The sequence below is a fragment of the Frankia sp. AgB32 genome (assembly GCF_023243045.1).
Lineage (GTDB): Bacteria > Actinomycetota > Actinomycetes > Frankiales > Frankiaceae > Frankia.
In genome coordinates, this window is sequence record NZ_JALKFX010000037.1 from 1 (window position 1) to 56,592 (window position 56,592).

A 56,592-nucleotide genomic window follows, 5' to 3' on the forward strand; every position below is an offset into this window, starting at 1 on the left:
ATGCAGAGCGGGGGAGTGGGCTCGGAGATGTGAATAAGAGACCGGGCCGGACGCCCCCGCCGGGCCGGCGGCGTCCGCGCTCGCCCCGGCCGGCGGCTGGCCGGGCGCCCCCCACCGGCTCGGCACGGCCAGCAGCGGGTTGCGGGTGACCACCGGCACGGGCCGGGTGAGGGCCGCGACCGGGTCGACGATCCCGAAGCCGAACTCGACGTCACGTCCGGGCGGGCCCGCGTCCCGGGCGGTGGCGAGCAGCCGTTCGATCACGTTGGGTGCGTCCAGCTCGGGTCGGGCCGACCGGATGAGCGCGACCACCCCGGAGACGATCGCCGCCGAGTTCGAGGTGCCGGAGCCGGTGTCCAGACCGTCCGGCGAGACCCTCGTCGGCACCGGCGCGCGGACACCCGGCGCCGGCGCGGCGATGACGGCCTGGGCACCCCGGACGGAGCCGTGCCAGAAATCACCGTGGGCCGTCGATCCGGTGACCGCGACGACGCCCGGGATGTTCGCCGGCGAGTTGATGTCGGTGTCGCCGGTGTCGATGTCGCCGGTGTCGGTGTCGCCGGTGTCGATGTTGCCGGCCGAGGCGACGACCACGACGTCGTGGGCGAGGGCGTAGCCCACGGCTTCCCGTTCGTCCGCGGTGGCCGCGCCGGCGGAGCCGAGGGACAGGTTGATGACGTCCGCGCCGAGGTCGATGGCGCGGTGGATGGCGACGGCGACCTCCGTGGAGTCGGCCTCGGCGCCGGTCGAGACAGGCAGGATCCGCGCGTCCGGCGCGATGCCGCGGACCTCGGGCGCGTCGGCGGTGGCGCGGCCCGCGATGATGCCCGCCATCGCCGTGCCGTGGCCGTCGGGATCGTCGTCGCGCCAGCCGTCGGGGGCGGCGTCCGGCGCCGCCGCGGCGCCGCGGACGAGCTGGCCGCGCAGCTGGGGGCTGGTCGCGTCGACCCCGCCATCGATGACGGCGACGACGGTGCCCGCACCTCGGCTGATCCGTTGGGCCGCGGCCAGTCCGAGCACGGCCTGGTACCACTGCGCCGCTGGCGCTGGCGCTGGCGTGGCGGGCTGAGCACCTGGGCCGGTCGGGGCGACGGCGCCCGCGGGTGCGGGCAGCGCGAGCAGGACGACGAGCACGCCCACGAACAGCGGCGCCCACCGGGCGGGTGCGGCCCCTCGAGGCCTGGCGGCGTGCTGCATGTGGACAGACCTGTCTGAGGGCGGAGCCAGCCGATGCCGGAGCGGTGGACGGCCGAATGTCCGGATTGATGGGCAACGGGGTGGCTCGGGTGGCGAGGGGTGGGGGTTGCGGCTGATGGTCGACAAAGGCGTGCGGGAGTCGCGACGGTCGGGTCGTGTGAATGGAGTTTTCCATATGTCCGGGGCTGTCTCAGTGCGTGTCAGCAAATGGATAGATCTCGACCGATTGATCGAATGTTGTGTATCCGTCGGCCATCCAGCCCTGTTTGGCGGAGCTCTCGGCCGGTGAGTCCGCCCAGCTCAGCGGCGTGATCGCGCGGCGGCCGCGGTTCTGCGCATCGGCGTTCGCCGGAGGTTCGGTCGCGGTCGCGGGTGAGAGTCGCGGGCCGGGCGGGAGGGGTGAAGGGGCGTTTCGCGGGTTTCGGCGACGTTTCGCGTCCTCATCGCACCTCTCGGCCGGTCCGAACGTTCGGTTCGAACCAACTCTCACGTGAGGGTAGAGTTTGGGCGGTCGGGTGCGGGTGCCGGAACGGGTGACTCCGAAAGGGGCCACAGGATGATCGAAACGGGGGATGCCGCGGTGGGGGTACGTCCGGGCACGATCGAGCGGATCCGGGGCGCTGACGCCGCCGAACCGGCGGCCGGGATCGAGCGGGTCGCCGTGGCGCGGGCCGCCGTCGCCGAGCTGACCGGGCGCGCCGCCAGGAGCGAGCTGCCGAGCGCGAAGCTCTGCCGCGATCTCGCCATCGCGCACGAGCGCGCCGGAGATCCGGCCGGAGCCGTCCGGTGGTCCCTCGCCCTCACCGACACCGACGCCGACCTCGGCGCCTGGTCGGCGGCCGCCGGGGTGTTGCGGCGCTGCCTGCCGCGGACCGCGGCGCTGCCGCGAGCCGCCCGGGTCGCCGTCCTCGGCAGCTACACGACCTCCCAGTTCACCGCGCTGCTCCCGCTGGCCGCCGCGCGGGCCGGGGTCGCCGTGGAGACCTACGAGTGCGGCTACGGGCAGTACCGCCAGGAGATCCTCGACCCGGGCAGCGAGCTCTACCGCTTCGCGCCGGACGTCGTCGTGCTCGCGGTGCACGCGGGCGATGCCGTCCTGCCGGCGGTCAGTGAACGGCCGGACGCCGCCGTCGCGGCCGAGGTGCACCGCTGGACCTCGCTGTGGGAGACCCTGCGCGCCCGCTGCGGCGCGCGGATCGTGCAGCACGCGTTCGCCCTGCCCGCCGAGGTAGCGCTCGGCCACCTGGCGCTGCGTACCGCCGGCTCGCGCCCCACCCTGCTCACCCGGGTCAACGCCGAGCTCGGTCGGGCCGCCGGAGACGGGGTCGCGCTCGTCGACTGCGACCGGCTGGCCGCCGACGTCGGGCGACGAGCCTGGTTCGATCCGCGCTACTGGAACCGCGCCAAGCAGGCGGTGGCGTTGGACCAGGTGCCGCTGCTTGCCCGGCACACCGCCGCCGTGATCGGTGCCCAGCTCGGGGCCAGCCGCAAGTGCCTCGTCCTCGACCTCGACAACACCCTGTGGGGCGGGGTGCTCGGGGAGGAGGGCCTCGCCGGGATCGCGCTCGGCGACGGCCCGCTCGGCGAGGCGTTCGCCGCCGTGCAGGACTACGCGGTGGAGCTGAAGGAACGCGGGGTCGTGCTCGCCGTGTGCTCGAAGAACAACGACGCCGACGCTCGCGAGGCGTTCGAGCGCCATCCCGGCATGCGCCTGCGGCTCGACGACATCGCCATGTTCAGCGCCTGCTGGGACGACAAGCCGACCCAGCTGCGCCGCATCGCCGCCACGCTCGGTCTCGGTCTCGACGCCCTCGTCCTCGTCGACGACAACCCGGCGGAGCGCGAGGCCGTCCGCCAGCTCGTCCCCGAGGTCGACGTCATCGCTCTGCCCGCCGACCCGCACGGCTACGTCCGCGCGCTGGCCGACTACCCGTTCTTCGAGACGACCGCGCTGACCGCGGAGGACGCGGCCCGCACCGCCACCTACCGGGCCCGCGCGGAGTTCGCCGCCGCCGAGGCCGCCGCGACGTCGCTGGAGGACTTCCACCGCGGACTGGACATGACGGCGACCGTCGTGGCCCTCGACGAGCTGACGCTGCCGCGGGTCGCCCAGCTTGTCGGCAAGACCAACCAGTTCAACCTGACCGGCCGCCGCCGCAGCGCGGAGGAGATCGCCCGGCTGGCCGCGGAGTCCGGCACGGCCGTGCTCTGTCTCCGCCTCGCCGACCGGTTCGCCGACCACGGGCTCGTCGCCGTCGCGATCGGGGTGACCGAGGGTGACGCCCTGGTGGTGGACACCTGGCTGATGAGCTGCCGGGTCATCGGCCGCACGCTGGAGGACGAGGTCGCCGGACTGCTGCTCGCCGAGGCCCGTCGGCGAGGGCTGGCCCGGGTCACCGGCCACCACCGGCCCTCACCGAAGAACGCCCTGGTTGCCGGCCTGTACCCGCGGCTCGGCTTCCATCGCCTGGAGGTACCGGACGACCCTGCCGCGCCGGGAACGACCCACTGGGCCCGGTCGGTGGAGGAGCCCTACGCGTCCCCGGGGCTGCTGCGGGTCGTCCTCCCGCCCGTCGACACCCGGGCGGCGACCGCGGGCGGCCAGCCGGCCGTGCCGAGCGCGCCGTCCCGCCAGATCTTCGCGCAGCCTCGTCCGCAGAGCACACGAGAAGAGGTGTCCAGGTAAATGGTCCAGAACCGACTCCAGCAGATCTTCCGGGAGATCTTCGCTGACGATGATCTCGTCGTCAGCGACGCGATGACCGCAGACGACGTGCCCGGATGGGACTCTCTCGCGCACATCAACCTGATCTACGCCGTCGAGCGGGAGTTCGCGATCCAGATCGCCGATGACAGGCTTGCCAGCTTCGCCACCGTGGGTGACATGCGCGAACACATCGAGGAGCTCAGTGGTGTCCACTGAGACCGGCCATGCCCGCAACGGCACCACGCCCGACCACGATCCACGACCCGTGACCACCCCCGTGCCGAACACCTTCGGCGACACCCCCGCCGAGGCCGCGACGCACCAGCCGGCCGATCCGCGTGACGCCTCCGAACTGGGCCTGCGCGAGATCCTCAAGGAGGACCTCCGCCGGCACTACGGCTCGCTCGCCCACCCTGGCTTCCACGTGCTCGCCGTGTACCGCATCGGCCAGTGGCGGCTGGGCCTGCGCGGCCCGCTGCGCTCCGCGGTGACCGTCTTCTACAAGGTGGTGAACAACCTCATCATCCGTAACCTGTACGGAGTCGAGCTTTCCGAGCAGGCGCGGATCGGCCGCCGCGTGCACATCGGCCACACCCAGACGATCCTGATCCCGCCCCACTGCGAGATCGGCGACGACTGCACGCTGCGCCACAACCTGACCATCGGCTACGCCGGCGGCTCGGCGCAGCCCGAGGACGTGGCGAAGGTCGGCGCCCGGGTGGAGCTCGCCCCCGGCGTGCACCTCATCGGCCGCATCACGATCGGCGACGACGCGAAGATCGGTCCCGGCTCGATCGTCATGACCGACGTCCCCCCCGGCTCGACCGTCTTCGCCGCCCCCGCCCGCGTCATGAAGCCTGCCCCCCGCTGATCACGGAGTTCCGGCAGGATGTTGTTCCAACAGACCGCCCGACTCCGCGCAATACCCACTCGTAAGGAGAAGCGGGGAGGCGAGTAGGTAGATTGCCTGCCGGTCACGTTTAGTGAGTCTGGGTGACGTCGGCAGACAACCCCGATCATGGTGGAGTGTCGGGTGGCATACTCTCAGGCTATGTGGGGGGCATGGCCGTATTCGGTCCGGTTCGTGTCGTGACCGGTGAGTCGTTGCCGACGCCGCGACGATACCTCGGCGTGATGGTCTCAAGTACCTTCCGGGATCTGCGGGACCATCGTGACGCGGTGATCCAGGCGATCCTGGGTAATGGGCTGCACCCCATCGCGATGGAGCATGACTCGGCGCTGCCCGATGTCACTGTGGTGGAGTCCTCCTTGCAGAAGGTCCAGGACGCCGCAGCTTACATCGGCATCGTCGGGTACAGCTACGGGCAGGTTCGCAGTGCCGCCGAAAATCCGCAGGGATGGTCGTTGACGGAGCTGGAGTTCCGGGAGGCGCGCCGCCTCGGTCGGCCAACACTGATCTTTATCATGAGTGGAAAACACCCGGTGCCGCTGGCCGCGGTGGAGGCGGGCCCGGAGGAATTTGGAAAGCTGGCGCTGTTCCGCGAGGAGGTCAAGCGCGCGAGCAACGACTCGTCCGTGGAGCGGGTGTACCGGGAGTTCGACAGCCTGCAGGAGTTCAAGGAAGCGGTCATCCATTCGGTTGCCGAGCTTCGCCCTCTCCTCGACGCGCGTGCCGCCGAAGAGACTGCCCAGAGGAACTGGGCCGGCCGCGACGAAACGCGCGGTATTCCGACCCCGCCGGAGCCCTGTGCTGACCCCCCCTACATCGGTGGGCAATGTTTCGTCGGGCGGGCGGACCAGCTGGGAATACTCGGCGACTGGGCCGCGCCGGCAGACCACGCCCCGGTGCTGCTGTTCGACGCGATCGGCGGCACCGGAAAAAGCGCGCTGACCTGGGAATGGTTCTCCCATCGCGCCACGGATGTTCGCGGGGACTGGGCGGGGCGGTTCTGGTACTCCTTCTACGAGAAGGGGGCGGTGATGACCGATTTCTGCCGCCGGGCCCTGGCCTACATCACTGGCCGGCCGCTGGACGACTTCGCGAAGGTGAAACAGGCCGACCTCACCGACCAGCTGCTCTGGCAGCTCCGGCGCCGCCCATGGCTGTTGGTCCTTGATGGCCTCGAACGTGTTCTCGTCGCTTACCACCGCCACGATGCGGCCCAGCTCAGCGACGAGGAGGTTGGCACCAGAGACATCATCGCCGCCCGTGACCCTCGAGCGGCGATCCGTCCCCTCGATGAGGAACTGCTGCGCAGGCTCGCGGCTGCCGGGCCGTCGAAAATCCTGATCACCTCGCGGTTGGTGCCGCAGGCGCTGCTCGGCCCCGCCGGCCGGCCGATCCCCGGCGTGCGCTGCGAGACGTTGCCCGGCCTCCAGCCGGTCGACGCGGAAGCCCTGCTGCGGTCGTACGACGTCGACGGCGACTCGGGCACCATCCGCGGCTATCTGCACCGGCACTGTGACTGCCACCCACTCGTGACGGGCGTCATCGCCGGCCTGGTCCTGAACTATCCACGCGCGCACGGCCAGTTCGACCGGTGGGCTGCGGACCCCGCCTACGGCGGCGGCCTCGACATCGGCGGCCTCAATCTCGTCGGCAAGCGCAACCACATCCTGCACGCGGCCATCGACGCGCTCCCCGAGCCGGATCGACGACTGCTGTCCATGCTCGCCCTGCTGTCCGAGGCAACGGACTACGACACCATCGAGGCGCTCAACCCCCACCTGCCCGCCGAACCCGACTCCGTCCCCGCGCCGGAAGAACCAGAGGACGATCCTGGCTGGGCGGACATGGCAGCGGGGGATCGCGTCGCCGCGCGTGCGGGGTACGAGATTCAGGCAAGGGCACACCATGCGTACCTGGAGGCCCGCCGTGCGTGGGAGCGATCTGTGGATCGGGCCTCGGCAGCACAGCGACTTGATGACACGGTGGGGGAACTGGAGAAGAGGGGTCTGCTGCAGATAGATCGGCGCAACAGTCGGTATGACCTGCACCCGGTCGTGCGTTCTGTCGCCGCCGGGCTTCCCACCGGCGACCGTGACCTCCTCGGCCAGCGGGTTATCGACCATTTCTCGTCCCGGCCCCAGAACCCCTACACGGCCGCCGAAACCATCGACGATCTACGGAACCCCCTGACCGTCATCCGCACCCTCCTACGCCTGGGCCGGTTTCCCGAAGCATCCCTTGCCTACACGGGTGAATTCGCGGATGCCCTCTTCGGCGGGCTGGAGGCGTACGCTGAGATGCTCGCCCTGCTGCGCCCCTTCTTTACCCACGACTGGACCACTCCGTCCCCCGAGCTGGACGCGAATCACCAGAGCCGGCTGGTCAACGACGCTGGTCTCGCGCTCGGTAACCTCGGGGAGCACGGTACCGCGCTCGCCGCCAAAGGTGCAGGGCTGAAGATCGACCTCACCGAGCGGAATTGGAGATATGCACGTGTTGGGCTTAGCAACTGCGCGGGGGAACTTGCTCACCAGAATCATCTCGCCTCTGCTGGACGCCTCCGCGTTCTCGCTCTTGGACTAGCTGAACACATCGGTGGCGGTGATTCGTTCTACCCGCGACTGGACATGTGTGACGCGTATGTAGTTTCTGGGCGGATGGATGACGCCGAACGGACGTGGGCAGAGTTCAGTCTGAAATTCCGAGACTTGTCCGAGCGGTCTGTACAAGCCGGGGCCGCCGTTTTTTCGCATGCCTGCTACCTGTTCGAGCGAGGTACTCTCACCGGCGAGGACCTGAGCCAAGCGGTGGGGATCGCAGCGGCCCGCGGTGCTCGTAGATATCTCCGTGGGCTGCAGCTGCTTCGCGGCTGGTGGTTGGTGGATCGGGGCCAGTGGGCGGACGCGGCAGACAGTCTCGAGACGGCCGTGCGCATGGCTCGCGAGGTTGAGGTCACCGATGCTGAGGCCGAAACCCTGCTCGCCCTGGCCCGCCACCACCTCGGCCGGCTGGCCGACCCCCGTACCGAAGCCGAGCGTCTTGCCGCGCTGCGCGAGCCGGCGCACCTGCACCTCGCGCATCTCTGGCAGGCCATCGGCGACACCGAACAAGCGATCTGCCAAGCCCGCGCCGCCTATCGATATGCCTGGGCGGACGGCGAGCCGCACGTCCGCCGCCACGACCTGAACCGGGCCACGGCGCTGCTGCACTCCCTCGGCGTCGAGATCCCCCGCCTTCCCGCCTACGACCCGGCAACCGACCCACCTCCCGACTGGGAGGAACACGCCACAGCACTTGTCCACGACCTGCTTCGCAGCGAAGACGCACAGTCCGAATCGTGAGACACGCCAGGTGGGCGAGCCCGAGATCGGTGCTGGGTAGTAGCGGGGCGTGGGCAATGCCGCACGGACAGTGGTAGATGCGCCGCGGGTCGTCACCCGTCGAATCGGCAGGGTCCGTCCAGGTTGGCGGGAAGACGGCGGCGGCCCGCAGGCGGGATCCACTCGGTACCGTTTGGGGCCGGAGCGGGTAGCCCGGTCGGGCTACCCGGCGCCGTGCTGCCGAGATGGGGAGGACTCGCGGATGAAGGTGCTCGTGACCGGCACGGAGGGGTACCTGGGGTGCCTGCTCGCGCCGGAGCTGATGCGTGATGGCCATGAGGTCATCGGTGTCGACACCGGCTACTACAAGTACGGCTGGCTCTACCGGGGGACGGACCGCACCGCGCAGACCCTCGACAAGGACCTGCGCCACCTCACGGTCGAGGACCTCGCCGGAGTCGACGCCGTCGTGCACATGGCCGAGCTGTCCAACGACCCGCTCGGCGCGCTCGCCCCGGACGTCACCTACAAGGTCAACCACCTCGGCTCGGTGCGGCTGGCGAACCTCGCCAAGCAGGCCGGCGTCCAGCGGTTCGTCTACATGTCGTCGTGCAGCGTCTACGGCGTGGCGACCGGCGAGGACGTCACCGAGACGTCCCCGGTCGACCCGCAGACCCCGTACGCCGAGTGCAAGGTGTACGTCGAGCGGGACGTCGCGCCGCTGGCCGACGACTCGTTCTCGCCGACCTTCCTGCGCAACGCCACCGCCTACGGCGCGTCCCCGCGGCAGCGGTTCGACATCGTGCTCAACAACCTCGCCGGGGTCGCCTGGACCACCGGCGAGATCGCGATGACCTCGGACGGCACGCCGTGGCGCCCGCTGGTGCACGGCCTCGACATCGCCAAGGCGATCCGGCTGGCGCTGGCCGCGCCGCGCGACGTCATCCACAACCAGATCTTCAACGTGGGCGACAGCGAGCAGAACTACCAGGTGAAGGAGATCGCCGACGCCGTCGCGTCGGTGTTCACCGGCTGCAAGCTGAGCTTCGGCGACAACGGCGGCGACAACCGCAGCTACCGGGTGAACTTCGACAAGATCGCCAGCACGCTGCCCGGGTTCTCCTGCGACTGGAACGCGCTGCGCGGCGCCCAGCAGCTGCACGAGGTGTTCACCGCTATCCAGCTCGACGCGGAGACCTTCACCGGCCGCGGCCACACCCGCCTCAAGCAGCTTGAGTACCTGATCGGCACCCACCAGCTCGACGCCGACCTGTTCTGGACCACTCCGTGATCATCGCGCCGACGGCGATCGCCGGGGTGTGGACCGTCGACGCCGAGCCGTTCGCCGACGAGCGCGGGCTGTTCGCCCGGATGTTCTGCGCCGAGGAGTTCGCCGCCGCCGGTCTCACCGTCGAGGTCGCCCAGTGCAGCGTCGCGTACAACGCGCACGCCGGCACGATCCGCGGCATGCACTGGGCGGCCGAGCCGGTCCGCGAGACCAAGCTGGTCCGCTGCACCCGCGGCGCGCTGCTCGACGTGATCGTCGACCCGCGCCCGGACTCGCCCAGCTACCTGCGCCACGTCGCGGTCGAACTGACCGCGGACAACCACCGGGCGCTGTTCATCGACGCCGGCCTCGCGCACGGATACCAGACGCTGGTCGACGCCACCGAGGCGACGTACCAGATGAACGTCCCCTTCACCCCGGGACACGACCGTGGGCTGCGGTTCGACGACCCGCGTCTCGCGATTGCCTGGCCGCTGCCGGTCTCGGTCGTCTCCGCCAAGGACCGGGCCTGGGAGCTCCTCCCGCCCGAGCCGGCCGGCGTCGGGTCCGCGCCGGCGGGCGTCGCCGGCGCGGGCGCCTGACCGCCGCGCCCCACCCTTCCGCCTCCCGCTCACCTGCCACCTGCCATCCGCCACCTGCCATCCGCTGGCCGTCGGCCCGGGGACGCCGTGTTGACGGCGTTGTCGCCGCCATCGGCCCCCGTTGTCCCGCGGTTCGGCCGCCCTGCGAAAATCGGGTGCGGATGGTGCTCGAGGCCGTCACATCGCCGCGATGTGCGGTCCACCGGTCGGGCCGTCGGGGCCGACCGGCATACCCGTACCAGCCGCCGAAAGGCGTGGCCGTGCTGGTCGCGGGCGTATCGATGTCGACATCTCACCAAGGGGAACGCATGTCATCCGGAACCCGGGCCGAGGGCGGCGCAGCCGCCGCGAACCAGCAGCCGGCCGCCGCCGGCGGGATCGCCACGCCCGTCACCTCCTGCCGGTCCTGCGCGGGGCCGGCCCCGCGGCTGTTCCTCTCGCTGGGGTCCACGCCGATCGCGAACCGCCTGGTCCGCGCCGACGCCCTCGACGCCACCGACCCGTCGTTCCCGCTCGAGGTCGGGTTCTGCGAGTCCTGCGCGCTGGTGCAGCTCACCCACGAGCTGCCGGCCTCGGAGATCTTCGACGAGGACTACCCGTACTTCTCCTCGTTCTCCGACATGCTCGTCCGGCACTCCGAGAAGCACGTCATCGACCTGATCGCCAGCCGCGACCTCGGCCCGGACAGCCTCGTCGTCGAGGTGGCCAGCAACGACGGCTACCTGCTCAAGGCGTTCGTCGAGCGCGGCATCCCGGTGCTCGGCATCGAGCCGACGCCGGGTCCGGCCGCCGCCGCCCGCGAGGCCGGTGTGCCCACCCGCGAGGAGTTCTTCGGCGCGGACCTCGCCCGCCAGCTTGTCGCCGAGGGCCTGAAGGCGGACGTGATCATCGCGAACAACGTGATGGCGCACGTGCCCGACCTCAACAGCTTCGTCGAGGGCTTCTCGATCCTGCTCAAGGAGGACGGGCTGGTCGACGTGGAGAACCCCGGCGTCGGCGCGCTGCTGGCCCACACCGAGTTCGACACCGTCTACCACGAGCACTTCTGCTACTTCTCCACGATCGCCGTGGAGGCGCTGATGCGCCGCAACGGCCTCGCGGTCGTCGGCGTCCAGGAGTTCGCCGACCTGCACGGCGGGACGCTGCGCTGGAGCATGGGGCACGCCGGCACCGCCGAGCCGGCCGAGTCGGTCGCGGCCCAGCTCGGCGCCGCGCGCGAGGCGGGCCTGGACTCCTTCGACCGGTACGCGAGTTTCGGTGACGCCGTCCGCACGGTCCAGGACGAGCTGGTCGAGCTGCTGCGCGGGCTGCGGGCCGAGGGGAGGACGGTCGCCGCCTACGGCGCGGCGGCCAAGGGCGCGACGTTGCTGAACTCCAGCGGCATCACGACCGACCTCCTCGACTTCGTGGTCGACCGCAACATCCACAAGCAGGGCCGCTACGTCCCCGGGGCGCGCCTGCCGATCCTCGACCCGGCCGTGCTGCTGGAGCGTCAGCCCGACTACCTGCTGTTGTTGGCGTGGAACGTGAAAAAGGAGATCATCGCCCAGCAGGGCGAATACGCCGCCCGCGGTGGCCGGTTCATCGTGCCGGTACCCCGCCCGGTTGTGCTTTAGGCGGTTCCTGGATGGTAATGGAGTCGGGTCGTCGTGATGTCCGCCCGCGGCCGGCCGGGCCGCGGGCGCCGGGCCGGCATCGCCGGTCGGGAGAGTGCGTATGACGAATATCGACGTGGACCTGCGGTCCTCCGGTTGGGCGGAGGATCCGCCGCCCAACCGGTCGGCCGAACCCGTCGAGAGGCACCACCCCGACTCCCCGCTCGACGGCCCGGTTCCCACCGGCCAGCCTGACCCCGCCGCCGGCGCCCCCGGCCGGCCATCCGCCACCTCCGACCGGCGCTACCTGGGCTTCGAGGTCTCGTCGCCGACCCCGCCGGACGGCTCGGCCGTGCGCATGAACGGTCCCGCACCCCCCGGCCGGGCGGCGCCGGAGCGCAACGGCCAACACCCCGACCGGCCGCCGCCCGGGTCCTGGAACGGCGTCCCCCACCCCGCCCCGGCCCCGGGCGCGGTCCCGCCTCCGGCGGCGGGGTCGGGACCGGCCGTGGAGCGATGGCAGTCTCAGCCCGCCGCGGAGCAGCGGCAGTCCAGGCCCGTTCCGGAGTACTGGCAGTCCGGGGGCGCCGCGGAGCAAGGGCAGTCCAGGCCCGTTCCGGAGTACTGGCAGTCCGGGGGCGCCGCGGAGCAAGGGCAGTCCAGGCCCGCTCCAGAGAACTGGCAGTCTCAGCCCGCCGCGGAGCAGCGGCAGTCCAGGCCCGCTCCGGAGAACTGGCAGTCCAGGCCGGCCGCGGAGCCATGGCAGCGCGGGCCGGCCGCCGAGCAACGGCCGTCCGCGTCCGCCGCCCGGCCCGCGACCCCGCCCTCCGCGCCGTCCGGACCTGGGGCATCTGGCCCGGCCGCGCCGCCCGGCGGGCGGCGGATGGGACGGATTCCCGCTGTGGGCCGGCCGATCACGGGGCCGCGCGGCTTCCCCCCGCCTCCGCAGGTTCTCGCCAATGGCGCGTCGCCCGGCCCGCCCCCACCCGCCGCGGCGCGGCAGGCGCCGCCCGCGCAGCCGCCGGCACCTGCTGACGGTTGGCAGAACCCCGTGTCGGGCGGCCGGCAGCCGGGCCCACCTTCCCCTGCCGGCGCGAATGGCCATCTGCCGACCTCGGGCCCCGGAGCGCGTGGCTATCAGGCCGGATGGGTTCCCGCGGCGGATGGGCCCGCACCAGGCCAGGTTCCTGGTGCGGGAGTTCACCCGTCCGGTCAGGCAACGCACGGAGGCGGGGCGCCGCGAAGCCCGGTGAGTCGTCCGATGGGGAGGCTTCCGGCCGTCAGCCGACCCGCGGCGCCGCCGAACCTTCCCCCAGGCTCGGCCGGGACCGCCGGCCGGCCACCCACGTCGCCCACGACCGCCTACCCGGCGAACGGCGCGACCGGAGCGCGGGCCTGGCCGCCCGGCGCGCCCGGCCGGCCGGCCAGCCCCCAGGGCCGTGGCGCACCGGCCGCGAGCCCCGGCGGGGGTGAGCACCTGAGCCCACCGCCCGCCCAGGCAGTGGCGCCAACCCGGGCACCCGGCCCTTCCGCGGCGCGTCCAGCCGGACCCGTTGCCAGCCCAGGCTGGGAAGTCGGCACCGCGTCGCCGCCCTCCGCCCAGCCGCCCCAACCCCAGCCGCCCGGGCACCAGCCTCAGCCTCAACGGGACCAGCGGGTGCCGCGTGGTCGGCCGTCGGAGGTGTTGCTGCCCCATGCCCTGACCTCGACCATCGATCTCAGCGCGCTGCAGGCCCGCCTGCGGGCGGAGCACACCGCGGTCATCGCCCGGGTCCGGGAACCGGTGTCCCGGCGCGGCGGCGCCGGGAGGGCGGATCCGGAGTCGACCCAGGTGGTGTCACGCGGCCTGGTCGCCGGGGGAGTACGGGAGAGCGCGGGGCGTGGCCGACACCGGGGAGCTACCGGCCCCCGGGCCCGCATCGGGGACGACGACCTCGCCGCCGTCCGGTATGGCGCAGACCCCGAGCTCGACGACGTCGATGCCGACGGTGACGCCGACGGCGGACCGGCGCAGGACGGCGGCACCCGGTCGAAGGCATTGTGGACGATGGCCGACCAGGCCGTGTCCAGCGCGACCAACGCGGCGATCTCGTTCCTCATCGCGCATCAGGTCACCGATGTCGAGTACGGCGCCTTCGGGGTCTCGTACACCCTGTTCGCCCTCGTGATCGGCCTGTCCCGGGGCGCGACCTGCATGCCGCTGAGCATGTTCTACTCCGGCAGGTCGAAGTCGCAGTTCCGGGCGGCCGCGTCCGCCACCACCGGCTCGTCGCTGGTGTTCGGCATCGCCGTGGGGGCGGTGTTCGTTCTCGCCGGCCTCGGCATCGGGGGGTCGGTCGGGTCGGCCCTGCTGGCGATGGGTGCCGTGCTGCCCGGTCTGCTGCTACAGGACGCGTGGCGGTTCGTGTTCTTCGCGATGGGCCGGCCGGTCGGCGCGCTCATCAACGACCTCGTGTGGGCGGCCGTCCAGGTTCTCGGGATCTGGCTGCTGGTCCATCGGGGGGTGACCCAGTCGTCGCCGCTTGTGCTGGCCTGGGGGGCGTCGGCGATGGTCGCCGCGTTCGTCGGCGTCGTCCAGGCGGGGTTCTGGCCGGCGCCGGGGGCGACGAGGAGGTGGCTGGCGGAGAACCGCACGGATGCCGGCTATCTCGCGGCGGAGTTCCTCACGGTGCAGGGGGCCCTGCAGACGTCGATGCTCGCGATCGGCGCGGTGGGGTCGCTCTCGACGATCGGTGCTCTGCAGGGAGCCCGCACCCTGCTCGGGCCGACCACGGTGGTCGGGGTCGGGGTGGTGAGCTTCGCGCTGCCGGAGTTCTCCAAGCGCACCTCGATGGACCGGCGGGCGCGGGAACGGGCCGCCTGGGCGCTGTCCGGGGTGGTGGTCGGCGTCGGCGCCGCCTGGAGCCTGATCTTCTACCTGCTCCCCGAGCGGTACGGCCACGCGCTGCTGGGGGACAGCTGGGACGGCGTCAAGGCGATCCTCGGCCTGTCGATCCTGCACTACCTCGCCGCGGGAGCGCCGGTCGGACCGGCCTGCATGATCTACGCGCTGGGCAAGACCAAGACTACTTTCCGGATCAACGCGGCCTTCGCGCCGGTGCTGCTGGCCTTCCCGGTCATCGGCGCGGTGGTCGGCGAGGCCCGCGGGGCGGTCATCGGGTTCAACATCGCCTTCTGGGCGCTGGTCCCCGTGTGGTTCGTGCTGCTGCGCCGGCTGGCACAGCAGCACGATGAGGAGCAGGCCGCGCTGCGGCAGCCGGCACCGGTGGCCTCGCGGCCGGCGGGGAGGCGGCCCCGGCGGGCGGACAATCCTGCTCCCCGCGAGGTCGCCTGGCCTGACGATCCGGCGGGCACCGGTGGGTGGCCCGTCGGTGCGGACGGTTCACAGCGTGGTGCCAGGTCCAGCCCAAAACGATGGGATGCAATTAGCTCGACAAAAGTCAGGAAGGCTGACGTGCCGGAAGAGTTGCGACGTGACGCGCCTCGGACGCAGCATCTGCGGATGGAGCGTGGTGCCAACATGTCACGGTTGAGGGTAGGCGATTCGGAGCGCGGTATCGCCGGCATGGATGATGGGTCTGGTAGAGCCCGTGCCCGGCCCGATCGCCGGGGCGCGGACGAGCAGTGGGGCCGCGCCACGGGCCCGCGACATGGCAGGCGCGACTCCTGACTGCCATCGCTGCGCCAGTCATAGCTATGACCGTTTACTTTCCGCTATCGGCTATGCTCGCAAATCGGTTCGTCAGATCTAGACCGTGGATCCGGCAATCGCGCCGGATGCTCCTGTGGGGGGCTACATTGAGTCCGCTTCACGTCCTGTTGGAGGTGCCGGTGCGTCGTTCCGCCGGATCTCCTATCCGTGTGCGGGCCGGGTCCGCCTGGTCCGAAGCCGGGACGGAGGCGTCATGAGCCGCACATCACAGCCCGCCGGCGAGACGAGCCGGGCACCGTCCGCGCCCTCGCTGCTGCGCATCCTGCAGCCGCGCCTGCTGATCATCGTCATCGTCGTGGTGATCTTCGCAGCGCTCGCGGCGATCTACTCGAAAGCCCAGTCGGCGACCTACACCGCCAGCGCCCGGGTCTTCCTGTCGACGGACTCCCAGATAATCGGCGGGTCCACGGTCGACGTGACGCGTTACGTCCAGACGCAGGCGCAGTTCGCGCAGTCCTCGGCGGCCGTCGCCGACATTGCCAAGAACCTGAAGCTGACGGACGGCGAGGTCACGGACCGGCTCACCGTCACGCCGTCGGACTCGGGCTACTACTTCGTCGTCAAGGGCAAGGGGTCGACCCAGGACGCGGCCATCTCGCTGGTCAAGGCGGCCGAGTCGTCCTACAGCACGCTGCTGACGAGCTATGGCGCCAACAGTCAGGCGTCGGTGGACGCGCTGACCAAGCTGCGTGACCAGCTGGTGGCCCAGAACGCCACGACTCAGACGGCTGGCGGAGCGAACGACGTCACGGTCCGAAACGCCCAGATCACCGATCTGAACAATCGGATCGCCACGGCACAGACCGCAGTGGTGCTCGGCAGCGCCGCGATCAAGCTGGCCGAGCCGCCGGTCGCCGGCGGCCAGTCGGGGCCGGTCCTGCTGCGCAACACGCTCGTCGCGGCGCTGGTGGGTCTGCTCGGGTCGATCGCCGCTATCTGGATCATGTACCAGCGGCGGCCGACGATTCTCGACCCGCACAACCCGTCCGACGCGCTCGGCGTTCCGCTGATCGCCGCGCTGGAGCCGGGCCGCACGACCGCGAGCGCGGCCGAGACCCTCGTCTCGGCGATGTCGGCGGTGATGTCGCCGACCAGCAAGGTCGTGGCGTTCACCCCGGCGTCGCGCGGTGACCTCTCCCCGGACCTCGTCGCCTCGGTCGCCGCCGCCTGGTCGGACGACCAGGGTGTGGTCCTGATCCTCGACACGTCCCCGTCGTCGGAGGTGCGGGCCTCGCTGGAGGGGCTGCCCCGGCCGACCTCAGGGGAGCTGCCCCGCTGGGCGCACGAGCCGACCTGCCTGGCCCGCTCGTCGGGCACCGGGCGCGGGCACATCCTCTACAACCGGGTGTCGCCGGCGCGGGCCGCCCGTCCGGGCGGTCTCGCCCCGATCCTCGCCGACCGCGCGCCCGTCGTCGACCTGGTCATCCTGGTCACCTCGGCGCTCGCCGAACTGCCGATGACCGCTGCCTCGGCCATCCAGGCCGACGCCGTCGTCGTCATCACCTCCTCCGAGACGCACCTCAAGGAGTTGGAGCAGGTGCCGCGGGACTGGCCGGCGCTCGCCGAGCGGGTCGTCGGCGTCGTCCACGACGGGCGCACCGGCATCCGTCGGGCCGTCGGCACCACCCCGGAGCGGCGCTCCTCGGTGGAGCCGATCACGTCGAGCTCCACGGTCGGTGACAACGGAGCCCCGCCCAAGCGCGGCGGCGCCGACGCGGAACCCACCGACCGCTACGCCCGCCCGGCCCGCTAGACCGACCCGGGGCCCGCTCAGGCCCGGCACGCGAACAAGACCCGGCCCCGCTCACCGCCAGCTGCGGTGAGCGGGGCCGGGTCCGTTCCAGCGGCTGCTGGTCCGCTGCCCGCGGACGCGCACGGACCGTTGCCGGGCGGCCACGATGACCGGGCGTGGTCGACGCGGGCTTGGGCGATCATGCCTGCGGGTCGCCGTGGTCCCTCTGTACGGACAAAACAGATGGAAGACCGTGCAGAAGGACCACCGTCGCCCCTCGGATACCCGAAATCCGACAAAACGGGCAGGCGGAACGGTTGCGTTTGGTGACCGTGACCTGAACGGGATCGCGGTCAGCGTGGCTACCTGACGAGGGCGAGCAGAAAACCGTCCCAGCCCTTGGCACGGACCATCTGGATGGCCGTCGCGCTCAGGCGGGGCTCGTCGTGGACGAGGCTGAGCAGGTCGCGGGTGCCGCGGGCGCGGTCGTCGGAGTCATCGTCCTCGGCAGCGGCGAGTGCGCCGCCGCGCACCAGGCTGTCGAGGATGATCACGCTGCCGGGATGGGTCAGGTCCAGCGCGGCGCGCAGGTAGCGGGCGTTGTTCTGCTTGTCCGCGTCGAGGAGGACCAGGTCGAACGGCTCGGTGCCGGCGGCGACCAGACCGTCGAGGGAATCGGCCGCGGGGCCGAGGATGATCTCGACGTTGTCACCGAGGCCGGCCCGCTCCAGGTTCGCCTGGGCGACCTGGGCGTGCTCGCCTTTACCGCACCTTTCGACAGGTCCCGCGCGGCGGCCGGGTGGACGGCACCTGGTCCCCGGCCGGGCAGGGCGGCCGAGGGGTCAGACGGCCGCGAAGGAACCGCGCTGCACGGAGGAGGAGCCGGCCGACGGTGCCGGCCGGAGATCGCTGGCTGCCTCGCGTTCGTCCTGGGGGGTCACCGTGAACCAGGCGACGAGCAGCAGCCCGAGTCCCGTGACGACCGGCGCCAACAGGCCGCCGGACAGCACAGTGTAGAAGATCAACACCGACCCGGACAGCACGAACGACTGCGAGCCGCGGACGAACATCGTCACGATGAACGCGAGGAACATGATGGTGCCCAGAACGCCGTACTCAAGGACGAGTTTCGGCACCAGGGCGTAGTTCAGCGGCAGGCCGGTGCGCTGGAAGAAGGCGCTCGCGTCCCGGTCGGCGTAGCCGGGGCCGTTGCCGAACACGACCGTGGCCGGATCCTTGCCGAGCGAGTCCCAGGTCCGCTGGTAGGGCTGGACGAACCGCAGGCTGCCGCTCGAGGTCGACGAGGACGTCTCCGTCGCGCGGGCGGCGAAGATGCTCGACGCCGGGGTGAAGCTGATGACCAGCGCGATGAGGCTGACCCCGAGCAGCGCGGTCAGCGCGAACCGGGCGCCCTTGTGCACCGCCAGCAGCACGCCCGCGAAGGCCAGCAGCAGCAGGCCGGTGCCGGAGACGGTGGAGAGGATGGCCAGCACGAACATCGGCAGCCGCCACCAGCTCCCGCCGCGCAGCACGCAGACCACGATCCCGAAGCCAAGGAACTGCGAGCAGAACGAGGCCTCGAGGCAGACGAAGCCGTTCGACTTGAAGATCGACGACCCGTACTGGACCGGATAGGAGGTGTTGAACCCGTGCATCAGCAGGTTCGACGGGACGATGTCCTTCACGACGTCCGTGTACGGCACGCCCACGAGCTGGCTGCCGAACTGGAACAGCGCGAGCCCGGCCAGCACCGTGATCATGATGAGGAAGCGGTCGAGTATCCGGGGGAGCAGGGCGCGGGCGTCCGCGGGCCGCAGGCCGTAGAGGAACGGGACGTACGTCGCCAGCAACAGCAGCAGCGAGGTGATGGACGTGTCGTCGTTCTGCCGCAGGAACGCCGTGAGCGCGGACAGGGCGCAGGCCGTCATCGCCACGAAGTAGCCGGTGGTCCGGCCGGAGTTCCGCGACAGGCCGCCGCGCCACAGCATGATCGCCAGGCAGACGTAGGTGATCGGCAGGATGATCTGGACCTGGGAGCCACCGGCCGGCAGCGCGATCCGCTGCAGGAAGATCTCGCAGAACATCAGGATGGTCAGCACGCGCAGGGTGGCGTCGTTGGCCGTGCGGCCGCTTTCCGCTTCCTGGGTCGGGATCACCCACGACCGCGGAATCCTGGTCGTGAGGGTGGTGGTGACCACTGGTATCCCGTCCCCCGTTCCTGGCTGGCGGGTGCGGGCGGCGCGGCTCGCCGCCTGAGGCGGAGTGGCGGACTGGTGCAATCCGGCTCCCCGGGACCGCAAGGGCGGTCCGGCGCGTCGCGTGCGATCGCACCGCGGACGATTCTAACGGCGCCTCCGGGCGCGTCGGCACCCAGCCCGGCGAGCGCCGTGCTAACCACGGCCCGCGAGGCGAGTGGCGGCGGAAGGTAGCCGCGTGTTGTCGCTGCGCGTGCCCTCCGTGCAAGACGGACCGGTCGGTGAATAATTGCGCTGCGTGTGTGGTCGCCGGTCCGCCAGGTCTGTGGAGGTGTCATTGTGACAGCGGGCGGTGATGGCCCCGCCGGGTCCGGCGCGGGCGCCGACACCGGCACCATGCCGCCGGCCGTCCGGATGAGGCCGCCGGGCGATCCGGCCGCGGGGTCCGTGGACTCTGGCGCGTCCACGGACCTCGAGCCGGCACCGGGGATCTCGGCCTGGCTCGGCGGCCCGCCGCCGCGTCGGGGGCGACCGCGCTCACGGCGCGGGCGGGTGTTCGCGGTCTGCGGGGCCGCCGCGGTCCTGGCCGCCATCGCCGCCGCCGTGCTGCTCGGCGGCGGTGTGCTCGGCGGCGGTGTGCTCGGCCGGCACGACGGCGGCGCGGTCGAGCGCCACCCCGGCCCGGGCGTGACCCCCGCACCCGCCGCCTCGGCGGCCGGGCCGGCCGCCGGTGGCGTGAGCTGGCCATCGGGCGCGAACGCGAACCCGCCGCGCGACCTGGCCGGCTGGGAACGCTGGACGGGCCGGCCGACCGACGTCGCCGTCGTCTTCACCGCCCGCGGCAGCTGGCAGAAGATCGTCGCCGACGACTGGCCGCTGTCCGGGCTGCGGCCGGACACCTATCCAGGCCGGGTGTCCATCGCCCAGCCGCTGTTCCCCGCAAGCGGGAACGAGGCGGCCTGCGCCCGCGGGGACTACGACGCGAACTGGGCGACGTTCGGGCGGACCCTGGTCCGCAACGGCCGCCCCGATGCCTACGTCCGGCTCGGCTGGGAGTTCAACGGCAACTGGTTCTGGTGGTACCCGCGGGACACCGCCACCTGGCGGACCTGCTACCAGCGTGCGGTGAGCGCCATCCGGTCGACGGATCCGGCGGTCCGCATCGACTGGAACGTCTCGGCCCACCGGGACACGATGCCCAACGGCGACGGCGTGTGGGCCGCCTACCCCGGCGACCAGTACGTCGATATCGTCAGCGTCGACGCCTACGACTCCTACCCGCCGTCGCTCGACCAGGCGACCTTCGACCGCCAGTGCGCCCAGCCCTCGGGCGCCTGTACCGTCGCCCGGTTCGCCCACGAGCACGGGAAGCGGTTCGCGGTGCCGGAGTGGGGCGTCGTCCGGTCGGCCGGCGGCGGCGGGGACAACCCGTTCTTCGTCCAGGCGATGTACGCGTTCTTCTCGGCGAACCGGGCCAACCTCGCCTACGAGGCGTACTTCACCGCGACCGACGCCGGCAACGTCCAGTCCGCGCTGATCGACCCGCCCAGCAACCCCCGCGCCGCCGAGCGCTACCGGCAGCTCTTCGGCGCCCAGCCGGCTGGCTGAGGGGCCCTGTCAGTAGGACTTCTTCGCCGGCCGGAGGTGGAGTTCGGTGATCTCCGCGCTGGGCGGCAGGCCGATGAGGTAGGCGACGAGGTCGGCCACGTCGGTGGGCTGCACGAGCAGGGACGGTGTGTACTGGCGGCCCTCCCGCGCGTAGATCGTTTCCTGGCGGGGGGTCGCCGTGCGGCCGAGGTGGATCGTCGTGACCCGCACGCCGTCGGCGTTGATCTCCTGGCGGAGACTGTCGGCGAAGGCCCGCATGGCGTGCTGGGTGGCGGCGAACTGGCTGGTGCCGGCGCCCGCGCGGATGCCCTGGGTCGAGTTGACGACGATGATGTCCGCTCCGGTGTCCGCGCCGGCGACCCGCAGCGCGGGCAGCAGGCGCTGGGTCAGGGCGTAGGGGGCACGCACGTTCGCCGCGTACTGGGCGTCCAGGTCGGCGAGCGTGGCGGCGTCCACCCGGGCGCTGGTGTAGGCCCCGGCGCTGTGCACCAGGTGGTCGACCCGGCCGTGCTGCGCGGTGATGTCGGCGACGAGCTCGCCGACGGCGCTGTCGTCGGTGAGGTCGAGGCGGACCGGCAGCAGCGTGCCGGGGCCGGCACTCTCCTTGCCCAGGCTGTCGAGCCGCTCCTGGTCGCGGCCGATGGCGAGCACGGTGGCGCCGTCGGCGGCCAGGCGCAGCGCGGTGGCCCGGCCGATGCCGCTGGAGGCGCCCGTCACGACGGCGACGTGGCCGGCGAGCGGCACGCCGTCCGCAGTGACGGCCGGGGGCGCCGTCATGCCTGGGCCGTGTGCGAGAAGACCAGCACGGCGTCCTCGCGGGGCGGGGCGGTGTCGTAGGTCAGGCAGACGTCCTCGTCGATCCGGCTGAGGTCGGTGCCGCGCAGGTAGTCCCGCATGGTGGTGCCGGTGCAGTCCGAGTCGACGTTGGGCGCGCCGACGTGGCCGAGGACGTCGTCGAGGTGCACGGTGCGGAAGTCCATGCTGAACCGGGTGCGCCCGGTGTTGTTCGGCACCGACGAGTGCAGCTGGGCGCCGGAGAAGATGAGCATGCCGCCGGACGGGGCGACCACCCGCGTCTGCGGGAAGATCTCCACCTCCTCCTCCGGCTTCGGCTGCTTACGGGTGTCCGACCTGATGTGCTTCGCGGCGCTCGCCCGGTTCTTCGCGTTCCACTCGTAGTAGTCGTACTCGGCCGAACCGTTGCGGACGGCCTGCGAGAAGTACCGCGGGTGGAAGGCCAGGCCGTTGTCCGCCTCGATGTCGAAGATCGGCATCCACCAGTTGAGCTGGCAGAACGGCGCGGAGTACCAGGTGTCCCGGTGCGGGTGGAAGGCGTACGCGATACCGGAGGTCAGGTAGTCGTCCGACGTGGAGGTCCGCAGCCGCGGCACGTCGAAATAGGTCTTCGTCGTGTCGGCGCCGTGCTCGGCGAGGATCGCCGGCAGCAGCTCCTTGCAGGTCGGGTGGTGGATGAACCGCGGCTTGAGCTCGGCGAGCAGCGCGGCGTAGTCCTCCACCGGCATGTGGTGCTGCGCCGTCTCCGGGTCGAGGTCGCCGAACGCCTCGCGGATCAGCGCCCGGGCGAACTCGACGAACTCGCGGGTCGCCGGCTTCGGCGCGTAGACGAACAGGTCGCCCTGGTAGAGCTTGGCCCGCCGCTCGTCATCGGAGAGCGTGGACTCGACCTGAACCGTACTCATCGGGTTCCCCTTCGGACCGTACGTGGGTGAGCAGAAGCCGGGCCATCGCGAGTTCGTCCGGCGTCGTGACATGGATGTTGGCGGGTTCGCCGGGGACGACCACGATCGTCCCGCCGGCGTCGGCGACCATCTGCGAGTCCTCGACCGCCTCGGGGGCGCCGGCGTGCACGGCCCGCAGCAGCTCGGCCCGGAAGGCGTGCGGGGTCTGCACCAGCCGGTGGGTCTCCCGGGCCAGCGACGCCCCGGCGATCAGCCGCGCCGGGCGGGCTGCCCCGGCGGTCGGTCCCGCCGGTCGGACCTGCTGGACGACCACCTCTTCGACGGCCACTTCCTTGACGGCCACTTCCTTGACGACCTCGGTCAGCGGCAGCCCCGGCACGGCCGCGTCGGCGCCGGCCCGGACCTCGTCGACGACCCGCCGGTACAGCGCGGCGGTCGCCAGCGGGTGGGCGGCGTCGGTGATGACGATGATCTCCGCGTCCGCGGGGACGGCGGCGAGCCCCGCCCGGACGGACTCGGCCCGGGTCGCCCCGCCGACGGCCACCGTGACGCCGGCCGGGGGAGTCCAGCCACCGGGCTCGGCGGGCAGGACGGCGACGACGCCGTGGCCCGCCGCGGTCGCCGCGGCGACCGGGTGCGCGACGAGCGGCTCGCCGCCGAGGTCGAAGAACTGCTTGCGACCGCCGAAGCGGGTGCCGCCGCCGGCGGCGAGCACGATCGTCCAGACCGCGCCGGGCGCGGTCCGGGACGAGCCGGCGTCGGGATCAGCCACTGCCTGCTCCGGCCGGCTCGCCGGCGGTGTCGACGAGCAGGTCGACCCCCGCGAGGGCGGCCGCGGCCTCGGCGACGGTGTCGAACGGCAGGTCCGCCCGCTCGGCGATGTCGAGCAGGCTGCGGGTGCCGTCCGCGAGGTTGAGCACCCACAGCAGCGCCATCTCGACGGCCTGGCGGTTCATCGTCGCGCCGATCGCCCGGTACAGCCCGCGCCGGCCGAGCTGCGGCTCGCCGTATGGCGCGGTGTTGCGCCAGACGCGGTCGGCCTCGCAGATCTCGACGATCCGCCGCAGGATGGCGAACGAGTCCGCGAGTGACGCCGGCGTCACGAAGTCCAGGTCGTCGGCGCTGGTGTGGTACTGCGGGTACTCGCCGTGCTGGCCGCGGCCGAAGCGGCCGACGGGCAGGTCGAAGCCCGGCGAGCAGAACTGCCGCTCGTCGTAGCCGTAGGGCGAGAAGTCGACGACCCGGTGCGGCCGGCCGGTCTGCGCGAGTGCCGTGGCGGCGGCCCGGTCGACCGTCGCGCCGCCCTGCCGGCTGCGCTTGTAGGTCGGGTCGGTGCGGTCGCCGAGGCCGGTCAGCACCAGCCCGTGGCGGACCCGGCCGACGGTGTCGCGGTTGCGGGCGAGCCAGGTGATCGACCCGATCGTGCCCGGGATGAACAGCAGGCGGAACGTGTGCCGGCGCGGCGCCGCGGCGAGCGTGCGGGCGAGCAGCGCCGCTACGGCGATGCCCGAGCAGTTGTCGTTCGCCATCGCCGGGTGGCAGGTGTGCGTGGTGATCAGGAACTCGTCGTCCGTGGCACCGGGCAGCACGATCTCGCCGTAGGTGAGGGAACCATCGGTGAGCGCGGTGTCGATCTCGACCTCGTACTCGCCGTCGGGCAGCGTGGCGAGCTGCCGGTCGGTCAGGCAGAAGCCCCAGTTCTCGTTGTAGTACGACGTCCGGTAGGGCACCCAGTCCGGCCGGTCGGGCATCGAGAACAGGTGCGGGCGCAGCTCGTCGAGACTCAGCCGGGTTCGCAGCGGCGTGCTGTAGCCCAGCAGGTGCAGCGGGTTGTCGGCCGCGTCGACGACGGTCTTGCCGTCCGGGCCGATCAGTCTCGCCGAGGCGACGTTCCACTCGCGGGGCACCGTCCAGTCCAGCACCGGCGTCCCGCTGGGCACCTCGTGCACGGTGAGCGGAAGCTCCGGGCCGAGCGCCCGGGCCACGGTGTGCAGCGTGGCCCGGACGCCCTCGCCGGTGATGCTGCGCATCGGCGGCAGCAGGTCGGCGATCAGGTCGTGCAACCAGCGGCCCGGGTCGTCGGTGCCGGCCGGTTCGGGAGAGGCGGTCATCGGTGTGTGTCCGTCCGCAGCAGCAGCCGTCGACGACCGGCGGTCAGTCGGCCCACACGCGCCACGGCGCGTTGCCGGAGTCCCAGAGCTGGTTCAGCTCGGTCCAGTCGCGGAACGTGTCCATGCCCATCCAGAAGTCCTCGTGGGTGTGCAGGGTGAGTCCGCCGTCGCGGGCGAGGGACTGCAACGGGGAACGCTCCAGCAGCAGCGACGGGTCGTCGTCGAGGTACTTGTCGATGAACTCGCGCTCGAAGACGAAGTACCCGCCGCTCACCCAGCCGGTCTGCGGCGGCTTCTCGGCGAACAGGGTGACCTTCCCGTCCGCGGTCTCCAGCTCGCCGTAACGGCTGGACGGCCGCACGCCGGTCACGGTGCCGATGCGACCGCCGGCCAGGTGGTCGTCGAGCACGGCCCGCACGTTGATGGCGCCGACGCCGTCACCGTAGGTGAGCATGAAGCGAGGCCCGGTCAGGTACTGCGCGACCCGGCGCAGGCGGGCGCCGGTTCCGGTGAGCAGGCCGGTCTCCGCGAAGGTGACCTCCCACTTCTCATCGCCCACGGAGTTGTGGAACTCGGGGGTGTGGTCGTCCGAGAGCGTAAGAGTGAAGTCGGCGACCTGCTCCCGGTAGGCCAGGAAGTAGTTCTTGATCAGGTCGCTCTTGTAGCCGAGGCAGAGCACGAACTTGCGGAAGCCGAAGTGCTCGTAGGTCTTCATGATGTGCCACAGCACCGGCTTGCCGCCGATGTCCACCAGCGGCTTGGGCAGCTTCTCGCTGGCCTCCCGGAGCCGGGTGCCCATGCCTCCGCAGAGGATGACGACGGGAATGTCGGCGGGGTCGACGGTCTCGGTGCTCTGCGCGCTGTCGGTGCTCAAGGCTGTTGCGTCTCCCGTGCTCATGCCCCGGTCGGGCCGCGGCGGGGCGGATGGGCGCTGATGAGGTTGGTCCCGGCGGGACCACGGCTTGGCCGGGCATCTGCCTCGGCCCGCCGCCACTCGCCGACCGATGCCTGGGACCCGGGTCGGCGGGGTCAGCCGCCGATCGCTTGCTGGCGGGCCGGCAGACACGCTCCCGCACCCGAGGACGTCGCTGTCCCGGCCGCGTTCAGGCGGTCGCGACCGCGTTCCCCCTCTGCCGCTGCTCCTGTCATGCTGGGCTTTCGTCCGTGCCGGTGATCGACCGCGCCGGTGACGGACCGCCACCCTCGGTGCCCCCCCGGCACTGCCGTCGCAACGGTACCGTACGGCCCCCGGCCTGCCCGCGGACTCCCTCCATCCCGCCACTCTCGACCCGATATCGGACCGGACATCGCCGTCCGACCGGACATCAGGATCAGACGGCCGTCGCGCGTGACCGACAGGCGTGGACGTCGGATTTCCGCGGGGCCGCCTCGGCGCGGCGTAGTCTCCTCGTGGCCGTGTGCTGTCGGGCCTTGACCTGTTCACGGTGGGGTCGGCCACACAGCCGGTCGCCCCCGCGAGATTCCCGCCACGCCTGCGCCGAGTTCGCCGTCCCCGGCCGCTGACGGTGGCGGCGCGCCAGCCCGGTCAAGAAGCTCTTTGCCCAGCTCAGAGGCGTTGATGAGCGGCCGTGAGGCGGGCCTTGCCGGCCCGGTGGCCGGTCGGTCGGCGGCCCGCGGCGCGCCACCCGGACGACCGGGCAAGGGCACTGCGCGGCCCACCTTCGTGGCGAACAGCCGATAGATAGTGCCAGATCTTCGCTGGGCCGACAACTCACCCGACGGATACCGCGTCCTTTCAGGTGGATCCCGCAATGGCGCGGGTCCGGTGTGCCGGCGTCGCCGGCTGGTTCCCCACGGAGCGGAAGGGGTTTGGTGCCGATGCGGATGACCGTTGCTGTCCGTGATAGGCCGAGGCCGCCGACATCGCTCTTCGTGCGTTGTTGTTACGGTTCGTCCGTCACTACTGGATTGGTGAGAGAGCCCCGGCTCACGGCGTCCCTGACGTCGGCGAAGTGCGCAGCGGGCCCCCTGGGCCGAGGATTCGTCACCCTGGGTGAAAGTCGCGCGCCAAATACGCCGAGCAGTGCCGTTGGCCAGGAGAGCACGATCTGGGGTGATGCGGGTGCGCGAGCGCTCCTGGCCGGATGAGCCCCCGGTCGGGGACCGGGCGCCGGTCGCACCCAGTTCGTCGGCGCAACGACGCCGACCGCCGCGCGCGCCTCGGCCCGAACGGCCGCGTGCGTCAGATCATCATTTCGCCGCTGAGCGTGACGAACTCGACGATTCTTCAGTCGACGCCCCCATCCCCGGCCGACGCGGTGGAGACCACGAGGCAGCCCCGGTGACGTCGCGCCGTCCGGACGAGCCCAGGGAGCCCCGCCGCCCGGCCGGGGCCACCGGCTACGACGACTGGTCGGCGCCGGGCGAGCCGCCGCCGGGCGAGGATCACGACGGACGTGCTGCCAGGCGGGCCGCGCGCCCCCACCGCAAGCCCCCCGCCGTCCTGCTGCCGCCGACGGCGATCCGGCGGGCCGGCCGGGGCGCGGGCGGTGAGGAGCCCCCGCCGGCCCACGGGCCGGCCGGCCCCCGGGCCGCCGGCGATCACGGCCGCTCCGGCTCCCGGCGCCCGGCGGTCTCCTGGCCGGAGTCCAGCGGATGGGACCGTGAGGACACCCGGGACCGTGAGGACACCCGGGACCGCGGCACCGACGATCACTGGGATGCGCAGGCATACCAGGACGCCGGTGGCCGCGGAGATGCTGGCGACGACCGGCGGACGTCGGACGGGGAGGCCCGGCTGCCGGGCACCGGCGCCCGGCTGCCGGGATTCCAACCCGGTGACCTGTGGGTGAACGAGCCCGGCGCGGGCGGTGCCGGGGCGGTCTCGGTGTCGCCGGCGGCCGAGGACTCGGCGTCGCCCGCCGGGAGCCCTGATCCGGACTGGCTGAACGAGGGCACGGGGCTGTTCCAGATCCGCCGGGTCGGCCCCCGGCGTGACGGCGCCGCCGGGGCTCCCGCGGCGAGGCCGCCGTTCCCGCCGCCGCCCCCTCCGGTGCCGCCGCCCTCGGAGGCGTCGCCGCCCGCGTTCCCCCCGGAGGACACCGCCCCGCCGGCGCGCCAGCCCTCGGGCCCGCGGCGGGCGCCGTCCCCGTCGGCCGGTCCGCCCTCGTGCGAGGACACCGGCGTGCTGCGCTGGTCCGAGCTCGGGCCACCGCCCTGGGAGACGGGTCGGCGCGGCGCCGACCCGCGGCGCGGCGCGGAACCGGACGACGCCGGACTGACCCGGCAGATAGCGCGTGTGCCGGCGCCCGACCTCGGCCGCCCGCCGTCCGGCCGGGACGCATGGCGGTCCGCCGACCCGACGGCCGGACGACGCCCGGTCACCTCGGAGCCGGGTCACGACCCGCGTCCCGGCCGTGCTGATGACGGCACGCGGACGTCGGCGGCCCGGGACGTCGAGCCGGGCCGGGCCGGCGGACGCGGCGAGACCGCCCGCACCCGGGCGGAGCGGGCCGACGCCGACCGACGGTTCGCCACCCCGCGACCCGGCGCAGCGCACGCGGACGGGTCGCGCTACGGCGCCGCTGGCGCGACCGGGCCCAGGCCCGGTGCGGCCGGATCCGGGGCCGCCCGTCCGGTCGCGGGGCGTGCCGGTACGAGGACGGCCGGCGCCCGGACCGGCCCGCGGGGCGGCAGCGCCGACCGGGTGCCCACCCCGGCCCGGGCCGACGACCATGGCCGTCGCCATGCCCGGGAGGTCGCCCCGGAGCGCCGGATCGCGTCGTCGGCGGACCAGGGCGGCGGTTCCGGGCGGTCCCGGGCGGCGGCCTGGATCCTCGACCACTGGGGCGGAGCGAGTCGGGTCCCGCATCTGCCGATCGTCGCCGTCGCGGTCGCCGTGGTGCTCACCCTCGTCGCGGTCACGGCGCTGCTGCTGGTGCCCTCCGGTGGTGGCGGCAGCGCGGGCGCTGTGGCGACCGGTCCGGCGCCCGCGGGACCCGTGGGCGCCGCCCAGCAGGGCGGCCAGCCGGCGGTGCCGGCCTCGACCGTCCCGCGGGTCGCCCGGGCGGCGACGACCGGCCCGTTCCCGACCGGCGTGGCCGCGCACACCCTTGCCCAGGCGAACACCTTCGCGACCTTCCGCGGGCGGCCCAACGACGTCGTCGTGATGTACACCGACCGCAGTAGCTGGAACGACCTGACCAGCCCGTGGATGGGCCGCAGCACGTCGACCTTCGCCGGGTACGCCGGCACCTGGGTGATCTCCCAGCCGCTGTTCCCGGACTCAGGCCCGGAGAAGGGCAACCTCACCGACTGCGCGGCGGGCAACTACGACGCCCACTGGAAGCAGTTCGGCAGCTGGCTGGTCAACAGGGGCCGCGGCGACTCGTTCGTCCGGCTCGGCTGGGAGTTCAACGGCCTGTGGTTCGCCTGGGCCGCGACCGACCCGCAGGCGTGGATCCAGTGCTTCCAGCACGCCTCCGCGGCGATCAAGTCGACCAGCCCGTCGGTCCGCATCGACTGGAACCTCAACGCCCACGGGTCCACCACACCCGTCGACGCGTTCGACCTGTACCCGGGCGACCAGTACGTGGACGTCATCGGGATCGACAGCTACGACCAGTACCCGCCGAGCCCGACGTACGCCGCGTTCGACCAGCAGTGCAACGGCGACGGCGGACTCTGCCAGGTGATCACGTTCGCCCGCACCCACAACAAGCTGTTCTCGGTGCCGGAGTGGGGCGTCGTCAGCCAGCAGGGCACCAAGGCGGGCCGGGCCGGGGCCGCGGGCGGGGACAACCCCGTCTACATGGAGAAGATGTACGAGACCTTCAGCCACAACGCGGACATCCTCGCCTACGAGGCGTACTTCCCGGACTCGGAACCGGACAACGTCCGGTCATCCCTGGTGAACCCCGACCTCAACCCGCAGGCGGCCGCCGTCTACCAGCGGCTCTGGGGCTGATCGCCCGCACGGAGCCGGACTGCCGGCAGCAGCGTCGCCCGACGCCCCGCCTGCCCCCTCACCGGGGCGCGCGGGGCGTCGGCGGGTCAGGGCGCGATGCTGGGTCAGCCGGCTCCGCTTCGGTCCGCGTCATCGTGCAGGCCGCCGACGAACGCCTCGGCCACGCTGACCTGCTCTCGCAGCGAGGACAGCTTCTCCTCGGCAAGCAGCACCCAGGTTCCCAGCCGTTCCCGCAGCAGCGCCCGGGCCTCCACCGCGAGCTCGGGCTCCGCCAGCTCGTCGCGCAGCGTCAACAGCGCGCGCATCTCCTCGAGGCTGAAACCGAGCGGCTTCATCTTCCGGATCAGCAGCAGCCGCTCGATCGCGTCGTCGTCGTAGAGCCGGAAACCGCCCACGGTCCGGCTGACCGGCCGCAACAGGCCGGCCTCCTCGTAGTAGCGAACGGTGCGCAGGGAGAGACCGACCCGCTCGGCGACATCCCCGATCTGATGGACATCGCGGCGGTCGGTGTCCGATCCAGAGACGTCGCGGCGCGTGGTGGACAACTCGACCCTGTCCTCAGCGTAGGCACTGGGCGACCGGTACTGGACGCCAGGCAGTCGACTGTACGTCGATCTGCCCCCTGGCGCGCCCGCGCGGCGGGCTCCAGCCGGCGGGCTCCAGCCGACGGGCCCCACATGACGGGCCCCACATGACGGGCCCCACATGACGGGCCACAGCCGGCGGGCCACGCACGGCGAACGCGGATCGCCGGACCGCGGCCGGCGGCGCGGGGCCGCGGTGGCCGGTCGTCCTGTCGTAGGCTGGTCATATTGTCTGTGCCGACGGGGTCGGGCGCCGGCTTGGCTGGCCTTGTCGGCCGACCGGTCCGGGATCCCATCCGGGCGCGGGCCGGGCCGTCGGTCGAAGCGGGTCCGGGCCGTGGTGGGCCCCGTTTCGCCATGTCGTCGTGTTCCGCGGTCGCGATCCGCGTCTCGCGGTGTTCTGCTTCTTCCACTCGTTCCGAGAGGCACAGGGACACACCCATGACCCTCGAGCCGCTGCTTGCCACGCTGATCGCCCGACCGGGCGGCGATCCCGCCCTGGGCCGGGCGATCGGCGCGGCCGGCGAGCCGGTTCTCGACCTCGCCGGGCCGGCCGCCCTGCGGCCGTTCGCCGCCGCCGCCCTCGCCGCCGCGAGTGGCGCGGGCCGGCCGGTGCTCGCCGTCGTCGCCACCGGCCGGGAGGCGGAGGATCTCGCGGCCGCGCTCGGCGACCTGCTCGGCGCGGCGGCCGTGGCGGTCTTCCCGAGCTGGGAGACGCTGCCGCACGAACGGCTCTCCCCCCGGGCGGACACGGTCGGCCAGCGTCTCGCGGTGCTGCGCCGCCTCGCCCATCCGGGCGCCGCCGGGCCGCCGCGGGTGGTCGTGGCGCCGGTGCGCGCGGTGTTGCAGCCGCAGGTCGCCGGCCTCGGTGAGCTCGCGCCTGTCAGCCTCGCCGTGGGCGACACCGCCGATCTCGACGACGTGGTCACCCGGCTGGTCGAGATCGCGTACCACCGGGTGGACCTGGTCGAGCGGCGCGGCGAGTTCGCCGTGCGCGGCGGCATCCTCGACGTCTTCGCACCCACCGAGGAGCACCCGCTGCGGGTCGAGTTCTTCGGCGACGAGGTGGAGGACATCCGCCGGTTCGCGGTGGCCGACCAGCGGGCGCTGCCCGCGGACGAGCCGGCCGACGGCGGCGCCGGAGCCCGGGTCACGCTGTTCGCGCCGCCGTGCCGCGAGCTGCTGCTCACGCCGCCGGTGCGGGCCCGCGCCACCGAGCTCGCCGCCGAGCATCCCGAGCTGCTCGACATGCTCGACAAGATCGCCAACGGGATCCCCGTCGATGGTATGGAGGCCCTCGCCCCGGTCCTCGTCGACGGCATGTCGCTGCTGCTCGACGAGCTGCCCGCGGCCACCCACGTGCTGGTGTGCGACCCGGAGCGGGTCCGCACCCGGGCCAGCGAACTGGTGCGGACCAGCCAGGAGTTCCTGGAGGCGTCCTGGAGCGTCGCGGCGCTCGGTGGTGGCGCCCCGATCGACCTCGGCGCGGCGGCCTACCGCACCATCGCGGATGTCCGCGACCGCGCGGGCGAGCTGGGCCTGCCCTGGTGGTCGGTCAGCCCGTTCGCCGCGGCGCCCGTCCCGGCCGACACCGGTGACGCCGAGGGAGCCGCAGCCGCGGTCACCGATCTCACCGAGGGTGAGAACACGGTCGTCGCGAGCATGCGGCCGGCCCGGCTCTACCACGGCGACGTCGCCGCGGTCATCGCCGATGTGAAGGGCTGGCTGGCCGAGTCGTGGCGGGTCCTGCTCGTCACCGAGGGACACGGCCCCGCCCAGCGGCTCGTCGAGATGCTGCGCGACGCCGACCTCGGCGCGCGCTACGCGGAGTCCGCCGAGCTGGCCGCCGGCGTCGCGGTCGTCACCCGCGGGCAGCTCGCCACCGGCTTCGCCAGCGACACGTTGCGCCTGGCCGTCCTGACCGAAAGTGACATCGCCGGCGCGCGTGGCGTCACCACCAAGGACATGCGGCGGATGCCGAGCCGGCGGCGCAAGGGCATCGACCCGCTCGCCCTCGCCCCCGGCGACATGGTCGTGCACGACGCGCACGGCGTCGGCCGCTACGTCGAGATGGTCACCCGCACCGTCGCCGGCGCCAAGCGGGAGTACCTGCTGCTGGAGTACGCCCGCGGCGACCGGCTCTACGTCCCCACCGACCAGCTCGAACAGATCACCCGCTACGTCGGCGGTGACGCCCCCAGCCTGGACCGCATCGGCGGCGCCGACTGGGCCAAGCGCAAGAGCCGCGCCCGCAAGGCGGTCAAGGAGATCGCCGGCGAGCTGATCCGCCTCTACAGCGCCCGGATGGCCTCGCCCGGCCACGCGTTCGCCCCCGACAACCCGTGGCAGCGCGAGCTGGAGGACGCGTTCCCGTTCCGGGAGACGCCCGACCAGCTCGCCGCGATCGACGAGGTCAAGGCGGACATGGAGAAGCCGGTCCCGATGGACCGGGTGATCTGCGGCGACGTCGGCTACGGCAAGACCGAGATCGCCGTGCGGGCCGCGTTCAAGGCGGTGCAGGACGGCAAGCAGGTCGCCGTGCTGGTGCCGACGACGCTGCTGGTCCAGCAGCACTTCCAGACCTTCGGCGAGCGCTACGCCGCCTTCCCCGTCGTCGTGAAGGCGATGAGCCGGTTCAACTCGGCGAGCGAGCAGCGGGCCGCCCTCGAGGGCCTCGCCGCCGGCAGCGTCGACGTCGTCATCGGCACCCACCGGCTGCTGTCGGGCGAGATGAAGTTCAAGGACCTCGGCCTGGTGATCGTCGACGAGGAGCAGCGCTTCGGCGTCGAGCACAAGGAGCAGCTCAAGCAGATGCGCACGGCCGTGGACGTGCTCACGATGAGCGCCACGCCGATCCCGCGCACCCTGGAGATGTCGATCACCGGCATCCGGGAGCTGTCCACGATCGACACCCCGCCCGAGGAGCGCCACCCGGTGCTCACCTCGGTCGCCCCCTACGAGGCCCGGCAGGTCGCCGCGGCCATCCGCCGGGAGCTGCTGCGGGAGGGCCAGGTCTTCTTCATCCACAACCGGGTCGAGTCGATCGACCGGGCCGCCGCCCGGCTGCGCGAGCTGGTGCCCGAGGCCCGCGTCGCCACCGCGCACGGCCAGATGCACGAGGACGCCCTCGAGCAGGTGATGGTCTCGTTCTGGGAGAAGAAGTTCGACGTCCTCGTCTGCACCACGATCGTCGAGTCCGGCCTGGACATCTCCAACGCGAACACGCTGATCGTCGAGCGGGCCGACGTGTTCGGCCTGTCCCAGCTGCACCAGCTGCGCGGCCGGGTCGGCCGTGGCCGCGACCGCGCCTACGCGTACTTCCTCTACCCGCCGGAACGGCCGCTGACCGAGACGGCCCACGACCGGCTGGCCACCATCGCGCAGCACAACGACCTGGGCGCCGGGATGGCCGTGGCCATGAAGGACCTGGAGATCCGCGGCGCGGGCAACCTGCTCGGCGGCGAGCAGTCCGGCCACATCGCCTCGGTCGGCTTCGACATGTACGTGCGGATGGTCGGCGAGGCGGTCGCCGAATACCGCAAGGACGCCGTCGAGGAACCACCTGAGGTCAAGGTCGAGCTGCCGGTCGACGCGAGCCTCCCGCACGACTACGTGCCCAGCGAGCGGCTGCGCCTGGACGCCTACCGCCGCCTCGCCGGCGCCGTCACCGACGCGGACATCGACGAGGTGCGCGGCGAGCTCGTCGACCGGTTCGGCCCGGTGCCCGAGCCGGTGGAGAACCTGCTCGCCGTCGCGGGCCTGCGGGTGCTCGCCCGACGCTTCGGCGTCACCGAGATCACCGCCGCCGGCCGGCAGATCCGCTTCGCCCCGCTGGAGCTGCGCGAGAGCCAGACCCTGCGGCTCACCCGCCTGTACAAGGGCGCGGTGGTGAAGCCGACGGTGCGAACCGTGCTGGTCCCGGCGCCGACGGAGACCGGGCGGATCGGCTCCCGGCCGCTGCGGGACCGGGCGCTGCTCGCCTGGGCCGGCCAGCTGATGGCGGCCGTCGCCGGCGACTCGATCGCCGCCGCCGCCGGCTGAGCGGCCGGCTGAGCGGCCGGCGACATGACAGAAGCCGGTATGGAGGTGTGCTCCGCCACACCTGACGGGATAGCGTGTGGTGGTGTGAAACTCTCCCGTCTCCTCGCCGGCGTAGGGATGCTCGTGGTCGTCCTGGCCGCCGGGACAGCCTGCACGACGCACGCGGGGGCCGCCGGCCAGGTCGGATCGCACACGATCGAGACGTCCCAGCTGCGTGACATCGTCAGCCGAGGTCTCGCCGCGTCGGCCGCCGCGCCGAAGGCGCAGACCAGCCAGGCCGCGCCGGGCGCGCTCGAACCGCCCGCTGTGCAGCAGCGGACGCTCAGCTCGCTCGTCCAGCTACAGCTGCTGTCGGACGAGGCACGCCGACGGGGAATCACCGTGAGCGACGGTGACGTCGCGGCGTACACCCAGGCGTTCGCGGTCCTGCAGTACGGCAGCCCGCGCGCCTTCCAGCAGCAGCTCGCCGCCGCCGCGGTCGCCCCGGCCGACATCGACGTGATCATGCGTGCCGGTGCGCTGGAATCCGCCATCAGCGACCAGGTCTCCCCGAAGCTGCTGGCCACCGAGGCCGAGACCCGCCAGGCATACAACCAGTCGCAGGGCATGTTCGGCCGCCTCCCGCTCACCTACGCGCAGGCCAAGCCCTACCTGGCCCGGCTGATCGTCGCCACCGAGCGCGCCGACGCCCTGCGGCCCGTGTTCGCCCAGGCGGAGAAGGCGAACCCGGTCTCGGTCAACCCGCGCTTCGGCCGCTGGGACTCCGGCCAGTTCGCCGTCGTCGCCGCCGACGGGTCGATCGCCAGCCGCCCCGGGCCCACCCCCGCCGTCGACCTGAGCGTCCAGTCCTGAGCCGGGAAGCGAGGCCCGCCATGCCGCTGCGGATCACGGTGGTGCGGGTCAGCCCGCGCGTCGCCCCGGGCGTGCTGACGGCGCCCGCGTGGGATCTCCTGCGCCGGGTGCCCGTCCTCACCGGCGCCCCGACCCATCCGCACCTCGACGCGCTGCGGGCGGCCGGCGCCGCCGTCACCGTCGTGGACGCCGGGGCGGTGACCGGACTCGACGGTTCCGCACCACCGGCCGGCCCCGCCCGGTGGCCCGGCCGGGCGCCCGGGGGCGCGCAGGCCCGCCGCCCGCGGGCCACCCTGCCCGACCAGGCGGTCGACGAGATCGCCTGGCTGCCGGACCCGGCCGCGCCGACCCCTCTCGACCAGGTCCTCAACCGTCTCGCCGACGCCGACGCCGACGCCGACGCCTCGGCCGCGGACTCGTCTGTCCACCGGGGCGACCCGGACACGGGCGACCTCGCCGTCGGCGCCCTCGTCGCCACCGTGGAGCTGCCGGGATCGGCGCTGCTCGACGCCGTCGCCGTGATGGACCGGCTGCGGTCCCCGGGCGGGTGCCCGTGGGACGCCGAGCAGACGCACGAGTCCCTCGCCCCGTACCTGATCGAGGAGACCTACGAGGCATACCAGGCGATCGAGGACGGCGACGTCGCCGAGCTGCGCGAGGAGCTCGGCGACGTGCTCATGCAGGTGCTCTTCCACGCCCGGGTCGCCGCCGAGCGCCCGGACGACGGCTGGGACGTCGACGACGTCGCGGCGGGGCTGTCCGCCAAGCTGATCCGCCGCCATCCGCACGTGTTCGCCGACGTGGTCGTCGCCGGATCGGCGGACGTCGTCACCAACTGGGACGCGATCAAGTCCACAGAGAAGGCGCGGACCTCGGTGACCGACGGCGTGCCGCTGTCCCAGCCGGCGCTGTCCCTCGCCGCGAAGCTGCTCAAGCGCGCCGGCGGCGTCGGCGTGCCGGTCGACCTCGCGTTCGCCGCCCCGGCGCCGCCCGCCACGAGCCCGGCCGGCGAGGGCGAGCCGGGCGCGCGGAGGGGGGAGGGGGCGGGGTCGGACGGTGGTGTCGCCGCGGCGGCCGCGCGGCTCGCCGCGTTCGCCGCCGAGGCCGACGAGGCGTTGCGCGAACCGGCCGCCCGGGGCGAGGACGTGCTCGGGGAGCTGCTGCTCGCCGCCGTCGCGCTGGCCCGCGCCGCGCGGGTCGATCCCGAACAGGCGCTGCGGGCCGCCGCGCGCCGGTTCCGTGAGCGACTCGCGGCCGCCGAGCGGGCGGCCCAGCCGGCCGGCGCGCCCCCCGCGACGCTGCCCGCCGCACGCTGGCGGGAACTCTGGGTTGCCGCCACCCGTCCGGGAGGCGCCGTGACCGCGGATCGGTGACCAGCCGGCGACCGCGAGGTGGCCCGGCCGGAGAACCCTGGGAGCCGGCGGTACTAGCCTCTGAGCATGGCTGCCATCCCACGTAAGGCGCTGGCCGACGTCCGCCAGATCGCAGCTCGCCGGACGGCCCCGGTCGTCCTCGAACTCGATCTGACGGCCGACCCGTTGGAAGGTGTCCCCAGCGACCCGCTGACCCTCGCGCTCGCGCACCGCCGCACCACCCTGCGCGACGTCGTCGAGGGCCTGCGGTACGCCGCGGCGGACCCGCGGGTCCCCGTCGTCGTCGCGCACATCGCCGCCTGCGGGATGCCGCTGGCCCGCATCCAGGAGATCCGCACCGCGATCGCCGCCTTCCGCGCCGCCGGGGGCACCGCCATCGCCTACGCCGACACGTTCGGCGAGTTCGGCGGGGGCACCGGGCCGTACTACCTGGCCTGCGCGTTCGACGAGATCTGGCTGGCGCCGTCCGGGGACTGCGGCCTGACCGGCCTGGGCATGGAGACGCCGTTCCTGCGCGGGGCGCTCGACCGGCTCGGGGTGGCCGTGGAGATCGGGCAGCGCTACGAGTACAAGAACGCGGTGAACACCCTCGTCGAGCGGGACTTCACCCCGGCGCACCTGGAGGCGGTCAGCCGGATCATCGAGTCCTCCTCCGAGCAGGTCGTCGCGGGCATCGCCGAGGGTCGCTCGATGTCGCCGGACCGGGTCCGGCGACTGATCGACCTCGGCCCGCTCGCCGGGTCCGTCGCCCTGGACACGGGGCTGATCGACCGGCTCGGCTACCGCGACGAGGTGTACGACGCGGCCCGCCGGCGGGTGCGCCACCCGGGCGGCGACGCGGCGGCCGACGGCGCCGCCACCCCCGCGCGGGACCCCGGCCCACGGCCGGACGGTGACGCCGCCGACGCGGACGCGGCCGAGCCGGTGCTGATGTACGCCTCGGCCTACCGGCGTCTCGCCGCGCGGCGGGAGAAGTCCCCGGTCCGCAGGGTGACGACGCTCGCCGCGCGCGGGCCCGGCGCGTTCTTCCTGCGCGAGACGAACCCGGAGCCCGACGGCGGCGCGGGTGCGCCGCGCAACCAGCCGGCGGCGACCGAGGGCACCCCGCTCGCGCCGTCCGTCACCCCGCCGCACGGCGACCCGCGTCGGTCCGTCGTCGCGCTCATCCACGGCACCGGCCCGGTCGTTCTCGGGGCGGGCGCCTCGGGTCCGTTCTCCGGTCCGGTGCTCGCCGCCGAGGCGACCGCCGCCGCGTTCCGCGCCGCCGCCCGGGACGACGACGTGGCCGCCGCGGTGTTCCGGGTGAGCAGCCCGGGCGGGTCCTACGTCGCCTCGGACCTGGTCCGCCGGGAGGCCGAGCTGTTCCGCGCGAGCGGGCGCCCGCTGATCGTGTCGATGGGCGACGTGGCCGCTTCCGGCGGGTATTTCGTCTCCCTCGCCGCGGATGTCATCGTCGCGAGTCCCGGCACGCTGACCGGGTCGATCGGGGTGTTCGCCGGCAAGCAGGTCGTCCGCGAACTGCTGGAGAAGGTCGGTGTGGGCTTCGGTGCCGTCGCCGAGGGCGAGCACGCGCTGATGATGTCGCCGCGCCGCCCGTTCACCGCCGGGGAGCGGGAGAAGCTGGAGGAGTTCCTCGACCGGGTCTACGCCGACTTCGTCGACAAGGTCGCGGCCTCCCGGCGGCTGACCCGCGAGCAGGTGCACGAGCTGGCCCGCGGCCGGGTGTGGACGGGCGCCGACGCCCAGGCGCACGGCCTGGTCGACGAGCTCGGCGGCCTCGCGGACGCCCTTCGCCTGGCCTGGTCCCGGGCCGGGCTGCCCGGCGAGGACACGCCGCGGGTGCGCCTCGCGCCGAAGCCGTCGGTGCTGGAACGGGGCCGGGCGCCGAAGTCCAGCGAGGACCGCTCCGCCGCCGGGGTGTGCGGGACGCGGGCGCCCGCCGGCACCTGGGCCCGCCTCGCCGCCGCGCTGGCCCCCGACGTGCTCGGCCCGGCCGCGGCGGCGGTCGGGCTCGGCGCCGCGCCGGCCGGCGGGTTCGTCGCCGGCTGGGGTGCCTGGGCGCCGCTGGCGGCGCGCCTCGGCCTGCCCGCCGCCGGCCCGCTGATGATGCCGCCGCTGGGCCGCATCGGCTGAGTCGGCGGGGCGTCGGCAGGGCGTCGGCGGGGGCGCCGTCACCGGGCGGGCCCCACGAGGGAGCCAGCGGTGCCGGTCACTCGGGTGCCGGCGGTTGTGGGATGCGTGACACGGCTTCGGGGCCCGGTGGCCGCGGCCAGCCGGGCGTCGGCGTCGGCGACGCCCGGCGCCGCGGCAAGCGGCGCGCCGTACCGGGATCGGCACCGCGTCGTGCGGGGCCCGACGGTAGTCTCGGCACCGACCGGTTCGTCCGGACGGCACCGCTCGTCCCCGCGGCAGGGATTCACCTTGCCCTCCGGCGAGTCGCCGGGCGCGGCGCGGGTGCTCTCGGGCACCGGTCCGCGACGATCCGTTCCGGTCACTGCATCGTCGCGTTCGAGCCGTCACATTCGGAGGTCACACCGTGCCGTCCATCGAGGCTGTCGGAGCCCGCGAGATCCTGGACTCGCGTGGCAATCCCACCGTCGAGGTCGAGGTCGTCCTGGAAGACGGCACGCTGGGTCGTGCCGCGGTCCCGAGCGGGGCGAGCACGGGCGCCTTCGAGGCCGTCGAGCTGCGTGACGGTGAGGACCGTTACGGCGGCAAGGGGGTCACGAAGGCCGTCGGGGCCGTCATCGAGCGCATCGGCCCGGCGATCATCGAGCTTGAGGCCACCGAGCAGCGCCTGCTCGACCAGACGCTCATCGATCTCGACGGCACCCCGGACAAGTCCGCCGTCGGCGCGAACGCCCTGCTCGGCGTGAGCCTGGCGGTGGCCAAGGCGGCCGCGGCGGCCAGCGGCCTGCCGCTGTTCCGCTACCTCGGCGGGCCGAGCGCGCACGTGCTCCCGGTGCCGATGCTGAACATCCTCAACGGCGGCGCGCACGCCGACACCAACGTCGACATCCAGGAGTTCATGGTCGCCCCGATCGGGGCGAGCACCTTCTCCGAGTCGCTGCGCTGGGGCGCCGAGGTCTACCACTCGCTCAAGAGCGTGCTGAAGGCCCGCGGCCTCGCGACCGGCGTCGGCGACGAGGGCGGCTTCGCCCCGAGCCTGCCCGCCAACCGGGAGGCGCTCGACCTCATCGCCGAGGCGGTCGACAAGGTCGGCCTGCGCCTCGGCTCGGATGTCGCGTTCGCGCTGGACGTGGCGTCCACCGAGTTCTTCGCCGACGGCTCCTACACGTTCGAGGGCGCCGCCCGCAGCGCGGAGTTCCTCAGCGACTACTACGCCGAGCTCGTCGACGCCTACCCGATCGTGTCGATCGAGGACCCGCTGGCCGAGGACGACTGGGCCGGCTGGATCTCGCTGACCGAGCGCCTCGGGGAGAAGGTCCAGCTCGTTGGTGACGACCTGTTCGTCACCAACCCGGAGCGCCTCGCCCGCGGGATCGCGGCGAAGGCGGCCAACGCCCTGCTGGTCAAGGTCAACCAGATCGGCACGCTCACCGAGACCCTCGACGCGGTCACCCTCGCCCACCGCAGCGGCTACCGGGCGATGATGTCGCACCGGTCCGGCGAGACCGAGGACACCACGATCGCCGACCTCGCCGTCGCGACCGACTGCGGCCAGATCAAGACCGGCGCGCCGGCCCGCTCCGAGCGGGTCGCCAAGTACAACCAGCTCCTGCGGATCGAGGAGGAGCTCGACGACGCGGCCCGCTTCGCCGGCGCCGGCGCCTTCCCCCGGCACGGCCGGTCCGCCTGAGCCCATGCCGGCGCCGCGCTCCGCGTTGACCACGAGGGCGACCCTGCTCGCCGTCGTGATCTGCGTGCTGGTCCTGACCCTCGCCTATCCGCTGCGGCTGTACCTGCGGCAGCAGAACAAGCTCTCGCAGCTCGCCCAGACGAACGCGCAGACCCAGTCCCAGGTGGACCAGCTGCGCGGGGCGGTCGCGCGCTACGGCGACCAGGCCTGGGTCGAGGACGAGGCACGGCGCCGGCTGCACTACATCAAACCGGGGGAGAGGGCCTACCTGATGCCCGCTCCGCCGACCGCCGGTCCAGCGGACCCGGCCGCCGGCGGCGGTTCAGGCGGCGGCTCGGCCTGGTACGGCCGGCTGTGGGCGCAGATCGCCACACCGTGACGGACAGAACCACGAGCGGCCTCGCGCGGGGTCGGGAGGAGTCGGCATGTCGTCGACGTCGGTGACGGCCGCGCAGGCCGAGATCGTGCACAGGCAGCTCGGCCGCACGCCGCGCGGGCTGCTGGGGGTCGCGCACGAGTGCTCCTGCGGCCTGCCCGACGTGGTGGAGACCGCCCCCCGGCTGCCGGACGGCTCCCCGTTCCCGACGCTGTACTACCTGACCTGCCCGCGGGCGGCCAGCGCGGTCTCCCGGCTGGAGGCCGCCGGGGTGATGCGGGAGATGACCGAGCGGCTCGCCCGGGATCCCGACCTCGCCGCCGCGTACGACGCCGCGCTGCGCGACTACCTCGCCCGGCGCGACGCCCACGAGGTGCTCCCCGGCTCGCCGAGCGCCGGCGGGATGCCGGAGCGGGTGAAATGCCTGCACGTGCTGGTGGCGCACAGCCTCGCGGCCGGGCCGGGCGTGAACCCGTTCGGTGACGAGGCCATCGCGGCGATCGAGGACTGGGGCCGGCGCGGCCCCTGCGTGCCGGCCGACGTCGCCGGGGAAGCCGACGTCGCCGGGGAAGCCGACATCGCGGGGCCGGCCGGCATCCCCGAGGAACGCCTGACGGGCGGCGCCGGATCGGCGAATACTGGCACCGTCGGTGCCGCGCCCCAGGCCGCTGTCCCGGCCAACGTGGCGGGCAGGACGGACGGGAAGGGGCGCGCGTGACCCGGGTAGCCGCGATCGACTGCGGAACCAACTCGATCCGTCTGCTGGTCGCGGACGTCGACGGCGCCGGCCTGCACGAGCTGACCCGGCGGATGGAGATCGTGCGCCGGGGCGCCGGCGTCGACCGCACCGGCGAGCTCGCTCCGGAGGCGCTGGCTCGCACGTTCGCGGCGCTGCGCGACTACGCGGCCGAGATCGACCGGCTGGGCGCGACGCGGGTGCGGATGGTCGCCACGAGCGCGACCCGCGACGCGCGCAACCGGGACGAGCTGGTCGCCGGCGTGCGCGCGATCCTCGGGGTCGACCCCGAGGTGATCAGTGGTGACGAGGAGGCGGCGCTGTCGTTCTCCGGGGCCATCGGGGACCTCGTCGGCGGCGCTGCGGGCGGTGCCGCCGGATCGGCTCGGGCCGCAGCGCCGTGGGTGTCGGCGACGCCGGCGCAGTCAGGCGCGTCGGATCGGGCGAACCAGCCCGATCGGCCCGGACCGACCGGGCTGTTCGCCCCGTACGCGCAGGACGGATCGCCTGGCGCCGCGGCCACAGCCGGACAGCTCGGCCGGGTGGGCCTCACCGGCACGCCCGACGCCGCGTCGGTGGTGGCCACCCCGATCCTGCTCGCCGACATCGGCGGCGGCTCGACGGAACTGGTCCTCGGCGACGCCCGCGGGGTGCGCGCGGCCCGATCGGTGAACGTCGGCTGTGTCCGGCTCGCCGAGCGGCACCTGCGGGACGACCCGCCCACGGCGGCGCAGGTCGCGGCGATCGTCGCCGACGCGCACGCCGCGTTCGACCTCGCCGCGGCCACCGTGCCGATCACCGAGGCGGCGACCCTGGTCGGCGTCGCCGGCACCGTGACCACCGTGGCCGCCCTCGCCGCCGGCCTGCCGGGCTACGACGCGGTCCGGCTCCATCTGTCCGTGACCACCGCCGAGCAGGTCGCCGAGGTCACCGACCGGCTGCTCGGCATGACCCACGACGAGCGCGCGGCGCTGCCGGTGATGCATCCCGGCCGGGTCGACGTCATCGCCTCCGGCGCCCTGGTGCTGCGCACGCTGGTGGAGCGGACCGGCGCGGCCGCGATCGTCGCCAGCGAACGCGACATCCTCGACGGGATCGCGCTCGCGCTGGCCGACGCCGGCGCACCGGCGGCGCCCGGCCCGGCCGTCCCCACGATGACCGGCCCCGCCGCCGGATGATGCCCGACCGCGGCCGGGCTGACCCCGCGTCGCGGCGCGGTCCGGCGCCGCCGGGTGCCGGCTGGCCGGGGGACCTCGCTGACGCGAGCACGCCGGTGGCGGCCGCCCCGGCCGCCGCGCGGGTGCTGGCCGCCTCCGCCGTCGACTGCGGCGCCCTCGACGCCCGGATATCGGTGTGCCGGGCGTGTCCGCGGCTGGTCTCCTGGCGGGAGGAGGTCGCGGTCCTGCGCCGGGCGTCGTTCGCGGACCAGCCGTACTGGGGTCGCCCGGTGCCCTCCTTCGGCCCGGCCGACGCCCGGATCCTGGTCGTCGGGCTGGCGCCGGCCGCCCACGGGGGCAACCGGACGGGGCGGATCTTCACCGGCGACCGCAGCGGCGACTGGCTGTTCGCCTCGCTGCACCGGGTGGGGCTGGCGGCGCTGGCGACCTCGGTCGCCGCCGGGGACGGCCAGTGGCTGCGGGCCACCCGGATCGCCGCCGCAGTGCGCTGCGCGCCGCCGGTGAACCGACCGACGACGCGGGAGCGGGACACCTGTCGGCCCTGGCTGGTCAGGGAACTGGCGCTGGTGCGGCCGTCGCTGCGGGTCGTGGTCGTGCTCGGCGGGTTCGCCTGGACGGCGCTGTGGCCGGCGCTGGGCGAGGCCGGCTACGCCGGGCCGCCGCGGAGGGTCCCCTTCGGCCACGACGTCCAGGTCAAGCTCCCCGGTGGGATGACGGTCATCGGGTGTTATCACCCGAGCCAGCAGAACACCTTCACCGGTCGGCTCACCGAGGTGATGCTGGACACGGTTTTCGGGTCGGCGGCGTCGCTTGCCGAAGTAGGTTGAGCGCGCTTCCCGGCTATCCGGCGCCCGGCGGGCGCCAACACAGCGGGTGAGTGACGGCACTCACCCGGTGGACGGGCCTGCCGAAAGTTGTCCGTATTGGTGTCGTGCGTCACGGAAAATTGCCCGCCGATCGTCCGGTGCCAGGGTGTAAGGGCAGGCCTGCGGGTACGGTTTTTGCATGGGCTATGGGCGCGCACCGCACATCCTCATCGTCGGCGGTGGATACGTCGGCATGTACACCGCCCTGCGGCTTGCGCGCAGGCTGCGCAAGGGCGAGGCGACCATCACGGTGGTCGAGCCGAACTCCTACATGACCTATCAGCCGTTTCTTCCGGAGGCGGCGGCCGGGAACCTTGAGCCACGACATGTGGTTGTTCCGCTACGCAAAGTGCTCAAGAGCTGCCGTGTCGTCAGTGGCTCCGTGTTTTCCGTGAGTCATGAGCGACGGACCGCCGTCGTCCAGCCGCCCCTCGGCGACAGCTTCGATCTCGCCTACGACATCCTGGTGATGTGCCCGGGCTCCGTCGCCCGTACCCTGCCGATTCCCGGACTCGCCGAGCAGGGCATCGGATTCAAGAGCGCGGCCGAGGCCATCTATCTTCGGAACCAGGTCATCAGTCGACTCGACGCGGCGGCGTCGGCGGTTGATCCGGCGGTTCGCCGCCGCGCGCTTACCTTTCTTTTCATTGGCGGCGGATATGCCGGCATCGAGGCGCTGGCCGAACTCGAGGACATGGCCCGCGACGCGTGCTCCTTTTACCCGGACCTGAATCCCGCGGAAATGCGCTGGGTTCTCGTCGAGGCGACCGGACGTATATTGCCGGAAGTCTCGCTGGCAATGGGGCTGTACACGGTGAAGCAGCTGGAGCACCGCGGTATAGCGGTGAAGCTGAACACCCGGGTGGAAAGCCTGGTGGACGGCCGGGTCGTGCTGGACAGCGGGGAGCGCTTCGACGCCGGCACCGTGGTGTGGACGGCGGGGGTGAAGCCCAACCCGGTGCTCACCCGCACCGACCTGCCGCTCGACGAGCGCGGCCGGCTGCGGGCCACCGCCTTCCTCCAGGTCGACGGCGTGGCCGATGCCTGGACCGCCGGTGACTGCGCGGCCGTACCCGATCTCACCAAGGGCGATGGAGCGACCACCGGCCCGTCCGCCCAGCACGCTGTCCGGCAGGCCGGCCGGCTGGCCGAGAACATCCTCGCCGAGCTGCGCCACCAGCCCATCCGGCCATACGAGCACAGCTACGCCGGGTCCGTGGCCTCCCTCGGCCTGCACAAGGGCGTGGCCGAGATCTACGGGATCAGGCTCCGTGGCTGGCCGGCCTGGCTGATGCACCGCAGCTACCACCTCAGCCGGGTGCCGACCCTCAACCGCAAGGCCCGCGTGGTCGCGGACTGGACGCTGGCCCTGTTCTTCCGCCGTGAGATCGTCTCCCTGGGCTCCTTCGCCGACCCCCGCGCGGAGTTCCGCCGGGCGGCCACCGGGTCACCGGACGCCGTCGGGGCGCCCACCGCCACCGCGCCGGTGGCCGGCGTCGTCAGTGCCGACTCCGAGGCCGCGGCGCACCGGAGCTGACGATCGCCGGCCTTGCGCACCGGGCCCGACCGGCGCCGGTGAATCCCCCCGGCGGCAGAGCTTCGGACGGCTGTCAGGGGTACTTAGCGGCACCTCGGTGTGCCTGTATTCGACTGTGCCGAGTGCGGCTGCTAACCGGGCCCGCGAGCTCCGGGCTATTCGGTCCGGCGGTCCGCGCCTTGATCGGAACTCATGTCGAAACGGCGGCATCCCCGTCACGATGCGTCACGCTTTCGGCGGGCTCGCCAGCCCCGGACCACTTTTCCCGGATGTGTTATTCCCAGAACCTACGTAGCATGGTAGAAACAGCAGCGATGTAGACGAGCCGGTGTATCCCAACTGGTAGAGGAGGCTGTCCTAAAAACAGCTCGAGTGTCGGTTCGACTCCGACCACCGGCACAATCTTTGTCGAGGCGCCCGCGACGTTCATGAACGCCGCGGGCGTCCGGCATGCGAGCGCGGCGCGGCCCGGATCCGCCGGCCCGACCGCCCCGCCGGTGGTGTCGAGCACCGGACAGCGGGAACCCGCAGGTCCATGGGATCGTTTCCGCGGTAGACGTCTGCACCAACAGCTGACCGTGGCTTCCGCCCGGCGGCAACCGAGAGGAGCCGGCTGCATGGCCGACCTTCGTTCCTCGAACCCCGTGCTGCGCCGCGGCGGCTTCGCTCCCCCGCCGACGCCGAGCCCCGAGGAGCTCGCCAGCCACTACCGGCAGCCGACCACCCTCACGGTGGACGACGTGGTCGTCCACACCCTCGGGCTGTTCGCGCTGCTGGGCGTCGGCGCCGGCGTCGGCTGGGTGGTCGGGCGGGACGCGCCGGGCATCGCGCTCGGCGCCGGGCTCGTCGCGCTGGTCCTCAGCCTCGTCGCGATGCGCGGCCGGGTGCGCCCGGCGCTGGTGGTCGCCTTCGCGCTGATCGAGGGCGTGGCGGTCGGCGCGATCTCCGGCTTCTACGAGGACGCCTTCGGCGGCATCGTGCCGCAGGCCCTGCTCGGTACCGGGCTGATCTTCGTCGCGATGCTGCTCGCCTACCGCAGCCGCCGGCTGCGGGCCACCCCGCGGATGGCCCGCATCGTCACCGGCGTGCTGTTCGGCGTGATCCTGCTGAGCCTGGCCGACCTGGCGATCAGGGCGGTCAGCGGCAGCCACCTGCCGATCATCAACGACGCGTCACCGCTGGGCATCCTGTTCAGCGTCGTGGTGCTCATCGTCGCCAGCCTGCAGTTCATCCTCGACTTCGACTACATCGAGCGGGCGATCAACTCCGGTGCCCCCCGGTCCGAGGCGTGGCGGGCGGCGTTCGCCCTGCTGATCGGCTTCGTCTGGGTGTATCTGGAGACGCTGCGCCTGCTGTCCAAGCTGCGCCAGTAGCGCCCCGCGGCGCCGAGACCGGGCCCGCGGCGGGAAAGATCAGCCGGAGCGGTCCGGTCCGGCGGCGGTGGGCGTGATCCGCATGATGCAGCGCTGGTCGCGCTCCATCGCCGCCCGGTAGTCGTCCCAGTCGGGATGCTCGCCGGACAGCTCGCGGTAGTACTCCACGAGCAGTTCCATCGCCGCCGGTAGTCGGATGATCTCCGCCGTGCCGGTGATCTGCAGCCACGGCCCGAAGAACTCGTCGGGCAGAACGCACAGCCGGACGACCGGCTCGCGCTGGACATGGCTGACCTTGAACGCGGTCAGCCGCGTGCTGACCCGCAGCCGCCCGCCGGGATCGACACCGACCGTCACGGGCGACATCTGCGGGGTGCCGTCCCGGCGGGTGGTACACAACACCGCCCGGTGATGCTCGCGGACGAAGTCGATGGCTGCGTCGAGTTCCATCCGGCCATTGTGGCCGGTGGGCTCGAGCGGCGTCGTCAGGCCCGGATGGCCCGCCGGCGCAGGTCCGACTCGTGCACGAGTGCCGACGCGTAGCTGTGCGGCAGGTTGTGTTCGGCACGCAGCCAGTTCACCCGCTCGGTGAACCGCAGCAGGCCCGGACCCTCGTCCAGCCGGCTGAGCCAGGTACTGACCTCATGACCGGTCACCCTGGGGATCCGTTCGATGAGGATCTGATGGGTCTGCGGGGAACGGTTCAGTGACATGCGCGCCTCCAGACGTAAAACCCGACGTCAACGGCTCATGTCGTAAGCGTGCCCCAGGTCACACGCGAGGGCAAGGCCCACCCGCGGGCGCGTGTCGACCTGTGCGGTACTGTGCCCGGATGTCCGACGAGGTCGGCCACCTCGGCCGCGAGGTCGGGCTGCTCATCCGGCGCCTGCGCAGCTGGGCCGGCTCCTCCTGGGACGTGCCGGTCGAGTCCGGCCTGACCCGGGCGGACCGGACCCGGCGGCTGCTCGACGAACTGGCCGCCCTCGGCGAGCGGATCGGAGCTGGCGCGCCTGCCGGCGCCCGGCCACCGCGGCTCGCCCCCCACGCCCTGCCCGACCAGCTCGCGGTCCTCGCCGAGGACGTGCTCGCCGCGATCGCCGCCGCCGGGCCGGGCCAGCCGCCGACCGAGCAGCCGCCGGATCGGGAGACCCTGGCCCGGGCGGCGCTGGCCCAGGCGACCCTGGCCGACGCCCTCGCCGCGGTGAGCGGAACCCGCGCGGATCTCGAGGGCGGGGGTTTCGGCTTCCGCGTGCGCTGAGCGGGGTCGTTCCGGCCGCGGCCGCCTCAGGGGCGCAGAGCCCCCGGGGGCCAGACGCCCCGGAGGGTGTCGAGCACGTGGGTCGCGGCGATGCGGGCGCCGTCCAGGGTCAGGTGCACCCCGTCCCGTGACCGTGCCAGCACGGTGCGGCCGTCGGCGGTGCTCAGGTAGTCGCTGTAGGCACCGCCGCGGGACAGCCACGGGGTCAGGTCGAGGTAGGTGGCGCCGGGGACCCCGGTGGCCGCGGCGGCGGCCGCGGTGTTCAGCTGGTGGAAATACCCGTCCAGGCGGTGCGAGCGGGCCGGCGGCAGGCCGAGCCAGAGTACCCGCCGCTGTCCCGAGCCGGTCCAGATCCGCATCACGACGTCGGCCCGCCGCTGGTACTCGGCCGCCCACGCCGGCGTGCCGGCCGGCAGGACCGTGCCGTCCGGGCGGGTGATGCCCTGGCCGTCGTTGCCGCCCATCGCGACGATGACCAGCTCCGGGTGCTGCTCGCCGAGCTGGGCGCGCGCCCGCGACGCCCAGTCGAAGAAGTCCGGCCGCGCGAGGCCCGTGCCGTATCTGGTCTCGGTCCGCACGCGCACGGTGCCCGGGACCGCGTTCGTGATGGCCGGGCCGAGCGTCTCGGTCAGCGAGTCGCCGGTGACCAGCACCCGCAGCGGATCGGCGGCGGTCGGCCGGCGCGGCGGCGCCACGATGGCGGCGGGCGCCGGCCCGCCGGCCGGCCCCGAGGCCCCGTGGGGCGCCGCGGCTGGGTTCGCGGTGGCCTGGCTCGCCGCGGTGGCCAGCTCGGAGGCGACCCCGGACGAGCCGGGCCGGTGCCCGAAGGCACGCGCCAGCCCGCGGTCGGGCGCGTCCAGCCGCAGCGGATGGGTCACCCGGGCAAGGGGACGGGCCACCCCGAGGACGAGCGCGCGGGTGGTTCCCGGGCGCATGCCCTCCCCGGCATGCACCATCGCCGGTGCGCGCAGCACCGCCAGCAGGACGAGCACCGCGGCCACGGTGACCACGACCCGCCGGGCCGGCATCGCATCCACCACGTCGGCCTCCGGCGCCGGAGCGGCCTCGGACGCCGCGGCCAGGCGGGTGGCCGCCCTTTCCGGCCCGGACGGCGGGGCCGGCGAGCAAGTTGTCACGTTACGTGTACCTCATGTCGGCTTTCCTGTGCGGCATCATCGGCTGTTGTCGCCGGTCGCTACCCATCGTCATCAGCCCAGGCTGGAAAGTGTAGCGATCAGTGACACCCGGCAGGTGTCACTGGCGCCGGCCGGCGCTCACGTGTCCACGAACTCTCCATGGCTGCCGGTGGGCACCCTCCAGAGAGGAACGGGGCGTGCCGGATCGTTTATTAGCCGTAATCGCGCTCAGACCGCGGCGGCGCGGCCGCAAGCTCCTCCACCGCCGGCGAGCCCGGAGTCAGGTCGGGCCCTGGCGGCGCTCCTCCCGAGAAGGTCAGACCGGCCCGTCAGGTCGCGTCTCCCAAGCCGACTCGTCCGGCGGCTCAGCACCCGGCCCGAACCCCGCCGCCCACACCTCCGGCAGGTGCGTGCACCCCGTCACCGCAGGCTGCAACGTCAAACCCGGCAGCCCGGACACCGCGGCAGCGCCCGGCCGGCGTAGGCGCGCCGCCCGCTCCCGCCGGCACCTGTTGCACGACGGGAACAGGGCGCGCACCTCAGGCTCCGGCCCGGTCGGCCCATCCTCCGGGGCGTCGCCCCGCCCGTCCACGGTCACTTCTTCTTCACCTGCCCGGTACCGCCGCAGCGCGGGCAGTCGATCTGACTCGCACCATCGAACACGCCGCCCCCGTCAGCCTCGGCGGCCGGGGCGCCAACCTTCGTCGATCCGCTGCACTTGGGGCAGGTCATGAGCCCCCGGTCGACGGCGTCGGCCGGGTCGCCCGTCTGGCCGGAACCGCCCCGCTTCTGCCCGCTGCGGCCGGTCGAGGAACCGCCGCCGGTGTTGCCCCGCTTGTCGGTGTTCCGCGTATCCGTCTTCTTCGGTTTGCCCCAGCCCATGATCGCCATCCGATCCACGTCCGACGCCGCTGCCGGGACGCACCCGGGCACGGTAACGGCAGGACGGACCAGAGGGGAACGGGACGTGGCGGATCCGTGACCGTCGAGGGTTCAGACGGCAACGACTTGGCGGCCCAGCTCGGCGACCAGGCCCTCAAGCTGCAGGGGCACGAGCTGCTGGTGCAACTGCCGGACCCGCGTCGTGATGGTCTCGTTCGGCACCGCGGCCACGGTGTCGAACGAGACGAGGCCGGCCTGTGCCGCCGCTTTCGGGCTCGGCCGGTCGCCGTCGAGGTGGCCGCGGCCGATGAGGATGTGCGCGATGGCGACACCCACCAGATCGTGCACCGCGGTCTCGGCGGCCAGCTCGCCATGGCAGATCGCGGTCCGGCCCTCCCCTGGAGTGTGGGCCGCCCACTCGGCGATCCCGAGATGCTCCTCGGCGTCGGCCCACATCCCCGAGCCAACGCGGGCCCCTTGCTCCGTTTCAGGATTTCGAGGGCTTCGGCGGCGGCACCTCCTACAAACTGCCCGGAGATGCCGACGTCCTGCCCGCACCCGACGCGATCCTCGTAGCCCCAGCCGCCAGTAACACGATCAACAAATGGGCAGGCGGGATCAGCGACACCCTCGCCCTCGACCTCATCACCGAAGCCATGGGGAAGCGGCTACCGATCGCAGCTCTGCCGTACCTGAACAAGGCCCAGGCCGCGCATCCGGCATTCCCTCGCAGCGTCGACGTGCTGGCTGACGCTGGAGTGGACGTGCTGCTTGGCGACGCCGGATACGAAGCCCACGGCCCGGGCCGGTCCAGACCGGACTGATTTCCCTGGGATCGTGGACTCGACGCACTGGCCGTCGTGATCGTCGGTCAGAACCGGAAGTAGATGAACGGGGAGACCTGCCCGGGTCCGGCGACCGCATAGATGATCATGATGCTGAGGGTGAGCAGTGGGATCTGCGCGGCGGTGGGCAACCGTGCCAGGCGCACCCGCGTCGCGGTCCACCACGAGCGGGGAACGGCGGCCGTCGCCAGCCCGGCCGCGATGGCGGCCAGCACGGGTGCGGTGACCAGCGGCGCCGGCCCGGGCGCCGTCAGCAGCCGGGAGAGCAGCCGCCCGGCCGTCGCCAGATCGGGCGCACGGAAGAACACCCAGGTCACGCAGACGAAGTGGAACACGGCCAGCCGGGCGAGCCAGGCCCGCGCGCCGCCGCCCCCACCGGCCACCGCCGCCCGGTGCCGGTGGAGTGCGCCGCGGCGCACCGCGGGGTGCGGGGATGCGAGCCGGGCGAGGGCCGGCGGGGGGGGGAGCACCGTGGCCGGCCGGGCTGGTGCGTCACCGGGCACGGCGATCGCGACGGCGACCGGCACCGCTGCTGGCACGACGGCCGGCACCGCGGCCGGGGATCGCGGCCGTGGCACCTCGACCGGCGCCGGGACCTCGACCGGCGCCGGGACCTCGACCGGCGCCGGGGAGTCGTCCGGCCGCGCGCGCCAGGTCCGGACCTGGCGTTCGACCACCAGGGCGCCGCCGTGCAGCGCGCCCCACACGACGAAGTTCCACGAGGCCCCGTGCCACAGTCCGCCGAGCGTCATCGTGATCAGCAGGTTGGCGTGGGTGCGGCGTCGTCCCCGCCGGTTTCCGCCGAGCGGCAGGTACACATGGTCGCGCAGCCAGCGGGACAGCGTCATGTGCCAGCGGCGCCAGAACTCCTGCAGGCTGCGTGCGGCGTAGGGGCGGTCGAAGTTGTCGGGGAAGCGGAACCCGAGCAGCAGGGCAAGGCCGATCGCGATGTCGGAGTAGGCGGAGAAGTCGCAGTAGATCTGCACGGCGTAGCCGTAGACGGCGGCGGCGATCTCGCCGGAGGAGCGCTGGCCCGGCGCGTCGAACACCGGGTCGACCAGGCGCACGGCGATGACGTCGGCGAGCACCACCTTCTTGGCCAGCCCGCCGAGGATCAGCAGCGCGGCCCGGGCGACGGGGACGCGGGTCGGGTCGCGGGGGGAGGTCAGCTGCGGCAGGAACTCGCTGGCCCGCACGATCGGCCCGGCGACCAGATGGGGAAAGAACGCCTCGTAGACGGCGAAGTCGAGCAGGGGCGCCGGCGCCGTGCCCCCGCGGTACACGTCGACGACGTAGCTGATCGCCTGGAACGTGAAGAAGGAGATCCCGACCGGCAGCGCGACCTGGAGCAGCGGCAGCGGCGCCGGCAGCCCGACGTCGGCCAGGGCGCGGTCGACGGACAGCGCGAAGAAGCCGTAGTACTTGAACCAGCCGAGCAGGCCGAGGTCGCAGGCGACGGCGGCGGCGAGCAGGCGGCGGTCCCGGTACCGGTGGACGGCCCGGGCGGCGGCCTGGTTGAGCAGCGTCGAGGCGACGATGAGCAGGACGAACCGGGCGTCCGCGTAGCCGTAGAAGAAGTACGAGGCGCCGAGGACGAACGGCTTCCACAGCCGCGGCCTGGGCATCAGCAGCCAGGACAGCGCCAGCGTCACGGCGAAGAACGCCGCGAACTCGATCGTCGGAAAGATCACCGTGTCCGCCCTTGTGGTCACCGCGACGGGGTGCCGCGTGCTGGGGATCGCCAACCTCAGTACCACTACTCTAAGGAGTGAAGGAGGCACATTAAGTAGTGAATCGCGGGTGACGGGCAGGCTGTCGCTGGTGCGTCGGCTGGCCGGGTCGAACCGAGAGAGGTGGTATCCCGCTGCGGTGTCGAGAAGGGGTGCGCGTGCGCCACAGGATGGCTACCGTCCGGACATGAGCATCGTCACGGTGAACGGCCTCGAGCTGACCTACGAGGTCCACGGGGGCGACGATGGCCTGCCGCTGCTGATGATCGGCGGGCTCGGTCAGCAGCTCGCCGGCTGGCATCCCGACCTGATCGCGGCGCTGGTCCGCCGCGGCTACCGGGTAGTCGTTTTTGACAACCGGGATGTGGGCCGGTCAACCCATCTCGACCAGCTCGGCCCGCCCGACCTCGGCGCGATCCTCGCCGGCCGGTTCGAGCTCACGCCGTACCAGCTCAGCGACCTGGCCACCGACGCGCTCGGCCTGCTCACCGCGCTCGGCATCGACTCGGCCCACCTGCTCGGCCAGTCGATGGGCGGGATGATCGCCCAGATCGCCGCGCTGCGCAGCCCGGAGCGGGTCCGCAGCCTCACCTCGATGATGTCGCATCCGGGTGACCACCGCGTCCAGCCGACCCCGGAGGCACTGGCCCTGTTCCTCCGTCCGGCCCCGCGGGATCTCGCCGAGGCCATCCTCGCCGCACGGGAGTCGCAGCGGGTCCTTGGCTCACTGGAGTTCCCGGTCGACGAGGCGTGGCTGCGCCGGCGGACCGAGGTCTACTGGGAGCGCCGCGGCGGCCCGGACGGTGTGCTGCGCCAGTGTGCCGCCCTGCTGGCCGCCCCGGACCGCACCGCCGAGCTGGCCGGGCTGACGACGCCGGCCCTCGTCGTGCACGGCGGGGCCGACCCGCTGGTCCCGGTCATCGGCGGCCGGCTCACGGCTGCCGCGATCCCGGCCGCGGAACTGCTGGAGATCGACGGGATGGGCCACGAGCTGCCGAGGCCGGTGTGGGAGCGGGTGCTGGACAAGCTGGAGGACGTCGTCGACCGCGGGGAGGCCGGTCGGGCGACGCTGGCGGCGGCGAGCTGACGGCGGCCGGGCTCAGCCGCCCGGCTTGATCACCATCAGGGCCACGACGACCAGCCAGCAGGCTGAGCCGAGTGCCGCCCCGGCGGTGATGGTGGTGATCCGGCGGCGCGGGTCGCCGCCCGCGTCGATCTCGGCGATCGCGTGCGAAAGCCCGGGGGCGACCACCGCCAGGAAACTGCCCGCTCCCAGCACCCACAGGACCAGCGAGCCGGCGAGCCACTCGTCGCCGAACGACCGAACGCTCCCGAACGACCCCTGGTGCACCAGCCCGACGCCGGTCAGCGCGATGAGCAGGGTGGCGACCGCGAAGACCCGCACCAGGCGCGCGGCCAACCGCATCACCGGCAGCGCGCCCGCGCCGGTCCGCAGCAACAGCGGGACCGCCGCCCCGACCAGGGTCAGCGGACCGATGATGAACACGGCGAGCGCGACGTGCAGGGTCAGGAGAAGTCCGAAGGCACCCGGATGCGGCATGCGCAGACGCTATCGATCGCCCCCGCCGCGCGACGCACCGGCTGATCCGCAACCGTCGTGGGGCCTCGGAGGAACGCTGGTCAGCGGCCGGCGGGCCCGGTCAAAGACCACTGGACTGGTAGTACAGCAGCCGGACCGTGTCGCCGAAACGCGTACCGAACAGCCGGTCGGTGGAACCGGAGTAGGCATAGCTGATCACTCCGTCGATCCACCCGTGCCCGGGACCGAGCCGGCCGAGTCCCGCGATGAGCGGGCCGCCGCTGGAGCCCGCCGTCATCCGGCAGCTCACGCCGATCGACGGCCCGCCGTAGGAGTCGGCCGCGCCCGGGCCGGCGCAGTAGATCAGCGTGGAGCCGTCGAAGGGGCGCAGCCGCGGGTAGCCGAAGCTGTACTGCTGGTAGGACACCGGCAGGTCGAACGCGATCCCCTGGGCGCCGACGACGTCCTGGATGTGCCGGCCGTGCTGGGTGTTCATCAGCGCGAAGCCGGTGTCGACGTCGAAGTTGGAGCCGCCCGCCCACCCTGGCGTGACCGTGAGGTGGCGGGCGGTCCAGATGCCGAGAGGTGTCGCGCCGTTGGCGTAGTCGGGCACGAACGCGACGTTGGTGGCGAACCCGGAGCCCGCGCCGCCGTGCAGGCAGTGCCCGGCGGTCACGACGAGGTCCCGGCCGCGGCTGGTGACCACGCTCGCCGAACAGGCGAAGTCGGAGCCGCCGATCGAGCTGAACAGCCGCCCGGTGGTCGCCGTGACGAGGCCGCCGGAGGTGTACGGCGTGCCGTCGCTCGGCGGTGGCGGCGGTGGCGGCGGTGCGGCGGCCGGGCCGCTGCCCGGGTCGTCGCCGGACGGCGTGGACAGGGGCGACGCGGTACCGACGGCGTCCTGGCGGGCTGCGGAGTGGGAGCCGAAGGCGCGGTCTCGCCGCTCGGCCGTCCAGTACTCGGTGACCTGCTGCTGCTCGGCGGCGGAGACCGCGCCCGAGGCGGACGGCGGCGCGGGTTGGCGGCGGGTGATGGCGGCGTCCGGGTCGCCGGCGAATTCGCCGGTCGTCGGGCCGCCGCCGGCGATCACCTCGGGCGGGTTCGGCGGGGTGGCCGACTCCGGCGCCGCCAGCGCGGCGGGGGTGGCCGGCGTCGCGGCCGGTACCAGGCCGACGGCCGTCGCGAGCAGGGTGGCAGCGATCAGTCGGGTGGGTCCCGGCCGTCGTCGCCGCGACGGAGGACGCGCCGGATCGACCTGGCTCCCCCACTCGAGATGCGCCCTCCGTGACCTCACGATCGCGCACGGTAGCAGAGTTTCGGGTGCCGCTGACGGGGCGCGACGGGGGTGGCGCGGGTTCGCCGCGTTCACCCGGCCCGGGTGACCGGGGCCGTGCTCAGGTCCGATCGACCTCGGCGGCCAGCCGCTCGTGGGCCGTCTCGCACCCCGGACGCTGCCTAGCCCTGTCTTCCGCACGTGCGTGCAGTGAGACAGTTACTCGATCTCATGTTCGGATTGCGTCGGGATGATCGTGATCCGTAGTGGCGGGTCTGGGACGGTTCGTTGCTGTGTCGGTTGCTATGGATTACGGGCCGCCGAGCGTCGAGAAGCCGCTTGGTGCGCTCCCCGTCGCGCGTGACTACCTGGGCCGCCTTGATGTGGCGGCCACGATCGACCGGCTCGCCCCGATACGTGACAAGGTCAGCCGGGTCAGCCACGGTCAGGTCATCGCCGCGCTGGTCGCGAACCGGTTGACGTCGCCGACTCCGCTGCTGCATGTCGAGCGGTGGGCGCGTGACTGGGCGGTCGAGGAGATGTTCGACATTCCGGCGGACGCGTTGAACGACGACCGGGTCGGCCGGGCGCTCGACGCGCTCGCGCCGGTCTGCGAGGAGGTCGTCGGTTCGGTCGGCGCCGCGGCGATCGCCGCGTTCGGTCTCGAGGTCTCCCGCATGCACTGGGACATGACCTCGATCTCGCTGCAGGGCGCCTACCCCGAGGCCGACAGCGACTACGCCACCCCGCGCTACGGCCATCCCAAAGATCGCCGGCCCGACCTCAAACAGGTCCAGACCGGCCTGGCCACGACCGCCGACGGCGGGATCCCGCTGGTCCACCGGGCCTTCGACGGCGGCGCAGGGGAAGTCTCCCAGGTCGTCGGGGCGATGCGCGCCCTGACCGAGCTCGCCGGCCCACGGCCGTTCCTGCTCGTCGGGGACACCAAACTCGTCTCCTACACGAACCTGACCGCGCTGACCTCGACGCCCGGGGTCACCTTCCTCGCCCCGGCACCGAAAGCGGTGGTACCCGCCGACGTCCTGGCCAGCCAGGACTGGGCCACCGCCACCATCATCGACCATGTCGCGGCCCGTGACCGCACCAAGCTCGCCCACCAGCGGGCCTCCTACCGTGCCCGGGAAGGCGTGACCACCCTGCGCGGGCCCCGTAAGAAGGACCCGCCGGTCACCGTGCGCACCGTGTTCGTCTGGTCGTCGGTGAACGCCCAGGCCGCGGCATCCGCCCGGACACTCAAACTCGGCCGCGCCCGCGAGGCTCTCGACACCCTCACCCGCGCGGCGGGCAGCCACCATCTCTACCGCACCGAGGCCGCGGTGAAAGCCCGCCTGTCCCTCCTCGCCACGAAGTACCGCGTCTCCCGCTACCTCGTCGCCGAGACCAGCACCGACCCGGACACCAGGAAACCAGCTTTGACCTGGCACTTCGACCAGACCATCCTGAACGCCGAGGCCGCCACCGACGGCTGGTACGCCCTGCTCACGAACCTGCCCGACACCATCAGCCCCGCCGAGGTCCTCGCCCGCTACAAAGGCCAGGAAGTCTCCGAACGCCGCTACGGCGCGTTCAAAGGCCCCCTCGCGGTCGC

42 protein-coding genes, 1 tRNA gene and 1 pseudogene are annotated in these 56,592 nt (G+C 73.0%); 27 read left to right on the forward strand and 17 right to left on the reverse strand.

The window, feature by feature from the left end; genetic code table 11:
- A partial coding sequence (locus tag MXD60_RS13510) for a S8 family serine peptidase (protein ID WP_248819399.1) occupies nt 1-1,197 on the reverse strand: 1,197 nt, incomplete at its 3' end.
- A gap of 556 nt (nt 1,198-1,753) precedes the next feature.
- Between MXD60_RS13510 and MXD60_RS13515 the strand changes: the two genes are divergently transcribed.
- The 9 genes from MXD60_RS13515 to MXD60_RS13555 all read left to right on the forward strand — a co-directional run bounded on the left by MXD60_RS13515 (nt 1,754) and on the right by MXD60_RS13555 (nt 17,063).
- Entirely contained in the window at nt 1,754-3,883 is a 2,130-nt protein-coding gene (locus MXD60_RS13515; RefSeq protein WP_248819400.1) for an HAD-IIIC family phosphatase, read from the forward strand.
- Nucleotides 3,884-4,120, forward strand: a complete 237-nt coding sequence (locus tag MXD60_RS13520; RefSeq protein WP_248819401.1) for an acyl carrier protein — start codon at nt 3,884-3,886, stop codon at nt 4,118-4,120. It begins immediately after the preceding gene.
- Complete coding sequence (locus tag MXD60_RS13525; protein WP_248819402.1) at nt 4,110-4,775, forward strand: serine O-acetyltransferase; 666 nt, start codon at nt 4,110-4,112, stop codon at nt 4,773-4,775. The genes MXD60_RS13520 and MXD60_RS13525 overlap by 11 nt, the downstream gene beginning before the upstream one ends.
- A gap of 191 nt (nt 4,776-4,966) precedes the next feature.
- The gene (locus MXD60_RS13530; RefSeq protein ID WP_248819403.1) at nt 4,967-8,155 is read left to right on the forward strand and encodes a DUF4062 domain-containing protein; all 3,189 of its coding nucleotides are present in this window, start codon (nt 4,967-4,969) and stop codon (nt 8,153-8,155) included.
- Nucleotides 8,156-8,396: 241 nt separating this feature from the next.
- Nucleotides 8,397-9,425 carry an NAD-dependent epimerase/dehydratase family protein gene (locus tag MXD60_RS13535; RefSeq protein WP_248819404.1) on the forward strand — a complete coding sequence of 343 codons (1,029 nt, stop codon included), beginning with the start codon at nt 8,397-8,399 and terminating at the stop codon, nt 9,423-9,425.
- Nucleotides 9,422-10,003, forward strand: a complete 582-nt coding sequence (locus MXD60_RS13540) for a dTDP-4-dehydrorhamnose 3,5-epimerase family protein (protein ID WP_248819405.1) — start codon at nt 9,422-9,424, stop codon at nt 10,001-10,003. The genes MXD60_RS13535 and MXD60_RS13540 overlap by 4 nt, the downstream gene beginning before the upstream one ends.
- A gap of 308 nt (nt 10,004-10,311) precedes the next feature.
- Nucleotides 10,312-11,619, forward strand: coding sequence for a class I SAM-dependent methyltransferase (locus MXD60_RS13545; RefSeq protein WP_248819406.1), 1,308 nt, complete (start codon nt 10,312-10,314; stop codon nt 11,617-11,619).
- Between the two features lie 1,660 nt (nt 11,620-13,279).
- On the forward strand, nt 13,280-15,268 hold the full coding sequence (locus MXD60_RS13550; RefSeq protein WP_248819407.1) for a hypothetical protein: 1,989 nt from the start codon (nt 13,280-13,282) through the stop codon (nt 15,266-15,268).
- 235 nt (nt 15,269-15,503) lie between these two features.
- Entirely contained in the window at nt 15,504-17,063 is a 1,560-nt protein-coding gene (locus MXD60_RS13555) for a Wzz/FepE/Etk N-terminal domain-containing protein (RefSeq protein ID WP_248819408.1), read from the forward strand.
- A 341-nt stretch (nt 17,064-17,404) separates the two neighbouring features.
- Here the strand turns inward: MXD60_RS13555 and MXD60_RS13560 are convergent.
- Nucleotides 17,405-17,788, reverse strand: a pseudogene (locus MXD60_RS13560) (O-methyltransferase); the annotation flags it as partial.
- A gap of 96 nt (nt 17,789-17,884) precedes the next feature.
- Nucleotides 17,885-19,240, reverse strand: a complete 1,356-nt coding sequence (locus MXD60_RS13565; RefSeq protein WP_248819409.1) for an O-antigen ligase family protein — start codon at nt 19,238-19,240, stop codon at nt 17,885-17,887.
- A gap of 549 nt (nt 19,241-19,789) precedes the next feature.
- Here MXD60_RS13565 and MXD60_RS13570 point away from each other — a divergent pair.
- Entirely contained in the window at nt 19,790-20,845 is a 1,056-nt protein-coding gene (locus MXD60_RS13570; RefSeq protein ID WP_248819410.1) for a glycoside hydrolase family 26 protein, read from the forward strand.
- A gap of 9 nt (nt 20,846-20,854) precedes the next feature.
- Here MXD60_RS13570 and MXD60_RS13575 read toward each other — a convergent pair whose 3' ends face one another.
- Genes MXD60_RS13575 through MXD60_RS13595 form a run of 5 tightly spaced genes read right to left on the reverse strand, consistent with a single transcriptional unit; the run spans nt 20,855 to nt 25,554 of the window.
- Entirely contained in the window at nt 20,855-21,622 is a 768-nt protein-coding gene (locus tag MXD60_RS13575; protein WP_248819411.1) for an SDR family oxidoreductase, read from the reverse strand.
- Complete coding sequence (locus MXD60_RS13580; RefSeq protein ID WP_248819412.1) at nt 21,619-22,545, reverse strand: phytanoyl-CoA dioxygenase family protein; 927 nt, start codon at nt 22,543-22,545, stop codon at nt 21,619-21,621. The genes MXD60_RS13575 and MXD60_RS13580 overlap by 4 nt, the downstream gene beginning before the upstream one ends.
- Complete coding sequence (locus MXD60_RS13585; RefSeq protein ID WP_248819413.1) at nt 22,508-23,317, reverse strand: 2-C-methyl-D-erythritol 4-phosphate cytidylyltransferase; 810 nt, start codon at nt 23,315-23,317, stop codon at nt 22,508-22,510. The genes MXD60_RS13580 and MXD60_RS13585 overlap by 38 nt, the downstream gene beginning before the upstream one ends.
- A complete protein-coding gene (locus tag MXD60_RS13590) occupies nt 23,310-24,656 on the reverse strand; it encodes a DUF4910 domain-containing protein (protein ID WP_248819414.1) in 1,347 nt (448 codons plus the stop codon). The genes MXD60_RS13585 and MXD60_RS13590 overlap by 8 nt, the downstream gene beginning before the upstream one ends.
- A gap of 43 nt (nt 24,657-24,699) precedes the next feature.
- Nucleotides 24,700-25,554 (reverse strand): sugar phosphate nucleotidyltransferase, encoded by an 855-nt coding sequence (locus tag MXD60_RS13595; RefSeq protein ID WP_248819415.1) that lies wholly within the window; start codon nt 25,552-25,554, stop codon nt 24,700-24,702.
- 1,404 nt (nt 25,555-26,958) lie between these two features.
- On the opposite strand from MXD60_RS13595, the gene MXD60_RS13600 reads away from it, so the two are divergent.
- Nucleotides 26,959-29,583, forward strand: a complete 2,625-nt coding sequence (locus MXD60_RS13600) for a glycosyl hydrolase (protein WP_248819416.1) — start codon at nt 26,959-26,961, stop codon at nt 29,581-29,583.
- A gap of 104 nt (nt 29,584-29,687) precedes the next feature.
- Here MXD60_RS13600 and MXD60_RS13605 read toward each other — a convergent pair whose 3' ends face one another.
- Complete coding sequence (locus MXD60_RS13605; protein ID WP_248819417.1) at nt 29,688-30,128, reverse strand: MerR family transcriptional regulator; 441 nt, start codon at nt 30,126-30,128, stop codon at nt 29,688-29,690.
- Between the two features lie 480 nt (nt 30,129-30,608).
- On the opposite strand from MXD60_RS13605, the gene mfd reads away from it, so the two are divergent.
- From mfd to MXD60_RS13665, 12 genes are all read left to right on the forward strand, one after another.
- Entirely contained in the window at nt 30,609-34,208 is a 3,600-nt protein-coding gene (gene mfd, locus MXD60_RS13610; protein WP_248819418.1) for a transcription-repair coupling factor, read from the forward strand.
- 84 nt (nt 34,209-34,292) lie between these two features.
- Nucleotides 34,293-35,060 carry a SurA N-terminal domain-containing protein gene (locus MXD60_RS13615; protein ID WP_248819419.1) on the forward strand — a complete coding sequence of 256 codons (768 nt, stop codon included), beginning with the start codon at nt 34,293-34,295 and terminating at the stop codon, nt 35,058-35,060.
- A 20-nt stretch (nt 35,061-35,080) separates the two neighbouring features.
- Nucleotides 35,081-36,433, forward strand: a complete 1,353-nt coding sequence (gene mazG, locus MXD60_RS13620) for a nucleoside triphosphate pyrophosphohydrolase (protein ID WP_248819420.1) — start codon at nt 35,081-35,083, stop codon at nt 36,431-36,433.
- 66 nt (nt 36,434-36,499) lie between these two features.
- Entirely contained in the window at nt 36,500-38,566 is a 2,067-nt protein-coding gene (sppA, locus tag MXD60_RS13625; protein WP_248819421.1) for a signal peptide peptidase SppA, read from the forward strand.
- A 403-nt stretch (nt 38,567-38,969) separates the two neighbouring features.
- Nucleotides 38,970-40,253 carry a phosphopyruvate hydratase gene (eno, locus tag MXD60_RS13630; protein WP_248819422.1) on the forward strand — a complete coding sequence of 428 codons (1,284 nt, stop codon included), beginning with the start codon at nt 38,970-38,972 and terminating at the stop codon, nt 40,251-40,253.
- 4 nt (nt 40,254-40,257) lie between these two features.
- Nucleotides 40,258-40,632 carry an FtsB family cell division protein gene (locus MXD60_RS13635; RefSeq protein ID WP_248819423.1) on the forward strand — a complete coding sequence of 125 codons (375 nt, stop codon included), beginning with the start codon at nt 40,258-40,260 and terminating at the stop codon, nt 40,630-40,632.
- Between the two features lie 46 nt (nt 40,633-40,678).
- Nucleotides 40,679-41,347, forward strand: a complete 669-nt coding sequence (locus MXD60_RS13640; RefSeq protein ID WP_248819424.1) for a DUF501 domain-containing protein — start codon at nt 40,679-40,681, stop codon at nt 41,345-41,347.
- A complete protein-coding gene (locus tag MXD60_RS13645) occupies nt 41,344-42,543 on the forward strand; it encodes a Ppx/GppA phosphatase family protein (protein ID WP_248819425.1) in 1,200 nt (399 codons plus the stop codon). Before MXD60_RS13640 ends, MXD60_RS13645 begins: the two co-directional genes overlap by 4 nt.
- Nucleotides 42,540-43,370 (forward strand): uracil-DNA glycosylase, encoded by an 831-nt coding sequence (locus tag MXD60_RS13650; RefSeq protein ID WP_248819426.1) that lies wholly within the window; start codon nt 42,540-42,542, stop codon nt 43,368-43,370. The genes MXD60_RS13645 and MXD60_RS13650 overlap by 4 nt, the downstream gene beginning before the upstream one ends.
- A gap of 178 nt (nt 43,371-43,548) precedes the next feature.
- On the forward strand, nt 43,549-44,946 hold the full coding sequence (locus tag MXD60_RS13655) for an NAD(P)/FAD-dependent oxidoreductase (RefSeq protein WP_248819427.1): 1,398 nt from the start codon (nt 43,549-43,551) through the stop codon (nt 44,944-44,946).
- 324 nt (nt 44,947-45,270) lie between these two features.
- Nucleotides 45,271-45,345 (forward strand) — tRNA-Leu (locus MXD60_RS13660).
- Nucleotides 45,346-45,563: 218 nt separating this feature from the next.
- Complete coding sequence (locus MXD60_RS13665) at nt 45,564-46,319, forward strand: Bax inhibitor-1/YccA family protein (RefSeq protein ID WP_248819428.1); 756 nt, start codon at nt 45,564-45,566, stop codon at nt 46,317-46,319.
- Between the two features lie 39 nt (nt 46,320-46,358).
- On the opposite strand, the gene MXD60_RS13670 is transcribed toward MXD60_RS13665, so the two are convergent.
- Nucleotides 46,359-46,769 carry a PPOX class F420-dependent oxidoreductase gene (locus MXD60_RS13670; protein ID WP_248819429.1) on the reverse strand — a complete coding sequence of 137 codons (411 nt, stop codon included), beginning with the start codon at nt 46,767-46,769 and terminating at the stop codon, nt 46,359-46,361.
- A 35-nt stretch (nt 46,770-46,804) separates the two neighbouring features.
- The gene (locus MXD60_RS13675) at nt 46,805-47,032 is read right to left on the reverse strand and encodes a DUF4287 domain-containing protein (protein WP_248819430.1); all 228 of its coding nucleotides are present in this window, start codon (nt 47,030-47,032) and stop codon (nt 46,805-46,807) included.
- 119 nt (nt 47,033-47,151) lie between these two features.
- Here MXD60_RS13675 and MXD60_RS13680 point away from each other — a divergent pair, with 119 nt between their 5' ends.
- Nucleotides 47,152-47,577, forward strand: coding sequence for a hypothetical protein (locus tag MXD60_RS13680; RefSeq protein ID WP_248819431.1), 426 nt, complete (start codon nt 47,152-47,154; stop codon nt 47,575-47,577).
- Between the two features lie 26 nt (nt 47,578-47,603).
- Here the strand turns inward: MXD60_RS13680 and MXD60_RS13685 are convergent, their stop codons facing one another.
- From MXD60_RS13685 to MXD60_RS13695, 3 genes are all read right to left on the reverse strand, one after another.
- Nucleotides 47,604-48,713: an SGNH/GDSL hydrolase family protein gene (locus tag MXD60_RS13685; RefSeq protein WP_308222468.1), complete on the reverse strand. Its 1,110-nt coding sequence runs from the start codon at nt 48,711-48,713 to the stop codon at nt 47,604-47,606.
- Between the two features lie 594 nt (nt 48,714-49,307).
- Complete coding sequence (locus MXD60_RS13690) at nt 49,308-49,604, reverse strand: TFIIB-type zinc ribbon-containing protein (RefSeq protein ID WP_248819432.1); 297 nt, start codon at nt 49,602-49,604, stop codon at nt 49,308-49,310.
- Between the two features lie 102 nt (nt 49,605-49,706).
- Nucleotides 49,707-50,051, reverse strand: a complete 345-nt coding sequence (locus MXD60_RS13695; RefSeq protein WP_248819433.1) for a hypothetical protein — start codon at nt 50,049-50,051, stop codon at nt 49,707-49,709.
- Between the two features lie 110 nt (nt 50,052-50,161).
- Between MXD60_RS13695 and MXD60_RS13700 the strand changes: the two genes are divergently transcribed.
- Nucleotides 50,162-50,419, forward strand: a complete 258-nt coding sequence (locus MXD60_RS13700) for a flavoprotein (protein ID WP_308222469.1) — start codon at nt 50,162-50,164, stop codon at nt 50,417-50,419.
- A 47-nt stretch (nt 50,420-50,466) separates the two neighbouring features.
- Here the strand turns inward: MXD60_RS13700 and MXD60_RS13705 are convergent, their stop codons facing one another.
- Nucleotides 50,467-52,131 carry an MBOAT family O-acyltransferase gene (locus tag MXD60_RS13705; RefSeq protein ID WP_248819434.1) on the reverse strand — a complete coding sequence of 555 codons (1,665 nt, stop codon included), beginning with the start codon at nt 52,129-52,131 and terminating at the stop codon, nt 50,467-50,469.
- 226 nt (nt 52,132-52,357) lie between these two features.
- Here MXD60_RS13705 and MXD60_RS13710 point away from each other — a divergent pair, with 226 nt between their 5' ends.
- Nucleotides 52,358-53,257 (forward strand): alpha/beta fold hydrolase, encoded by a 900-nt coding sequence (locus tag MXD60_RS13710; protein ID WP_248819435.1) that lies wholly within the window; start codon nt 52,358-52,360, stop codon nt 53,255-53,257.
- 12 nt (nt 53,258-53,269) lie between these two features.
- Here the strand turns inward: MXD60_RS13710 and MXD60_RS13715 are convergent, their stop codons facing one another.
- Both MXD60_RS13715 and MXD60_RS13720 read right to left on the reverse strand, forming a co-directional pair.
- Entirely contained in the window at nt 53,270-53,731 is a 462-nt protein-coding gene (locus MXD60_RS13715; RefSeq protein ID WP_248819436.1) for a DUF2269 domain-containing protein, read from the reverse strand.
- 100 nt (nt 53,732-53,831) lie between these two features.
- Nucleotides 53,832-55,004 carry a trypsin-like serine peptidase gene (locus tag MXD60_RS13720; RefSeq protein ID WP_248819437.1) on the reverse strand — a complete coding sequence of 391 codons (1,173 nt, stop codon included), beginning with the start codon at nt 55,002-55,004 and terminating at the stop codon, nt 53,832-53,834.
- A 284-nt stretch (nt 55,005-55,288) separates the two neighbouring features.
- Between MXD60_RS13720 and MXD60_RS13725 the strand changes: the two genes are divergently transcribed.
- Nucleotides 55,289-56,592 (forward strand): IS1634 family transposase (locus tag MXD60_RS13725; protein WP_248819438.1); only part of this gene is annotated, 1,304 nt, incomplete at its 3' end.

Excerpts from the sequence above, each read along its gene's own strand:
- MXD60_RS13515 (WP_248819400.1), top strand. The coding sequence starts at position 1,754 with ATGATCGAAACGGGGGATGCCGCGGTGGGGGTACGTCCGGGCACGATC.
- MXD60_RS13520 (WP_248819401.1), top strand. The coding sequence starts at position 3,884 with ATGGTCCAGAACCGACTCCAGCAGATCTTCCGGGAGATCTTCGCTGAC.
- MXD60_RS13530 (WP_248819403.1), top strand. The coding sequence starts at position 4,967 with ATGGCCGTATTCGGTCCGGTTCGTGTCGTGACCGGTGAGTCGTTGCCG.
- MXD60_RS13535 (WP_248819404.1), top strand. The coding sequence starts at position 8,397 with ATGAAGGTGCTCGTGACCGGCACGGAGGGGTACCTGGGGTGCCTGCTC.
- MXD60_RS13545 (WP_248819406.1), top strand. The coding sequence starts at position 10,312 with ATGTCATCCGGAACCCGGGCCGAGGGCGGCGCAGCCGCCGCGAACCAG.
- MXD60_RS13555 (WP_248819408.1), top strand. The coding sequence starts at position 15,504 with ATGAGCCGCACATCACAGCCCGCCGGCGAGACGAGCCGGGCACCGTCC.
- MXD60_RS13575 (WP_248819411.1), bottom strand. The coding sequence starts at position 21,622 with ATGACGGCGCCCCCGGCCGTCACTGCGGACGGCGTGCCGCTCGCCGGC.
- MXD60_RS13580 (WP_248819412.1), bottom strand. The coding sequence starts at position 22,545 with ATGAGTACGGTTCAGGTCGAGTCCACGCTCTCCGATGACGAGCGGCGG.
- MXD60_RS13590 (WP_248819414.1), bottom strand. The coding sequence starts at position 24,656 with ATGACCGCCTCTCCCGAACCGGCCGGCACCGACGACCCGGGCCGCTGG.
- MXD60_RS13595 (WP_248819415.1), bottom strand. The coding sequence starts at position 25,554 with ATGAGCACGGGAGACGCAACAGCCTTGAGCACCGACAGCGCGCAGAGC.
- mfd (WP_248819418.1), top strand. The coding sequence starts at position 30,609 with ATGACCCTCGAGCCGCTGCTTGCCACGCTGATCGCCCGACCGGGCGGC.
- mazG (WP_248819420.1), top strand. The coding sequence starts at position 35,081 with ATGCCGCTGCGGATCACGGTGGTGCGGGTCAGCCCGCGCGTCGCCCCG.
- sppA (WP_248819421.1), top strand. The coding sequence starts at position 36,500 with ATGGCTGCCATCCCACGTAAGGCGCTGGCCGACGTCCGCCAGATCGCA.
- MXD60_RS13635 (WP_248819423.1), top strand. The coding sequence starts at position 40,258 with ATGCCGGCGCCGCGCTCCGCGTTGACCACGAGGGCGACCCTGCTCGCC.
- MXD60_RS13640 (WP_248819424.1), top strand. The coding sequence starts at position 40,679 with ATGTCGTCGACGTCGGTGACGGCCGCGCAGGCCGAGATCGTGCACAGG.
- MXD60_RS13650 (WP_248819426.1), top strand. The coding sequence starts at position 42,540 with ATGATGCCCGACCGCGGCCGGGCTGACCCCGCGTCGCGGCGCGGTCCG.
- MXD60_RS13655 (WP_248819427.1), top strand. The coding sequence starts at position 43,549 with ATGGGCTATGGGCGCGCACCGCACATCCTCATCGTCGGCGGTGGATAC.
- MXD60_RS13665 (WP_248819428.1), top strand. The coding sequence starts at position 45,564 with ATGGCCGACCTTCGTTCCTCGAACCCCGTGCTGCGCCGCGGCGGCTTC.
- MXD60_RS13670 (WP_248819429.1), bottom strand. The coding sequence starts at position 46,769 with ATGGAACTCGACGCAGCCATCGACTTCGTCCGCGAGCATCACCGGGCG.
- MXD60_RS13675 (WP_248819430.1), bottom strand. The coding sequence starts at position 47,032 with ATGTCACTGAACCGTTCCCCGCAGACCCATCAGATCCTCATCGAACGG.
- MXD60_RS13680 (WP_248819431.1), top strand. The coding sequence starts at position 47,152 with ATGTCCGACGAGGTCGGCCACCTCGGCCGCGAGGTCGGGCTGCTCATC.
- MXD60_RS13690 (WP_248819432.1), bottom strand. The coding sequence starts at position 49,604 with ATGGCGATCATGGGCTGGGGCAAACCGAAGAAGACGGATACGCGGAAC.
- MXD60_RS13695 (WP_248819433.1), bottom strand. The coding sequence starts at position 50,051 with ATGTGGGCCGACGCCGAGGAGCATCTCGGGATCGCCGAGTGGGCGGCC.
- MXD60_RS13710 (WP_248819435.1), top strand. The coding sequence starts at position 52,358 with ATGAGCATCGTCACGGTGAACGGCCTCGAGCTGACCTACGAGGTCCAC.
- MXD60_RS13715 (WP_248819436.1), bottom strand. The coding sequence starts at position 53,731 with ATGCCGCATCCGGGTGCCTTCGGACTTCTCCTGACCCTGCACGTCGCG.